This window comes from Bacillus sp. PDNC022, assembly GCF_016919285.1.
GTDB lineage: Bacteria > Bacillota > Bacilli > Bacillales > Bacillaceae > Bacillus > Bacillus safensis.
Genome location: NZ_CP070345.1, coordinates 1,841,282 through 1,898,952, shown reverse-complemented (window position 1 = coordinate 1,898,952; position 57,671 = coordinate 1,841,282). Strand labels below are relative to the sequence as shown.

The 57,671-nt window shown below is 40.8% G+C and carries 55 protein-coding genes (2 of these 55 running past the window's edge); 33 read left to right on the top strand and 22 right to left on the bottom strand.

Going from position 1 to position 57,671, the window contains the following annotated elements; genetic code table 11:
- A protein-coding gene (locus JVX94_RS09880; protein WP_205185477.1) for an RluA family pseudouridine synthase crosses the window boundary here: on the bottom strand, window positions 1-350 show its 5' end (the start). It extends 559 nt beyond the left edge of the window; 350 of the gene's 909 nt are visible here — the first part of the coding sequence; it begins with the start codon at window positions 348-350; its stop codon lies beyond the left edge, outside the window.
- 109 nt (window positions 351-459) lie between these two features.
- Here JVX94_RS09880 and JVX94_RS09875 point away from each other — a divergent pair, with 109 nt between their 5' ends.
- The 15 genes from JVX94_RS09875 to JVX94_RS09805 all read left to right on the top strand — a co-directional run bounded on the left by JVX94_RS09875 (window position 460) and on the right by JVX94_RS09805 (window position 18,355).
- Window positions 460-807 carry a DUF5365 family protein gene (locus JVX94_RS09875; protein WP_205185475.1) on the top strand — a complete coding sequence of 116 codons (348 nt, stop codon included), beginning with the start codon at window positions 460-462 and terminating at the stop codon, window positions 805-807.
- Window positions 808-1,117: 310 nt separating this feature from the next.
- Window positions 1,118-1,783, top strand: coding sequence for an HAD family hydrolase (locus JVX94_RS09870; protein ID WP_041089572.1), 666 nt, complete (start codon window positions 1,118-1,120; stop codon window positions 1,781-1,783).
- Window positions 1,784-1,798: 15 nt separating this feature from the next.
- Window positions 1,799-3,337, top strand: a complete 1,539-nt coding sequence (locus JVX94_RS09865; RefSeq protein ID WP_012009394.1) for a bifunctional GNAT family N-acetyltransferase/carbon-nitrogen hydrolase family protein — start codon at window positions 1,799-1,801, stop codon at window positions 3,335-3,337.
- 352 nt (window positions 3,338-3,689) lie between these two features.
- Window positions 3,690-4,106, top strand: coding sequence for a VOC family protein (locus tag JVX94_RS09860; protein WP_205185473.1), 417 nt, complete (start codon window positions 3,690-3,692; stop codon window positions 4,104-4,106).
- An 85-nt stretch (window positions 4,107-4,191) separates the two neighbouring features.
- The gene (locus JVX94_RS09855) at window positions 4,192-5,109 is read left to right on the top strand and encodes an AEC family transporter (protein WP_205185472.1); all 918 of its coding nucleotides are present in this window, start codon (window positions 4,192-4,194) and stop codon (window positions 5,107-5,109) included.
- 32 nt (window positions 5,110-5,141) lie between these two features.
- Entirely contained in the window at window positions 5,142-6,734 is a 1,593-nt protein-coding gene (locus JVX94_RS09850; RefSeq protein WP_205185470.1) for a PucR family transcriptional regulator, read from the top strand.
- A gap of 255 nt (window positions 6,735-6,989) precedes the next feature.
- On the top strand, window positions 6,990-8,330 hold the full coding sequence (locus tag JVX94_RS09845; RefSeq protein ID WP_205185468.1) for an aspartate aminotransferase family protein: 1,341 nt from the start codon (window positions 6,990-6,992) through the stop codon (window positions 8,328-8,330).
- A 159-nt stretch (window positions 8,331-8,489) separates the two neighbouring features.
- The gene (locus JVX94_RS09840) at window positions 8,490-9,047 is read left to right on the top strand and encodes a glycerol-3-phosphate responsive antiterminator (RefSeq protein WP_024425304.1); all 558 of its coding nucleotides are present in this window, start codon (window positions 8,490-8,492) and stop codon (window positions 9,045-9,047) included.
- Window positions 9,048-9,261: 214 nt separating this feature from the next.
- Window positions 9,262-10,077, top strand: a complete 816-nt coding sequence (locus JVX94_RS09835) for an MIP/aquaporin family protein (protein ID WP_095408075.1) — start codon at window positions 9,262-9,264, stop codon at window positions 10,075-10,077.
- A 15-nt stretch (window positions 10,078-10,092) separates the two neighbouring features.
- Window positions 10,093-11,589, top strand: a complete 1,497-nt coding sequence (gene glpK, locus JVX94_RS09830; RefSeq protein ID WP_041089582.1) for a glycerol kinase GlpK — start codon at window positions 10,093-10,095, stop codon at window positions 11,587-11,589.
- Between the two features lie 139 nt (window positions 11,590-11,728).
- The gene (gene glpD, locus JVX94_RS09825) at window positions 11,729-13,390 is read left to right on the top strand and encodes a glycerol-3-phosphate dehydrogenase (RefSeq protein ID WP_047202870.1); all 1,662 of its coding nucleotides are present in this window, start codon (window positions 11,729-11,731) and stop codon (window positions 13,388-13,390) included.
- A 135-nt stretch (window positions 13,391-13,525) separates the two neighbouring features.
- Window positions 13,526-15,271, top strand: a complete 1,746-nt coding sequence (locus tag JVX94_RS09820; protein ID WP_205185466.1) for a phospho-sugar mutase — start codon at window positions 13,526-13,528, stop codon at window positions 15,269-15,271.
- 156 nt (window positions 15,272-15,427) lie between these two features.
- Window positions 15,428-16,573 carry a GAF domain-containing sensor histidine kinase gene (locus JVX94_RS09815; RefSeq protein WP_205185463.1) on the top strand — a complete coding sequence of 382 codons (1,146 nt, stop codon included), beginning with the start codon at window positions 15,428-15,430 and terminating at the stop codon, window positions 16,571-16,573.
- Window positions 16,570-17,220: a response regulator gene (locus JVX94_RS09810; protein WP_111291890.1), complete on the top strand. Its 651-nt coding sequence runs from the start codon at window positions 16,570-16,572 to the stop codon at window positions 17,218-17,220. Before JVX94_RS09815 ends, JVX94_RS09810 begins: the two co-directional genes overlap by 4 nt.
- A gap of 250 nt (window positions 17,221-17,470) precedes the next feature.
- Complete coding sequence (locus tag JVX94_RS09805) at window positions 17,471-18,355, top strand: GNAT family N-acetyltransferase (RefSeq protein WP_205185460.1); 885 nt, start codon at window positions 17,471-17,473, stop codon at window positions 18,353-18,355.
- A gap of 50 nt (window positions 18,356-18,405) precedes the next feature.
- Here JVX94_RS09805 and JVX94_RS09800 read toward each other — a convergent pair whose 3' ends face one another.
- Complete coding sequence (locus JVX94_RS09800; RefSeq protein ID WP_024426598.1) at window positions 18,406-18,654, bottom strand: YhdB family protein; 249 nt, start codon at window positions 18,652-18,654, stop codon at window positions 18,406-18,408.
- Between the two features lie 192 nt (window positions 18,655-18,846).
- On the opposite strand from JVX94_RS09800, the gene JVX94_RS09795 reads away from it, so the two are divergent.
- Entirely contained in the window at window positions 18,847-19,167 is a 321-nt protein-coding gene (locus JVX94_RS09795; RefSeq protein WP_481748192.1) for a YqzG/YhdC family protein, read from the top strand.
- Window positions 19,168-19,278: 111 nt separating this feature from the next.
- Here JVX94_RS09795 and JVX94_RS09790 read toward each other — a convergent pair whose 3' ends face one another.
- Both JVX94_RS09790 and JVX94_RS09785 read right to left on the bottom strand, forming a co-directional pair.
- The gene (locus JVX94_RS09790; RefSeq protein ID WP_205185456.1) at window positions 19,279-20,754 is read right to left on the bottom strand and encodes a catalase; all 1,476 of its coding nucleotides are present in this window, start codon (window positions 20,752-20,754) and stop codon (window positions 19,279-19,281) included.
- A gap of 160 nt (window positions 20,755-20,914) precedes the next feature.
- Entirely contained in the window at window positions 20,915-21,346 is a 432-nt protein-coding gene (locus JVX94_RS09785) for an Rrf2 family transcriptional regulator (protein ID WP_048238354.1), read from the bottom strand.
- A gap of 183 nt (window positions 21,347-21,529) precedes the next feature.
- Here JVX94_RS09785 and JVX94_RS09780 point away from each other — a divergent pair, with 183 nt between their 5' ends.
- Together JVX94_RS09780 and JVX94_RS09775 are read left to right on the top strand one after the other, a co-directional pair.
- Window positions 21,530-22,729: a globin domain-containing protein gene (locus tag JVX94_RS09780; RefSeq protein ID WP_205185454.1), complete on the top strand. Its 1,200-nt coding sequence runs from the start codon at window positions 21,530-21,532 to the stop codon at window positions 22,727-22,729.
- A gap of 67 nt (window positions 22,730-22,796) precedes the next feature.
- Window positions 22,797-24,221, top strand: a complete 1,425-nt coding sequence (locus tag JVX94_RS09775) for a SpoVR family protein (RefSeq protein WP_377971223.1) — start codon at window positions 22,797-22,799, stop codon at window positions 24,219-24,221.
- Between the two features lie 47 nt (window positions 24,222-24,268).
- Here the strand turns inward: JVX94_RS09775 and JVX94_RS09770 are convergent, their stop codons facing one another.
- Window positions 24,269-25,633 (bottom strand): alkaline phosphatase, encoded by a 1,365-nt coding sequence (locus tag JVX94_RS09770; protein WP_203129493.1) that lies wholly within the window; start codon window positions 25,631-25,633, stop codon window positions 24,269-24,271.
- A 353-nt stretch (window positions 25,634-25,986) separates the two neighbouring features.
- Here JVX94_RS09770 and JVX94_RS09765 point away from each other — a divergent pair, with 353 nt between their 5' ends.
- Both JVX94_RS09765 and bcaP read left to right on the top strand, forming a co-directional pair.
- Window positions 25,987-26,817, top strand: a complete 831-nt coding sequence (locus tag JVX94_RS09765) for a C40 family peptidase (RefSeq protein ID WP_205185452.1) — start codon at window positions 25,987-25,989, stop codon at window positions 26,815-26,817.
- A gap of 450 nt (window positions 26,818-27,267) precedes the next feature.
- Window positions 27,268-28,668 carry a branched-chain amino acid transporter BcaP gene (gene bcaP / locus JVX94_RS09760; protein WP_095408086.1) on the top strand — a complete coding sequence of 467 codons (1,401 nt, stop codon included), beginning with the start codon at window positions 27,268-27,270 and terminating at the stop codon, window positions 28,666-28,668.
- A 63-nt stretch (window positions 28,669-28,731) separates the two neighbouring features.
- Here bcaP and JVX94_RS09755 read toward each other — a convergent pair whose 3' ends face one another.
- From JVX94_RS09755 to JVX94_RS09745, 3 genes are read right to left on the bottom strand one after another with little or no spacing between them, the layout of a single operon-like run.
- Window positions 28,732-29,022, bottom strand: coding sequence for a hypothetical protein (locus JVX94_RS09755; protein ID WP_024425288.1), 291 nt, complete (start codon window positions 29,020-29,022; stop codon window positions 28,732-28,734).
- Entirely contained in the window at window positions 29,010-30,068 is a 1,059-nt protein-coding gene (locus JVX94_RS09750; RefSeq protein WP_095408087.1) for an anti-sigma factor, read from the bottom strand. The genes JVX94_RS09755 and JVX94_RS09750 overlap by 13 nt, the downstream gene beginning before the upstream one ends.
- Entirely contained in the window at window positions 30,061-30,552 is a 492-nt protein-coding gene (locus JVX94_RS09745) for a sigma-70 family RNA polymerase sigma factor (protein ID WP_024425287.1), read from the bottom strand. The genes JVX94_RS09750 and JVX94_RS09745 overlap by 8 nt, the downstream gene beginning before the upstream one ends.
- 370 nt (window positions 30,553-30,922) lie before the next feature.
- On the opposite strand from JVX94_RS09745, the gene JVX94_RS09740 reads away from it, so the two are divergent.
- Window positions 30,923-31,525, top strand: coding sequence for a lysophospholipid acyltransferase family protein (locus JVX94_RS09740; protein ID WP_144470023.1), 603 nt, complete (start codon window positions 30,923-30,925; stop codon window positions 31,523-31,525).
- Window positions 31,526-31,771: 246 nt separating this feature from the next.
- On the opposite strand, the gene JVX94_RS09735 is transcribed toward JVX94_RS09740, so the two are convergent.
- Both JVX94_RS09735 and JVX94_RS09730 read right to left on the bottom strand, forming a co-directional pair.
- On the bottom strand, window positions 31,772-33,103 hold the full coding sequence (locus tag JVX94_RS09735; protein WP_048238362.1) for a hemolysin family protein: 1,332 nt from the start codon (window positions 33,101-33,103) through the stop codon (window positions 31,772-31,774).
- 58 nt (window positions 33,104-33,161) lie between these two features.
- Window positions 33,162-33,602, bottom strand: coding sequence for a MerR family transcriptional regulator (locus JVX94_RS09730; RefSeq protein WP_034667702.1), 441 nt, complete (start codon window positions 33,600-33,602; stop codon window positions 33,162-33,164).
- A gap of 337 nt (window positions 33,603-33,939) precedes the next feature.
- Here JVX94_RS09730 and JVX94_RS09725 point away from each other — a divergent pair, with 337 nt between their 5' ends.
- A complete protein-coding gene (locus tag JVX94_RS09725) occupies window positions 33,940-35,322 on the top strand; it encodes a hemolysin family protein (protein WP_111291883.1) in 1,383 nt (460 codons plus the stop codon).
- A 91-nt stretch (window positions 35,323-35,413) separates the two neighbouring features.
- Window positions 35,414-35,806, top strand: coding sequence for a hypothetical protein (locus JVX94_RS09720; protein ID WP_034282242.1), 393 nt, complete (start codon window positions 35,414-35,416; stop codon window positions 35,804-35,806).
- On the opposite strand, the gene crcB (JVX94_RS09715) is transcribed toward JVX94_RS09720, so the two are convergent.
- Genes crcB (JVX94_RS09715) through JVX94_RS09705 form a run of 3 tightly spaced genes read right to left on the bottom strand, consistent with a single transcriptional unit; the run spans window position 35,803 to window position 37,286 of the window.
- Window positions 35,803-36,168, bottom strand: coding sequence for a fluoride efflux transporter CrcB (gene crcB, locus JVX94_RS09715; RefSeq protein WP_205185450.1), 366 nt, complete (start codon window positions 36,166-36,168; stop codon window positions 35,803-35,805). The two genes, JVX94_RS09720 and crcB (JVX94_RS09715), sit on opposite strands and share 4 nt — an antisense overlap.
- Window positions 36,169-36,564, bottom strand: coding sequence for a fluoride efflux transporter CrcB (crcB, locus tag JVX94_RS09710; protein ID WP_205185448.1), 396 nt, complete (start codon window positions 36,562-36,564; stop codon window positions 36,169-36,171).
- A 5-nt stretch (window positions 36,565-36,569) separates the two neighbouring features.
- Window positions 36,570-37,286: a glycerophosphodiester phosphodiesterase gene (locus JVX94_RS09705; RefSeq protein WP_205185446.1), complete on the bottom strand. Its 717-nt coding sequence runs from the start codon at window positions 37,284-37,286 to the stop codon at window positions 36,570-36,572.
- A gap of 305 nt (window positions 37,287-37,591) precedes the next feature.
- Between JVX94_RS09705 and JVX94_RS09700 the strand changes: the two genes are divergently transcribed.
- From JVX94_RS09700 to JVX94_RS09690, 3 genes are all read left to right on the top strand, one after another.
- Window positions 37,592-37,693 carry a YhdX family protein gene (locus tag JVX94_RS09700; protein WP_017360338.1) on the top strand — a complete coding sequence of 34 codons (102 nt, stop codon included), beginning with the start codon at window positions 37,592-37,594 and terminating at the stop codon, window positions 37,691-37,693.
- A gap of 164 nt (window positions 37,694-37,857) precedes the next feature.
- Window positions 37,858-38,946 carry a mechanosensitive ion channel family protein gene (locus JVX94_RS09695; protein WP_205185444.1) on the top strand — a complete coding sequence of 363 codons (1,089 nt, stop codon included), beginning with the start codon at window positions 37,858-37,860 and terminating at the stop codon, window positions 38,944-38,946.
- 29 nt (window positions 38,947-38,975) lie between these two features.
- Window positions 38,976-39,707, top strand: a complete 732-nt coding sequence (locus JVX94_RS09690; protein WP_481748191.1) for an NAD-dependent protein deacylase — start codon at window positions 38,976-38,978, stop codon at window positions 39,705-39,707.
- A 42-nt stretch (window positions 39,708-39,749) separates the two neighbouring features.
- Here the strand turns inward: JVX94_RS09690 and JVX94_RS09685 are convergent, their stop codons facing one another.
- The gene (locus JVX94_RS09685; protein ID WP_144485613.1) at window positions 39,750-40,604 is read right to left on the bottom strand and encodes a polysaccharide deacetylase family protein; all 855 of its coding nucleotides are present in this window, start codon (window positions 40,602-40,604) and stop codon (window positions 39,750-39,752) included.
- A gap of 296 nt (window positions 40,605-40,900) precedes the next feature.
- On the opposite strand from JVX94_RS09685, the gene dat reads away from it, so the two are divergent.
- Window positions 40,901-41,758 carry a D-amino-acid transaminase gene (dat, locus tag JVX94_RS09680; RefSeq protein WP_095408096.1) on the top strand — a complete coding sequence of 286 codons (858 nt, stop codon included), beginning with the start codon at window positions 40,901-40,903 and terminating at the stop codon, window positions 41,756-41,758.
- Window positions 41,759-41,803: 45 nt separating this feature from the next.
- On the opposite strand, the gene JVX94_RS09675 is transcribed toward dat, so the two are convergent.
- Window positions 41,804-42,310 carry a universal stress protein gene (locus JVX94_RS09675; protein ID WP_095408097.1) on the bottom strand — a complete coding sequence of 169 codons (507 nt, stop codon included), beginning with the start codon at window positions 42,308-42,310 and terminating at the stop codon, window positions 41,804-41,806.
- A gap of 556 nt (window positions 42,311-42,866) precedes the next feature.
- Here JVX94_RS09675 and bmrC point away from each other — a divergent pair.
- Both bmrC and JVX94_RS09665 read left to right on the top strand, forming a co-directional pair.
- The gene (gene bmrC / locus JVX94_RS09670; protein WP_205185438.1) at window positions 42,867-44,624 is read left to right on the top strand and encodes a multidrug ABC transporter ATP-binding protein BmrC; all 1,758 of its coding nucleotides are present in this window, start codon (window positions 42,867-42,869) and stop codon (window positions 44,622-44,624) included.
- Window positions 44,621-46,636 (top strand): ABC transporter ATP-binding protein, encoded by a 2,016-nt coding sequence (locus JVX94_RS09665; RefSeq protein ID WP_095408099.1) that lies wholly within the window; start codon window positions 44,621-44,623, stop codon window positions 46,634-46,636. The genes bmrC and JVX94_RS09665 overlap by 4 nt, the downstream gene beginning before the upstream one ends.
- Before the next feature lie 121 nt (window positions 46,637-46,757).
- Here the strand turns inward: JVX94_RS09665 and JVX94_RS09660 are convergent, their stop codons facing one another.
- The 7 genes from JVX94_RS09660 to JVX94_RS09630 all read right to left on the bottom strand — a co-directional run bounded on the left by JVX94_RS09660 (window position 46,758) and on the right by JVX94_RS09630 (window position 53,036).
- Complete coding sequence (locus JVX94_RS09660; protein WP_047202890.1) at window positions 46,758-47,375, bottom strand: NAD(P)-dependent oxidoreductase; 618 nt, start codon at window positions 47,373-47,375, stop codon at window positions 46,758-46,760.
- Between the two features lie 286 nt (window positions 47,376-47,661).
- On the bottom strand, window positions 47,662-47,865 hold the full coding sequence (locus JVX94_RS09655; protein ID WP_039177528.1) for an alpha/beta-type small acid-soluble spore protein: 204 nt from the start codon (window positions 47,863-47,865) through the stop codon (window positions 47,662-47,664).
- Window positions 47,866-48,100: 235 nt separating this feature from the next.
- Window positions 48,101-49,207: an ABC transporter ATP-binding protein gene (locus JVX94_RS09650; protein WP_095408101.1), complete on the bottom strand. Its 1,107-nt coding sequence runs from the start codon at window positions 49,205-49,207 to the stop codon at window positions 48,101-48,103.
- Between the two features lie 143 nt (window positions 49,208-49,350).
- Window positions 49,351-50,226: a helix-turn-helix domain-containing protein gene (locus JVX94_RS09645; protein WP_205185435.1), complete on the bottom strand. Its 876-nt coding sequence runs from the start codon at window positions 50,224-50,226 to the stop codon at window positions 49,351-49,353.
- 20 nt (window positions 50,227-50,246) lie between these two features.
- Window positions 50,247-50,456: a YheE family protein gene (locus tag JVX94_RS09640; RefSeq protein WP_008348933.1), complete on the bottom strand. Its 210-nt coding sequence runs from the start codon at window positions 50,454-50,456 to the stop codon at window positions 50,247-50,249.
- 152 nt (window positions 50,457-50,608) lie between these two features.
- The gene (locus JVX94_RS09635; protein WP_205185432.1) at window positions 50,609-51,967 is read right to left on the bottom strand and encodes a YheC/YheD family endospore coat-associated protein; all 1,359 of its coding nucleotides are present in this window, start codon (window positions 51,965-51,967) and stop codon (window positions 50,609-50,611) included.
- The gene (locus JVX94_RS09630) at window positions 51,924-53,036 is read right to left on the bottom strand and encodes a YheC/YheD family protein (protein WP_205185429.1); all 1,113 of its coding nucleotides are present in this window, start codon (window positions 53,034-53,036) and stop codon (window positions 51,924-51,926) included. The genes JVX94_RS09635 and JVX94_RS09630 overlap by 44 nt, the downstream gene beginning before the upstream one ends.
- Before the next feature lie 214 nt (window positions 53,037-53,250).
- Between JVX94_RS09630 and JVX94_RS09625 the strand changes: the two genes are divergently transcribed.
- From JVX94_RS09625 to JVX94_RS09610, 4 genes are all read left to right on the top strand, one after another.
- Window positions 53,251-54,384: a DUF445 domain-containing protein gene (locus JVX94_RS09625; protein WP_205185426.1), complete on the top strand. Its 1,134-nt coding sequence runs from the start codon at window positions 53,251-53,253 to the stop codon at window positions 54,382-54,384.
- Window positions 54,385-54,505: 121 nt separating this feature from the next.
- Window positions 54,506-54,862, top strand: a complete 357-nt coding sequence (locus tag JVX94_RS09620) for a YlbF/YmcA family competence regulator (RefSeq protein ID WP_024425750.1) — start codon at window positions 54,506-54,508, stop codon at window positions 54,860-54,862.
- A gap of 450 nt (window positions 54,863-55,312) precedes the next feature.
- Window positions 55,313-56,179 (top strand): Cof-type HAD-IIB family hydrolase, encoded by an 867-nt coding sequence (locus JVX94_RS09615; protein WP_024426575.1) that lies wholly within the window; start codon window positions 55,313-55,315, stop codon window positions 56,177-56,179.
- 114 nt (window positions 56,180-56,293) lie between these two features.
- Window positions 56,294-57,671 carry the 5' portion of a coproporphyrinogen III oxidase gene (locus tag JVX94_RS09610; protein ID WP_203129957.1) on the top strand. Its footprint extends 122 nt past the window's final position, so 1,378 of the gene's 1,500 nt are visible here — the first part of the coding sequence; it begins with the start codon at window positions 56,294-56,296; its stop codon lies beyond the right edge, outside the window.

Here is a 57,671-nt window from a genome sequence, read left to right as displayed (position 1 = left end):
AGGTTAGCCAGTGTGCCCGTTTGTCCCTTTTCATTCGGGTGCGTTGGTCGTCCAGCGGGCTTTTGCACAATCAATAAGTGCTCGTCCTCAAAGAGCACCTCTAATTCACCATATTCTGGCGTCACATCACTCTCTTCCGTTTCAAATAAATCGATCAAGATGTGATCGCCTGTACTGACTTTTGCCGCGTGATGGGCAGGCTTTTGATTTAATCGTATTTTTTGGTGCTCCATCCAAAAATGGATAATTGGTTTTGAGGCCGACACGGCTGTTTTTAAAAACTGACTCAGTGAAATGTCATGATGCTGCTCACCTGCTTTTAGCGAGAGCGTGTGTCCTTTAATGTTCATGAAATCCGTTCCTCTCTTTGGGTATATATAGGAAACACTTACCTTGGCGAACGCCTTTTTTTCTGTGCTATTCTGAATGGAGAAATAACGACAGAGAGGTAGATGTCACGTGAGATTAATGAAAGCTGCTACAGAACTGCAGGAGCAGGCGATTGGAGAAATATCAAAGGATGTAGAAGAGCTTCTATCCCATACTGGCGGAGAACAGTCCGCCGCGCGTCAAAAAGAACAACCGCTTACCTTTGTTGAAGGAGTTTATAACGGAACGATGGACGATGCTTTTCGTATTTTATCGGGACTTCAGCTATTACATACCATTATTGTCAAACCTAAACGCCATATTACAAAGCGTGATCGTGAACTATTCGAGCGAAACCGTGAGCAGGTCAATGCATGCGGCTTTTCTTTTCCGTTTGATTTAGACGATTTTTCCAGCCGCCGCCTTCAAAATGCGTAAAAGTTGGTGTGAACTTCCTTGTTAACTTACAAGGCTGCCGCACATACTATTTTTAAGGGAACGGAGAAACCTTTAAGATCTGTAATACCAAACCCGCTCTTTTTCAACATTGCCTATTTCTCCACGAATCGGAGCGCTTGGATCTCTTGCAGAATGAACCGAACACGGGTAGGAGCCTGACAAAATGGTACAGGCTCCTTTTATACATAATTATTTTAGCAGACATTCATCTTTGAAAGTCAATTTTATTCACGATATGATAGCATTGAGTATCATAATAAAGACTTTCGTAAAAAAAGGAGTGGCCTCGTTGGTAAAGGCGATTATATTTGATTTTGATGGATTAATTTTAGATACAGAAACACATGAATATGAAGTCTTGCAAGAAATGTTTGCGGAGCATGAGTCGGAGCTGCCTCTTTCCGTATGGGGCAACGTCATCGGGACGCAGGCAGGCTTTAAGCCATTTGAATACTTGGAAAAGCAGCTGGGAAAGACGCTTGATCATGAGGCACTCACAGCGGACCGGCGTTCTCGTTTTCAAAAGAGAATGAAGGACGAATCAGCAAGACCTGGCGTAGAAGCTTATTTACAGGCAGCGAAGGAGCTTGGGATCAAGATTGGACTTGCTTCCAGCTCAGACTATAAATGGGTGTCTGATCACCTGAAGCAGATTGGTCTTTTCGATTACTTTGAATGTATCCGCACGTCAGATGATGTGGAAGAAGTCAAACCTCATCCAGAGCTTTATTTGCAAACCGCAAGCTGCTTAGGTGTAGAGCCAAAGGATTGTGTGGCATTTGAGGATTCAGTGAATGGGTCAGTTGCTGCCAAACGGGCAGGCATGAAATGCGTTATCGTCCCAAACAAAGTGACGAGCACGCTGCAATTTGAAGAATATGATGTCAGATTAGAATCCATGGCTGAAATTGAATTGCTCCAGCTATTCCATCAGCTTGAAAAAGAGGATCAGTAAGGGGGCAAAAACATCATGGCAGAAAAACTCGATTTAACGCGGTTTGAAAAAAGAATGGTCATCCGTAATATCCGGGAAGAAGATATTGACCGAATTATTGCCTTGCAGGAGGTATGCTTTCCGGGCATGGACCCTTGGAAACGAGAGCACCTTGAAAGCCATCTTGAGCATTTCCCAGAAGGACAGTTTTGTGCTGAATTTGAGGGGGAAATCATTGGCTCTTGTTCAAGTTTATTAATTAACTTTGATGAATACGATGACCGTCATACTTGGCAGGACATTACAGATGATGGGTACATCACAAACCATAATCCAGATGGGATGAATATGTACGGAATTGAGGTTATGGTTAGTCCTGAGTACCGCCGCATGAAAATTGGCCATCGGTTATATGAAGCACGAAAAGACTTAGCGAGAAGATTAAATTTAAAAAGCATCATCATTGGCGGACGCATCCCGAATTATCATAAATACCAAGAGGAAATGACGCCTCGTCAATATGTGGAGCAGGTCATGCTTCACCAAATTTATGATCCTGTTTTATCTTTTCAGCTGTTAAATGAATTCAGCCTCATGCGGATCAATCCGAATTACTTGCCGGATGATAAGGCATCCAGCACATATGCGACGTTAATGGAATGGAACAATGTTGATTATCGTCCGCAATCGAAAAGATATTATAAATCGGCGTTCCCAGTTCGCATTTGCGTCATTCAATATGCGATGAAACAAATTCATTCCTTCGAGGAATTTATGAATCAGGTAGAGTATTATGTTGATGTCGCATCAGATGCATCAGCTGACTTTGCCGTATTCCCAGAAATTTTTACAACGCAGCTCATGTCTTATTTAGAGGAGCGTTCCCCAAGTCTTGCAGTTCAGCGGATCACGGAATATACCGAGGACTACATTAATTTGTTCACAGACCTTTCTGTGAAGTACAACATTAACATCATTGGCGGGTCCCATTTCGTTGAAGAAGAAGGGAAAATCTACAATATCGCTTATTTATTTAGACGTGATGGAACGATTGAAAAGCAATATAAACTTCATATCACACCGAATGAAAGAAAATGGTGGGGGATCTCAGCAGGTGATCAAGTTCGAGTATTCGATACGGACTGCGGAAAAATTGCAATCCAAATTTGCTACGATATTGAATTTCCTGAGCTTGCTCGGATTGCAGCTGATAAAGGAGCAAAAATTATTTTTACTCCGTTCTGTACAGAAGACCGTCAAGGCTATTTAAGAGTGCGTTACTGTGCACAGGCTAGAGCGGTTGAAAACCAGATTTATACCGTGATCTCAGGAACTGTCGGAAACCTTCCGCAAACCGAAAATATGGATGTCCAATATGCACAATCAGCCATTTTTGCCCCATCTGACTTTGAATTTGCAAGAGATGGGATTGTAGGAGAGTGTAATCCGAATATAGAGATGGTTGTCGTTGGCGATGTCGATTTAGAAATTTTAAGAAGACAGCGGCAAGATGGAACGGTACGTCAGCTCAAAGACCGTAGAAGAGACGTGTACCATATTGAATATAAGAAATAATAAAAGGAAGCGCCTGTCACAAGGCGCTTCAGCGCGCAGACAAACCCTCGCATTCGGTGTCAGGTCTGCGCTCCAGTGCTCACGAATGTTTCATTCGCTCCGCTCCGGTGCTCGACCTTCCTAGACTGCAAAGGTTTTCTATCACGCTGAAAAGAAGCGCCTATCACAAGGCGCTTCTTTTTGATTGCATTTTTTAAGAGACATAGTAGCAGCATGAGCGCTGCTACCGGTTCAAGATTCATTATCATTTATTGCCTAAATAAGACGGAGCACTTATTTATGTGATAAAGGGATGCCGGAGCAAAATCCGAATATACTGAAAGGAGATCATGTGTTCAAAAAGGAGAGGAATATGGGGCGACAAGCTAAACATCTGTATATCAATTTGCCGGTAAAGCATGTCAAGGAATCAAGGGCTTTTTTTGAGCAGCTGGGTTTTGAGTTTCAAGAGCAGCTTACGAATGATCAGGCAGCTTGTTTGGTCATTGGTGACACCATTACGGTCATGCTGTTATCCCATAAGCATTTTCAAACCATCTCAGAGAAACAATTGGTGGATGCAAGGCAGGGATCAGAGGTCATTGTCTCTATGCGGGTTGATTCACGAAAAGAGGTCGATGAGCTGGTGGAGCAGGCGATGGCAGCAGGCGGTTCACCGTTTAAGGAAAAGCAGGATCATGGGTTTATGTATGGCTGGAGCTTTCAGGATCTTGACGGTCATTTGTGGGAAGTGTTCTATATGGATGAGGAGAGAAGCGTCCTTTCATAAGGGTGCTTCTTTTTTATTGTTTAACAGTGGTATGATAATGAGGAAGCAAAAAATAGGAATTCATCTAGAGAAAAGTAGGTGCAGCATGGAGTTTTTACTTGTCTTACTGCCAGTGTTCGGCATCTTTCTTATCGGATATATTGGGCAGAAGGCCATTGGTTTTGACATACATACGCTCTCATCAATGTCTTTATATTTAATGTCACCATTTCTGGCGTTTGAAACCTTTTATCAAAACAAAGTGTCGATGGACTATGTGTACCTATCTATTTTTGTCGTCGGACTTTGTCTTTCACTTGTTTTATGTGTCTTTATTTTATCTCGTATTTATGGTTTTTCGAATGAAATGTATTGTGCCATGATTCTGTCGTCAGCCTTTATGAACAATGGGAATTACGGCACACCCGTTGTCCTTCTTGTCTTCGGAGCTGCTGGGCTTGATATTGCGATTGTGTTAATGGTGCTGCAGCAGCTTGTTATGAGTACAATCGGTATGTATTATGCAGCAAAGGGCGGAGAGGATGCAGGAGATGGAAAGGTTGTGCTGAAAAAAGTGCTGCGTATGCCGGTTGCATATGGGGCACTCCTCGGTCTATTATTTCAGCTGATTGATCTTTCATTACCTAAAGAGGTGATGACGGGTGTTCAGCTAGTTGGGGATGCTGCCATACCAACGATTATGCTTATTTTAGGCATGCAGCTTGCCGTCATTTCTTTTAAGCAAGTGGATTATCGCAATATTTCTTATGCTGTATTGCTGAAGCTGTTTATCTCACCACTCATCGCATTTGGTTTTACACTCATTTTACCGGTAGATGATCTAGTGAAACAAATTATGATTTTAGTTGCAGCCATGCCAACAGCAGCAAATACCACGCTGATGGCTGTACAATTTCGAACGAAGCCTGAGTTTGTCTCAAGCACGACATTTCTCAGTACCGTTTTAAGCATCGTGACTTTACCTGTTTTATTATGGATCTTATCTATGCACCCTCTGGGATAGGGGATGGGCGGCAAACAAAGGGGGACATATCAATGAATGTAGATGTTCATTTTCAAGTGAGTGATGTGTTGAAAACAAAGTATTTTGCCCATGCAAAAGTGTTAGCAGGAGAAAAGGGATTGTTTCGGCAGGTCAAATGGGTTCATGTGCTAGAAGTGCCTGCTGTAGAAGATTTGTTAAATGGGGGAGAGCTCATATTAACAACAGCCGCAGGCTTTCATGATCAATTAGATGTGTTCCAAGCATTTTTAAAACAGCTGATTGATTCTGGTGCGGCAGGCTTGTGTATTGAATTTGTTCCGCTCAGATTCGATGTGCCGGAAGAACTGATTGCTTATGCAGAAGAAAGAGATTTTCCGCTGATTCTGTTTACAAAAGAAGTGAAATTCGTCAACATCACACAGCATCTCCATACGATGATGATTGAACGCCAATATCAAATGATGGCTGATTTAGAAGCGCTATCATCAAAGCTGAATGAGCTATTACTGACTCCGCATCCGCAGATGGATATTTTGGATCAAGTGTATCAGCACGTAAGGGGCATTCTTTTACTCATTCCTGTTCAGGGGGAGCCGATTATTTTATGTGATTCTTCCAAACAAACCGAAGAGCTGGTCATGAATTATTTACAGTTTGCTTCCTTACCAAAAGGATACGAAGTGACCCAAAAACAAGTGCTCGCACTCAAGCAGACATTTGCAGACCTTGTGCTTATTCATCAAACGAACGCGCTCTCAGAATTCGAACTTCTCGTAATGGATAAAGGAGCAAATGCTCTTGCCCAGCAAACGTTAAGAGAGCTTTATACAGAAGAGCTGAAGAAGACAAAAGAGAACGAATGGCTGCAAAAATGGTTCCAAGAAGAGCATACAGAAAGAGATATTTTAGAGCATCTTGAAGAAACAGAAGGATTGAAAAAACCAACCGGCTGTGTGGTCATGCTCTTTCAAAAGCATCATCAAATCGAAGAAATTGCAGGAAATCTTTATTTTCTCGTATCGTGCCGCTCCATCTTTCAGCGAGCAGGTTTCCATTTGATTCCGTATGAGCATCAAGGACAAACCTTATTTATTTTATTGAACACAAGAAAGAAGGAAGACTGGAAAGAGCGTGCAGAGAAGGCGGCAGCTGACATCAAACAATTGTATGATCGGGAGCAGCCTCGCGGAACTGTGATCAATTTTGGCATCGGTCCATATTGTGAACAGTTTCAGCATATGAGAAAAAGCTTTCAAGCAGCCAAGGAAGTGCTGCATATAAAGAAAGTGATGCCCCAGCGGGTGGAAAGCCCATTTTATCAAGATTTGCATATGCTCCGACTCATGCCTGTCATGCAGGAAAGCGGACTGCTTGAATGTATGGTGAAAGAGTATTTGGAGCCTGTGATTTTATATGATAAGCAAAATAGCGGAAGACTCTATCAAACGCTGAATATCTTTTTACAGACAAACGGTTCTAAAAAGGAAACTGCAAGCCGGCTCTATATTGTGAGGCAGACCCTTTATCATAGACTCGATAAACTGCATGCATTGCTTGGTGAGGATATGATGCAGGCACCGAAACGACAGGCGCTTGAATTTGCGATTCTTGCATATGAATTCCTGCAAGGAAATCGTCGTTAACAAGGTCTGTTAGATTTGCTAAGGCAACCGAGTAGAGTGTCTTATCGTTCTTTTCAATCAGTTGACGATCTGTCTAATGTAATCAGCCCGTCCCCTTTTTTATAATGAAAATAACGATTGGTTCTCTCTTACGGGCGGCCTAGATTCGGTTTCATATGCCTCCCTTTTCATCCATATAATGAATGGAGAGGCAGTGTGCTGCTGAACTGGTCTAAGTTTCTTTAATGATGAAAACGGATACATGGGGGCGGGAAGATGAAAATTCATGATCAGGCTCAAAATCTTCAGGCGAAAGATGATCAGTTGATCTGGCATCATATGAAAGGGACAAACAAGGAAAATGAAAGCATGGTCATTCACGAGGCAGAAGGCGCATGGGTGACAGATATCTATGGGAATCGATATCTAGACGGGATGTCAGGTCTTTGGTGTGTAAATGCCGGTTATGGCAGAAAAGAGCTTGCAGAAGCGGCATATAAGCAGCTAAATACAATGCCTTACTATCCGCTGACGCAAAGCCATGTGCCTGCGATTCAGCTGGCTGAAAAGCTAAATGAATGGCTCGGCGGGGACTATGTGATCTTCTTTTCTAACAGCGGTTCTGAAGCCAATGAAGCTGCATTTAAGATCGCCAAACAATATCATGCGCAAAAAGGAGAGAGCACAAGAACAAAGTTCATCTCCAGGTATCGGTCGTATCACGGCAATACAGCAGCAGCCCTTGCCGCAACGGGGCAGGCGCAGCGTAAATATAAATATGAACCATTAGGTCAAGGCTTTATCCATGTCGCACCACCTGATATGTATCGTCATCCTGAGGATCAAGATACATTGGCAAGTGCAGCGGCAATCGATCAAGCCATGACGTGGGAACTAAGTGAGACCATTGCTGGGGTCATTATGGAGCCGATTATTACGGGCGGCGGTATCTTAATGCCTCCGAAAGGGTATTTGAAGAGGGTCAAAGACATCTGTGAGGCTCATGGAGCACTTCTCATTGTGGATGAAGTCATCTGCGGATTTGGCCGGACAGGGAAGCGGTTTGGTTTTATGCATGAGGAAGTAAAGCCGGACATCATCACAATGGCAAAAGGGATCACAAGCGGCTACTTACCTCTTTCTGCAACGTGCGTGAAACGAGACATTTATGAAGCGTACGCAGGGGAAGATACGTATGACAGACTGCGCCATGTAAATACATTTGGCGGTCACCCTGCTTCTTGTGCGGTTGCCCTTGCCAACCTAGAGATCATGGAAAACGAGAAATTAGTAGAACGGTCTGACACGCTTGGGCAAGACATGCTCGAACGTTTGCAAGAGTTAAAAGAGCATCCATTTGTCGGTGATGTCAGAGGGAAAGGCCTGCTGTTTGGTATTGAACTTGTTCAAGATCAACAGTCTAAAAAACCGGCTGATCCACAGGTTGTCGGTCAATTGATTGCAGAATGTAAAAAACGCGGACTGATCATCGGCAAAAATGGTGATACGGTTGCCGGCTATAATAACGTTGCCCAGCTTGCACCGCCGCTAAATATAACAAATGAAGACGCCGCATTTATTATCAACACGTTAAAAGAAAGTATGGCGCAGTTATAGCAGAGAGATTTCTCTGCTTTTTTCTATGGGAAGAGCACATACATTAAGATGCTTCTAGGTAAAATCGGCATTGGATACACTAGGTGTATTGAAAAATAGAAGAGATTCTATTACTGTTAGGAGAAGACTGAACTAATACACTTTAGAAGGAGACGGCATATGAGTTTTCATGATCAACCCATTCTACCTGCTGTTCGCAATATGAAGCAATTTGAGGAATTTTTAAAAAGTCCATTTACATATGGGGTCTTACTTGATGTCCATTTAGGCCGATTAAAGGGCATTATGAATGAGGCAAATGCCCATCATAAGAAAATGTTCGTCCATGTCGATCTTATTCATGGGATCAAACATGATGAGTATGGAACGGAATTTATTTGTCAGGAAATGAAGCCGGCAGGGATTATTTCTACTAGGTCTTCTGTCATAGTAAAAGCCAAACAAAAGAAGGTATATGCCATTCAGCGAATGTTTTTACTTGATACAAGTGCGATGGAAAAAAGCATGGAGTTCGTAGGAAAACATCGTCCAGATTTTATTGAAGTATTGCCTGGGGTTGTGCCGGATTTAATTACTGAAGTGCGCGAGCGAGCTGGGATTCCAATATTTGCAGGCGGATTTATCCGTACAAAAGAAGATGTGGAAAGAGCGCTTGAAGCAGGAGCTACAGCTGTGACAACATCGAATACAGCCCTTTGGAAAGCGTTCCAAAAGTGAAAAGATAAAATGTGAAAATTGATTGACAACGTTTTCATCCTCTGATACTATAGCACTAAGTTAATATCATGTGATGGAGAAACGGAGATCCACAACAGCGCTTTACTAGGTGACAAATGACCCTGATGTAAAGTATGTTTGTTGTGGATCTTTTTTCTTTATCTTTTTCTACACATTCATAGGGGATGGCAACTGAACCAGAGGAGGAATTTTCATGACACCATTTTGGGGTGAAGTCGTAGGTACAATGCTGCTCATAATTTTTGGAGGCGGTGTGTGTGCGGCAGTCAATTTAAAGAAATCGCTCGCATATCAATCCGGCTGGATTGTAATCGCTTTCGGATGGGGATTTGCAGTAGCCATAGCAGCTTATGCAACAGGTGGAATCAGCGGAGCGCATTTGAACCCTGCACTAACAATTGGGCTTGCGCTAGAAGGAAGTTTTCCTTGGGCTGATGTACCAATGTATATTGTTGGTCAAATGCTTGGCGCATTAATAGGAGCTATTATTGTCTTTTTACATTACTTACCGCACTGGAAAGCAACAGACGATCCAGGTGCAAAGCTAGGTGTATTCTCAACTGGTCCTGCGATTCCGCATACTTTTGCAAACGTACTTAGTGAAGTGATCGGTACATTTGTATTGGTTCTAGGAATTTTAGCGATTGGTGCAAATAAATTCGCAGACGGAGTCAATCCGCTGATTGTTGGTTTCTTAATTGTCGCAATTGGTCTTTCATTAGGCGGTACAACTGGTTATGCAATCAACCCTGCACGTGATTTAGGTCCGAGAATTGCACATGCGATTCTGCCGATTCCAGGTAAAGGTCCATCGAATTGGAAGTATGCGTGGGTGCCAGTCGTTGGTCCAATTTTAGGCGGCGCATTTGGCGGTGTTTTCTACAATGCAGCCTTTAAAGCGAACATCACTCCAGCCTTTTGGATTGTAAGCGTTATTTTAGTTGTGGTATTGTTAGGACTCTATGTAACTACGAAAAACCAAACAAATGCTGTAAATGAAAGTATGTAAGGGGAGGAAAACACCATGGCAAAAGAAAAATATATTCTCGCTTTAGATCAAGGGACAACAAGCTCAAGAGCGATCTTATTTGATCAAGAAGGCAAAATTGCACATACAGCTCAGAAGGAATTTAATCAATATTTTCCGAACCCAGGCTGGGTAGAACACAATGCAAATGAAATCTGGAGCTCTGTTCTATCCGTCATTTCAACTGCTTTAATTGAATCAGGCATTGAAGCAGATCAAATCGCCGGTATCGGCATTACGAACCAGCGTGAGACAGCTGTTGTTTGGGATAAACATACAGGCGCACCTGTTTATAATGCAATTGTTTGGCAGTCTAGACAAACGTCAGGCATTTGTGAAGAGTTAAAAGCGCAAGGACACAATGAAACGTTTAGAAATAAAACAGGTCTTCTCATTGATGCTTATTTCTCAGGGACAAAAGTAAAATGGATTTTAGACAATGTAGAAGGTGCTCGTGAGAAAGCAGAAAATGGCGACTTGCTGTTTGGCACAATCGATACATGGCTCATTTGGAAGATGACAGGCGGTCAATCACACGTCACAGATTACTCCAACGCGTCAAGAACGTTAATGTTCAACATTTACGATCTGAAATGGGATGAAGAATTACTGGATATCCTTGGCGTACCTGCTTCTATGCTTCCGGAGGTGAAACCATCTTCACACATCTATGGTGAAACAACAGACTATCACTTCTTCGGCAGAAATATTCCGATTGCAGGAGCTGCGGGAGACCAGCAGTCTGCACTATTCGGTCAGGCTTGCTTTGAAGAAGGAATGGCGAAGAACACGTATGGTACAGGATGTTTCATGTTGATGAATACAGGGGAAAAAGCAATTAAGTCGGATCATGGTTTATTAACGACAATTGCATGGGGCATTGACGGTAAAGTTGAATATGCTTTAGAAGGAAGTATTTTCGTAGCTGGTTCAGCGATTCAGTGGCTGCGCGACGGACTGAGAATGTTTAAAGACTCAAAAGACAGCGAAGCCTATGCGGAGCGCGTTGAGTCAACAGATGGCGTATATGTCGTTCCAGCATTCGTTGGTCTAGGCACACCATACTGGGACAGTGATGTCAGAGGCGCTGTATTCGGATTAACACGCGGTACTTCTAAAGAGCACTTTGTCCGTGCAACGTTAGAATCACTTGCTTATCAAACGAAGGATGTTTTAGATGCGATGGAAAAGGATTCAAACATCTCATTAAAAACTTTGCGTGTAGATGGCGGAGCTGTAAAGAATGATTTCTTAATGGGCTTCCAAAGTGATTTGCTGGATGTACCAGTAGAGCGTCCAGAAATTAATGAAACGACGGCACTCGGTGCGGCCTATCTTGCGGGAATAGCAGTTGGCTTCTGGAACGACCGTTCAGACATTGCAAAACAATGGAATCTTGACAAGCGCTTTGACCCTAAAATGGAAGAGGACAGCCGTGACTCGTTATACAGCGGGTGGAAAAAGGCTGTAAAAGCAGCTCAAGCTTTCAAATAAACCAAAAGTATGGTATACTTCAAGTAAGTTAATAGAACGGTTGGAGAACTGGAGAGACCGCAGGCACCGAAGTGTAGAAATACGCTTTGGGTGTTTGCGGTCTCTTTTTCTTTACCGTACAACATGGGAGGAACAAGAGATGACTTTTTCTAGCTTAGAAAGAGAACAAATGCTGCAGGAAATGACAAAAAAACCATATGATGTGTTTATCATTGGTGGGGGTATAACAGGCGCTGGTACAGCACTTGACGCGGCTTCACGCGGAATGCGTGTCGGTCTTGCAGAAATGCAGGATTTCGCAGCAGGTACGTCTAGCCGCTCAACGAAACTAGTGCACGGCGGACTTCGTTATTTAAAACAATTTGAAGTGAAAATGGTCGCAGAGGTCGGTAAAGAGCGTGCCATCGTATACGAAAATGGTCCTCATGTCACGACGCCAGAATGGATGCTTCTTCCGATGCATAAAGGCGGGACATTTGGGAAGTTTTCAACCTCTATTGGACTGAGAGTGTATGACTTTTTAGCTGGCGTAAAGCATAGCGAACGCAGAAGCATGCTAAGTGCGAAAGAAACGCTTGCAAAAGAACCGCTTGTCAAAAAGGACGGCTTAAAAGGCGGCGGCTACTATGTTGAATACCGTACAGATGATGCACGCCTCACAATCGAAGTGATGAAAGAGGCTGTGAAATTCGGAGCGGAAGCGGTCAACTATGCGAAAGTAAAAGAATTTATTTATGATAAAGGCAAAGTGGTTGGTGTTGTCATTGAAGATGTCATGACGAAGAAAACATACGATGTGTATGCGAAGAAGATCGTCAATGCGACAGGTCCATGGGTAGATCAGCTTAGAGACAAAGATCACTCAAAAGAAGGAAAACACTTACAGCATACAAAAGGAATTCACTTAGTATTCGACCAATCGGTCTTCCCATTAAAACAAGCGATCTACTTTGACACACCTGATAAACGTATGGTCTTTGCCATTCCAAGAGAAGGCAAAACGTACGTTGGAACAACAGATACAGTGTACAAAAAACAGCTGGAGCATCCGCGTATGACAAAAGCCGATCGCGACTATGTCATTCAAGCGATCCAATACATGTTCCCTGATCTCAATATTACAGAAAAAGATGTGGAGTCCAACTGGGCCGGTCTTCGTCCGCTCATTCATGAAGAGGGCAAAGATCCTTCAGAAATTTCTCGTAAGGATGAAGTGTGGACATCATCTTCAGGCTTAATCACCATTGCTGGTGGTAAATTAACAGGCTATCGCAAAATGGCTGAGCATATTGTCGATCTCGTACGTGATGGATTGAAACAAGAGACTGGCAAAGATTACGGACCATGTAAAACAAAGCATATGCCAATCTCAGGCGGTCATGTAGGCGGATCTAAAAACATGGCAGCTTTTGTTCAAGCGAAAACGGCAGAAGGAGCATCTGTTGGTTTAACAGAACCGATTGCACAAAAACTAGCTGAAAAATATGGTTCAAACGTCAGCAGTGTCTACAAACGAGTAGAGCAGCTTCAAGGGGAAGCAGACAAACGAAACATTCCAGCATATGTGCTGGCAGAGCTTGTCTATGCGATCGAAGAAGAACTAGCTGTAACACCAGTCGATTTCTTCTTAAGAAGAACAGGAAGCCTATTATTTAATATCAATTGGGCAAAAAAATACGCACAGCCTGTTGTTGATTACATGGCAGAGCGTTTTGGCTGGGATGAAGCAGCAAAACAGAAACATCAAACAGAATTAGATCAACTATTCCATGAAGCAGTCGTACCGCTTGATGCTGAATAAAAGGAAAAGCCGATCATGTATCGGCTTTTTTAATTGTCTATCGCAATTTTTGATATAGCATGACATTAATGATGATTCGATATAAAATATAAGTAGATATTATTTATAATGATGGCAAGAAATAGGAGGACGACCATGAGTTGGAAGACGAATTATGAGCGATGGATCAATGAGAAGCACCTGGAAACTGAACTAAGGGAATGGCTGGAGACGCATCAAGATGATCATCAAGCACTTGAAGACTGTTTCTACAAAAACCTTGAGTTCGGCACTGGAGGAATGCGCGGTGAGATTGGTGCAGGCACGAACCGAATGAATGTGTATACTGTTCGTAAAGCTTCAGCAGGTCTTGCTGCGTATATTGCGAAACATGGAGAGGATGCAAAAAAAAGAGGCGTCGCCATTGCATATGATTCACGTCATAAATCGCCTGAATTTGCGATGGAAGCAGCCAAAACACTTGCTTCACAAGGCATTCAAACGTACGTATTCGATGAATTGCGTCCGACACCAGAGCTCTCCTTTGCGGTTCGTGAGTTGCATGCATTTGCTGGAATTGTTGTGACAGCAAGTCATAATCCACCAGAATATAATGGCTATAAAGTGTATGGTGAAGATGGCGGGCAGCTGCCTCCATTTGAAGCAGACCAAGTCATTCAAGAAGTAGATGCAATTGAAAATGAACTGTCAATTTCAGTTGATTCTGAAGAAACGTTGAAACAGCAAGGACTGATCAAAATGATCGGAGAAGAAATCGACCATGCTTATATTGAAAAATTAAAAACCATAAGTGTGCACCCTGAGCTGGCACATGAGGTTGATGTCAAAGTCGTGTTTACTCCGCTTCATGGGACGGCCAATCACCCTGTCAGAAACGGGCTTCAGGCTCTAGGTTATCAGCATGTCACGGTTGTGCCTGAGCAGGAAAAACCAGATCCACAGTTCTCAACAGTGACCTCGCCTAACCCAGAGGAGCATGCAGCATTTGAGTACGCCATCAAGCTTGGCGAAAAACAAAATGCCGATATCCTCATTGCAACAGACCCAGATGCTGACAGATTAGGCATTGCGGTCAGAGATCACGAAGGAGAATTTACTGTTTTAACAGGCAACCAAACAGGCGCCCTGCTGCTCCATTATTTATTGTCTGAAAAACAAAAGCTGGGTCAGCTGCCGCCTCGTCCTGTTGTGATGAAAACCATTGTCACAAGTGAGCTTGGGCGTGCTGTAGCATCAGCTTTTGGGGCCGACACGATAGACACACTTACAGGCTTTAAATTTATTGGAGAAAAAATTAAGCAGTTTGAAAAGAGCGGAGAATACACGTTTCAATTCGGTTATGAAGAGAGCTATGGCTATTTGATCGGTGACTTTGCTCGAGATAAAGATGCGGTGCAAGCGGCACTATTAGCCGTTGAAGTCGCTGCCTTTTATAAAAAGCAGGGCAAGTCCTTGTACGACGCGCTTGTCGATATTTTCAAGGAGTTTGGATTTTACCGGGAAGGATTAAAGTCGTTAACCTTAAAAGGAAAAGAAGGAGCAGAACAGATTTCAGCGATCCTTCATACCTTTAGAACAAATCCGCCAGCTGCCATCGCAGGGCAGCGCATCACAGTGATCGAGGATTATCAATCAAGTCAAAGGCACCTTGTGGCTGAAAAGAAAGAGGAAACCATTCACCTGCCAGCATCAAACGTGCTGAAATATTTCCTTGAGGATGGATCGTGGTTCTGCTTAAGACCTTCCGGCACTGAACCTAAAGTGAAATTTTATATTGCAGTCAAAGGCACGTCTTTAACAGATAGTGAAGAAAAGCTGAAGCAACTGTCAGAAGAAGTGATGAAAGTTGTTTATGATATTGTGGAAGAAACAGCGAAATAACGAAAGACAAGGCCATCGTGTGTGAATGCATGATGGCTTTTTTCTCAGCCAAAAGGATGAGAAGAAATCACTCTTTTGGAGAAAGAGCCGCGCGGTGGCTCATGGTATAATGAGCATAATGATAAGTGAAGGCTGTAAACGCCGGGGGTAAACAGTATGGGAGAATACCAAGAGAAGGTTGAAACATTAAAAACGTTAAAAGAAATTGCTGAAAAGCTAAATGAAGGCATGGAAATGAAAGAAACGCTCCATGAAGTACTCCACATGCTGATGGATGTCACAGGCTTTCATTCAGCATGGATTTATTTTATAGAAAAAGACGGGTCATATGAACTGATGGCAGAGGTTTCCTTACCTGAAGCACTCGCAAAGCATCAAAAACAGCTCATGTGTCAAAATGATTGTTATTGCATCAACCGTTACACAAAAGGCACACTGCAATCAGCCACCAATATTATTAACTGCAAACGGATTGAAACGGCGATTGAAGAAAAGCTTGGGGATACAGAAGGAATAACTCATCATGCGACCGTTCCACTACAAGCGTGTAAGCGTACGTTCGGCTTATTAAATGTGGCGGCAAAAGGAAAAGTCACGTTTACGCAAGAAGAGCTGAATTTGCTTGAAAGCATTGCGCTTCAAATTGGAACAGCGATTCAGCGGATGAAGCTTGTGCAAAATGAACAGCAGCACGCACTTCTGGAAGAAAGAAACCGGCTGGCACAGGACTTGCATGATTCTGTCAACCAAATGCTGTTCTCTGTGAGTCTGACGGCTAAGGCTGCACGGCAAATGACTAGCGATCAGAATTTAGGGGAAATGATTGATTTTATTCAGCATTTGTCACAAGATGCTCTGATTGAAATGAGGTCACTCATTTGGCAGCTGAGACCAAGAGGCCTTGAAAAAGGGTTTACGACAGCAATTGAAGAGTATGCACAGCTTTTAGGATTACACTGCAACTTATCTTTATTAGGCTGTATAGAAATGGATCATTCACACAATGAAACGTTGTTTCGGGTATGTCAAGAAGCACTGAATAACTGTCAAAAACATGCGGAAGTAGAAGAAGTCGAGGTCAAACTTGAGCAATCAAGAGACACCTTTGAGATGAAAATCATTGACCGCGGAAAAGGTTTTCAATATGACGAGCAGATGATCCTTCCTTCACTTGGGCTGAAAGGGATGTCTGACCGCATCCAAAGAGCAGGTGGTACATTTTGTATCTATTCAGAATTAGGGAAAGGAACCACGATTCATGTAAAAGTGCCATTTTCACAAGAAAGGAAGGGATCGTCATGAGAGTTGTCATTGCAGATGATCATCATATTGTGAGAAAAGGGCTGGTGTTTTTCTTGCAGACACAGCCTGATGTGGACATCGTTGGTGAGGCGTCCAATGGGCAAGAGGCATTAGAGGTTGTCAGAGAAACTCAGCCTGACATAGTCTTAATGGATTTGTCTATGCCTGTAATGAATGGCATTGAGGCAACGAAACAAATGATGCTGGAAATGCCGGACACCCGCATTGTGATCCTGACAAGCTATGCGGATAAAGATTATGTCATTCCCGCCATTCAAGCAGGGGCGAAAGCCTATCAATTAAAGGATGTGGCACCAGAAAAGCTGCTTTCAACCATGATTGAAGTACAAAATGGCACCTATCAATTAGATGGTCATATCACGACCTTTCTCGTGCAGCATCTGACAGAGCCAAAAGAGCAGAAATGGGCATTGATGAAAGAGCTCACCAATAGAGAGCGAGATGTCTTATTTGAGATTGCGAAGGGCAAAAGCAACAAAGAAATTGCCTCATCGCTGTTTATTTCTGAAAAGACTGTCAAAACGCATGTATCACATGTATTATCAAAGTTAGAGCTGGCAGATCGAACCCAAGCGGCTCTGTATGCAGTCGATTATCAAAAAAATCAGCCAAAAGAGCTGTTATGACAGAAGGGAATTTAGACGTTATGCTAAAACTTTTAAGCGCACATTCAATTCAATGAATTGAATAAAAAAGAGCACAGATGTTGGTTATTTGATGTGCCCTTTTGCTTAAAAAGAGAAGCATGGACAGTCTAATTTCTAATAGAAAAACGTAAAAGACTTGACGAGTGGATGCTCATCAAGTCTTTTTTTATTTTATAGGAGGTGATGAACTGGTCAATCACAGGTGAATCTAATATGGGAGGGAATCAAAGTGGGAAAATATGAATTAGTAAGTGATTATCGCCATGATGTCAAATTAAAAGAGAGCTTTAATAAGCTTGCGATCGATACATTTGATTTGGATTTTAGTGACTGGTACGAAAGAGGCTATTGGGATGAAAAATATATACCTTATTCCTTTGTACATAACGGGAAGGTAATCTCTAACGCTTCTGTCTATCTTATGTCAGTGATCATTGATGGGCAAACGTATCGAGCAGTTCAAATCGGCACTGTTATGACAGATCAAGCCTATCAGCGTAAAGGATTAGCGGCAAAGTTAATGCAGCATATCATGGATGAATACAAAAATGAGTGTGATGTCATCTTTCTTTTTGCTAATGAAACTGTGTTAGATTTTTATCCGAGATTTGGTTTTACCCGTCATCACGAAAGTGAATTTAGCTTAAATATCAATAAAAGCGCTATTCAAATAAAAAAAGGTGTAGATGTTAAAAAGCTGACATTGGAGCAAGACCTCTCATTACTTGAACGTTTCGCAGAAAAGCGGCAAACTCACTCAATGAAGCTGGATGCTCAGCATCACAGCAGCTTATTGATGTTTTATTTTACATTAGTATGGCCGGATGACATTTTTTATATTGAAGCATTAGATACCATTGTGCTGATGAATGAAGAAAATGAAACGATGCATGTGTTTGATATCATCTCGCTTCAAACGCCAAATGTACAAGAAGTTGTAGAAAGCATTGTGAAGGAAACAACGGAAAAAGTGATCTTCTATTTCACGCCTGATACGACAATTGAAGGTTTACACGCGGTTACAAAGCCAAATGACGAGGATGCACTATTTATTTACACAAAGGAACATTGGGCAAAAGGCCACTTTATGTTTCCCATCACAGCGCACTGCTAATTGTATGTAAAAGGGAGGGCTAAAATAAACTTCATTTTAGCCCTTTTTCTTTATGTGTACATCGGTTGTGAATAAACTTCAGAAGCAGCAGCCTCTGAAGCATGGTCAATGTACTGCAGGAGCCCATATAAACATTTTTCAACATCGGCATCGTTCCGGTTAAATTGATACGCATGTAAGAAATGCTCAATACGTTTCGAGAGCAAATCATCTTGCGTACGTACCATAAGAATAAGTAAATTATCCCATTGCGAGCGATGCGTATAATAAAGTGCTTTATCATAATCCGCCACATTCATTAAACCTTCTCCTTTCCCTTGAGAAGTTCCTCATTAGTTTGCTCGGATCATATCGACTTTTTCAGGGGAAAAGTTGGTGACCGCATCAATCGTGTACCGGGAATTATAGGCTGAATAAATGCTTCATGTATGAAAAACGACAGGCCTGCTAAACCTAAACAAAACATAGATGAAAGTGAGATCAATGATATCATGCAGCCGAAATGGTGGATGCTTATTGCAGCAGGAATCGTTTTGCTTGGCAGTTTGATGATTCATCCTGCATCAAAAGCAGCGGTGCAGCCGTTTGAAAATTGGGAAAGACTTGCGTACACAGCGCTGAAAGATGAATATAAAGGTGCAGCTTTAAACGATTATCATTACATTGGCCGTACACAAGTGAATGACGAGCAGACAAAAGATGTGTTTCGCGTCACTGTAAAGGAAGGCTCAACTCTCTTTGCCGCACATGCAGAAATTTATTTTCATCCGGTGACCGGTCATTTGATTAGTATTAACGTGTTTCGACTATAAAAAAGCACCTTTTTTTGTAAAGGGTGCTCGAGGCGTTCAGTCAAAAAAAGACAAAGGGCTAAAATAAAGATCATTTTAGCCCTTTGTCCAACAATTTATTTTGACATGGAATTACTTCATGCTTCCTTGAAGATAAGCGCGAATATCCACACCTAGTGAATCCGCTAATCGTTGTCCGTAATCTTCATCGGCACGATAGAAGTTGCAAATTGCAAGTAATTTTGTTTTGTCATTTACATCTTTCAAATCAGCTGTTAGGTTTTTAATCAATGCTTGTTTCTCTACCTCAGAGTAGCTTCTATATTTTTCCCCAGCTTGTTTGAAATCGTTCGGTTTTTCAATTTTTTGTCTCACCATACGGTCACCGTGAAGAACTGGCTCACTTTCTTTGTAGTGAGGGTTTTCTTTTGGCTGATCGTCATAACGGTTTGGTTCATAGTTAATATGACCGCTTGGGCGAGTCGTTGTCATAAAGCCATCCTGCTGGTTATTGTGTACAGGTGCATAAGGGCAGTTAACCGGAATGCGCATGTAGTTCGCACCAAGACGGTGGCGCTGCGTATCAGGATATGAGAACAAACGGCCTTGAAGCAGTTTATCTTCAGATGCCTCAATTCCTGGAACAAATGCACTTGGCGTGAAAGCAGACTGTTCTGTTTCAGCAAAGAAGTTTTCAGGATTGCGGTTGAGTGTCATGCGTCCTACTTTTTGAAGTGGGTAATCTTCCTCGCTCCACGTTTTTGTTGGGTCACATGGATCATAATCAAGTTCATCATAATCGCTAAGCGGCATAAGCTGAACATATAAGTCCCATGCTGGGAAATTGCCCTTTTCAATGCGGTCATACAAATCTCTTGTCGCATGCTGGAAATCGTTTGCTTGAATTTCTGCTGCTTCTTCCATAGATAAGTTGTGAATACCTTCAGAAGGTCTCCAGTGATATTTCACATATTTTGCTTCGCCATATTTGTTCACCCATCTAAATGTATGCACACCAGAACCGCGCATTTCAGCGTAGCTTGCAGGAATTCCTTCGTCAGAGAAGAGCCATGTGAGCATATGTGTAGATTCAGGTGTTAAGGTCATAAAATCCCAATAACGGTCAGGATCTTGAATATTGGTTACAGGATCTGGCTTGAGAGAGTGAACCATATCAGGGAATTTCAAAGCATCACGAATAAAGAAGATCGGCAAGTTGTTACCAACGAGATCATAGTTGCCTTCTTCTGTATAAAATTTGACAGCAAAGCCGCGGGGGTCACGCAATGTTTCAGGTGAACCTTTCGGATGAATAACGGTGGAGAAGCGAACAAAAACGTCTGTTTGTTTTCCTTCTTCACTTAAGAAGGCTGCTTTTGTATGTTTCTCCATGCTGTTTTCTACTTCAAACACACCGTAAGCGCCGGCGCCCCTTGCATGAACGACACGCTCTGGAATACGTTCACGATCAAAGTGTGCAAGTTTTTCAATCAAATGGTAATCATCAAGAAAGGTAGGTCCGCGGGAACCAGCTGTTCTTGAGTTTTGGTTATCTCCAACAGGCACGCCTTGGTTCGTTGTCAAATTTTTATGATTTGAATTTGTCATTCTTTTCTCCTCCTGTAAACAAAAAAGTCTTTTCTAGCAATCTATATACCCTAATTATATTGAATCAAACATGATAGTCAATATTTATTTATAATAATTTTAAATAAATTATTATTACAAGAAGGTAAAGAAAAAGACGAAAGAATAAAATTCTTTCGCCTTAAAGGAGGAGCTCTCTGAGAGCATCTTTGTTTTGTGTTAAATCCTTTAGTGTGTATCGGTCAAGTACGCCTAAATAAGCAGTGAGTGCTTCATGAAGTACATGCTTTAATGAACAAATCGGGGAGATAATGCAGCCGTTTTTCTTTGGATCAAAGCATTCAACCATGACTAAATCATCCTCTGTATAACGGACAACCTCTCCAATATTAATGCTTTCTGGGCTTTTTCCAAGCCTGATCCCGCCATTTCTTCCGCGAATCGTGTCCACATACCCGCGTTTTCCAAGATGATAAATCACCTTCGTCAGATGATTTTTAGAAATGCCATAAACATCGGCGATCTGCTGAATATTTGACAATTCATTGTTTTCTCTCGAAGCTAAATAAATGAGTACCCTTAATGAGAAATCTGTGTAATTCGTAAGTTTCATTTTGACGACCTCTAAACCTAATAGAGTTTTGTATCATCGTAACACATTTTAGACAAAAACTGTTCGAGAAAGTGTGAAATGTGACAACATTTAAAACATGTATTATAAATATTGCTTTTAGAGGCTGTCATCCATTACGATAAAGATGTATTTAAAATACTTCTTTTGAAAGAAGGAATGACGATGTTATCTAAAGATCAAATGTATGCAATAAAACAATCAGCTCCTCTACTAAAAGCCGAGGGAACCAAACTTGTCACTGTTTTTTATCAAAATATGATTCGCCAGCACCCGGAGCTGCTCAATCAATTTAATAAAACAAATCTCATGAACGGAAGTCAGCCAGAGGCACTTGCTGCGACACTATATCAAGCTGCACTGCACATCGATCGATTAGAGGAATTACTTCCAGCGGTCAAACAAATTGCCCATAAGCATGTCAGTGTCATGGTCAAAAAAGAGCAGTACCCAATTGTCGGATATCACCTAATTGAAGCGATGAAAGAAGTGTTTGGTTTAACAGAAGAAGATGACACTTTATTAGCTTGGAAATCTGCATATGACATCATTGCGAATATTTTCATTACCATTGAAGCAGAAATGATGGATGAAAATGTGAAGCAGACAGGCGGATGGGCAGATGTGAAGCCGTTTGTGATTAAGAAAAAGAAGCAAGAATCTCCATCGCTTATCTCTTTTTATTTAGTACCAGAAGATGAATCAGAGCTGCCAATGTATGAAGCAGGCCAATACATTACGGTTCAGGCAGATATGCCAGGAGAAGCCTATATGTCCAGCAGACAATACAGCTTATCAGATGAGCATCATCCATCTTATTACCGCATTACAGTGAAGCGTGATGGTCATGTGTCTACATTTTTACATGATGAAATGGAAGAAGGGGACGTTCTTCAAGTGAGTATGCCGCAGGGAATGTTCTGCTTGCAAGAAGACATAAAAGAGCCTGTTTATTTCATCAGTGCTGGGTCTGGTGTCACTCCAATGATTGGTTTAGTGAAAACTGCAGCACAAAACAGCCAGTTATTCACGATGATTCATGCAGATCGATTAGAGGATGTCATCGCTTTTGAAAATGAGTTTGAAGGCGTTTTAGCATCAGCTTCCAATGGGCGCATCATCCTATGTAACGAACAATTTGCGCAGTCTGGAAAAGGTGAGCTTGTTGAGAAAGCGGCTTCCCGCATTGACCGTCCATTTCTTCAATCGGTGATCGGAGAAGGGAATGGCCAATTTTATCTATGCGGTTCCCCGGTGTTTACACAGGAGATCATTCATATACTAAAAGAGCTGGGAATTCCAGCACACAATATTCATTTCGAAGCATTTGGCGGGCAATCCACGAAAGAAATGGAAGTTGTCTAAACGATTGATGGAACATCATGTTTTTTTACATACGCTCATATAGTAGGGATAAGTCCGATGAGGAGGGATGGTTTCCTTGAGCGTATCTGAAAAACGTCTTTTACAAAGAGCGATTGATGAAATTACAGAAATTGCAGAAGGATTTGGTCTAGATTTTTATCCGATGAGGTATGAAATCTGTCCCGCGGAAATTATTTATACGTTCGGTGCATACGGAATGCCAACACGATTCAGCCACTGGAGCTTTGGGAAGCAATTTCATAAAATGAAGCTTCATTATGATTTAGGGTTAAGTAAAATTTATGAGCTGGTGATCAATTCAAATCCTTGCTACGCCTTTCTACTTGATAACAATACGCTCGTTCAAAATAAATTAATTGTGGCTCATGTATTGGCACACTGTGATTTCTTCAAAAATAATTGCCGTTTCCAAAACACAAAACGAGATATGGTCGAAAGCATGTCAGCAGCGGCAGAGCGGATCAAAGAATATGAGCATATCCACGGAACAAAAGAAGTCGAATCCTTTTTAGATGCTGTATTGGCTATTCAAGAGCATATTGATCCGTCTCTTGTTCGTTCAAAGTTAAGCTGGAATATGGACGATGAAGAAGAATGTGAAGAAGATAAACCAAAACGTCAAACGCCTTATGATGATTTGTGGGGAATGGATGAGCCGAAAACGCGTGAGAAAAAGAAAACCGTCAAGCAATTCCCGCCAAAGCCGGAAAAGGATCTTTTACTCTTTATTGAGGCGCATTCCCGGGAGCTGGAGCCGTGGCAGCGGGATGTCCTTACTATGCTGAGAGAGGAAATGCTCTATTTTTGGCCCCAGCTTGAAACAAAGATTATGAATGAAGGCTGGGCATCGTATTGGCACCAGCGGATTATGCGGGAGCTTGATTTGGATTCAAGTGAATCGATAGAGTTTGCGAAATTAAATGCAGGAGTGGTGCAGCCTTCTAAAACAGGCATCAATCCTTACTATTTAGGGCTGAAGATTTTTGAAGATATCGAAGAGCGTTATGACAACCCATGTGAAGAATTAAAAAAAGCAGGGGTCACAGAAGGATCTGGCCGCAGTAAAATGTTTGAAGTCAGGGAAATTGAATCGGATATTTCCTTTATTCGAAACTACTTAACGAAAGACCTTGTAATGAGAGAAGACTTGTACTTGTTTCAAAAGCAGGGGAGAGACTATAAAGTCATTGATAAAGAATGGAAAGCAGTTCGTGACCAATTAGTCAGCATGAGAGTGAATGGCGGCTTTCCGTATTTGACCGTGATCGATGGCGACTATTTAAAAAATAATGAACTTTATATTAAGCATTGGTACGAAGGCATTGAACTTGATCTGAAATACTTAGAAAAAGTCCTTCCATATTTATATCAGCTGTGGGGAAGAAGTGTGCATATCGAGTCAGTTCTTGAAGGAAAAGAAGTGATGTTTTCTTATGATGGAAAAGGGGTTCATAGGAAATATCTTGCATAAAAAAGACCAAAAAAGATGTCTCTTAGCAGACATCTTTTTTGGTTTTTTTATTGATTTTTCAGCAGTTTAAAAATGTGCCTTGCTTGATCGGTGTTTTCCATCAGACCTTTTAGCTGCTCACTTGTTGGTCCGTAAGCATAAAATGGTACTTCATCACCGGTATGACCAGATGTTGTCCAGCCTGTATGTGATCTCGTGTTGATCACTTCTTCAATCGCATCATCAATTTTAACAGCATCCTTTGTTTCAGCGGTCTTTTGAATGGAGTCGATTTCTTCTTTTGTGAAATCAAGATTGATATATTGTTTCAGCGCTGACTCAACAGGCATGCCGCTGACAATTTTGTTTGCGATAAAGTCAGGCGTCTTTTTCGCTGCTTTTACCGGTTTGTAATCCCAGCTCCCTGAACCATCTGCCCCGAAGGAAAGTCCGCCAGTTGAATGATCTGCTGTCGTGATGACTAACGTGTTTTTATCCTTTTTCGCAAAACGAATCGCTTCTTCAAATGCTTTTTCAAAATCCTTCATTTCGCTCATCGCACTGACAATATCATGATCATGTCCAGCCCAGTCAATTTGACTGCCTTCGACCATAAGGAAAAATCCTTTTTTGTTTTTAGACAGCTGTTTGATGGCTGAGGATGTCATGTCTTGCAAGGAAGGGGTCGTTTTATCACGATCAATGGCTTTATCGAGACCTCCATCAGCAAAAATGCCTAACACTTTTTCATTTTTGTTTTTTTGTAAGGCGGCTTTATTGGTGACATAATCATAACCGGCTTGTTTGAATTCCTTCGTCAAATCACGATCCTTCCGGACAAAATCGATAAGTCCTCCGCCAAGCATGACATCGACTGTATGCTGTTTTCCGATTTTCTCATCGAAGAAATCATCAGCGATGGCTGCTGTGTTTTTCCTAGACACATCGTGAGCGGCATACGCAGCAGGCGTAGCATTTGTTAATTCAGATGTTACGACAAGCCCCGTCGATTTTCCTTTGCGTTTGGCTTCTTCTAAAACGGTTTTTAATTTTTTGCCGTTTTTGTTTACACCAATGGCATTGTTGTATGTCTTTTTACCAGTAGCCATGGCTGTACCAGCTGCTGCTGAATCGGTAATGTTACTTTTAGAGTCGTCAGGGTATGTTTTATGCATGCCAGTGAGGTAAGGGTCAAACGCTGTTTGCTTTGAAAGGTCACCGTTGTGTTTAAATGAGCGGTAAGTTGAAAGATAAGGTGTTCCCATGCCATCTCCAATCAGCACGATCACATTTTGCACGTCATTTTTCGGCTTCTTTTTAGCCTCAGCTTTGTCAGCTTGTCCAAATTCAATCCCTGAAAAAATGCCAATCGATAGCACAGATGCAGCTGCCACTGCAGCGATTTTCGTTTTCGAGCTTTTCAACACACTCATTCATTTTGCCTCCTCATTGTTTATGTATTGCTCTTACGTTTACAATGGTAGAGCAGAAGTGTGGATTCCTTTTTACAGCATCGTAAAGTTCACTTTAAAATTGTAAAGGTCCACTTTACATAGAATGAACCAAAAAGAGAAATGAATGTATCATTTATCCATGACAAGATGCGATTATTTTGTCATGATTGTGTAATAAAAATGAAATAAAAAGAACCCTAAAAAAAAATAAATTTTGCCGAATTAATAAGCATAATGTCGTAGGAAGTCAAGACTATTTCTTCTGGTATTTGATCCTTATAATAGGGAGTAGATAAAAATTCGGATCAGATAGATACATACAGGAGGAACAAATGAAAAAACAATTGATCACAGCTGCAAGTGCAGTTCTACTTGGGACGACATTATTTGCCGGAGCTGCCTCAGCACAATCAGTAAAAGTTCAAAAAGGTGACTCTCTTTCTGTTCTAGCGAAAAGATACAAAACAAGTGTGAGCAAAATTAAATCAGACAATAAGCTGAAATCTAACGTAATTTATGTTGGACAAACCTTAAAAGTGAATGGCACTTCTTCGAAAAAAGCAGTGAAAACATCAAAAGCAACAACAAAAGTAAAAACGGCTTCAGCGACTGCCACTCATAAAGTTGTCAAAGGTGATACATTATCTAAAATTGGCAAAAAATATGGGATGACTGTGAAAGAGTTGAAATCGTTAAATAAACTTAAAACAGATCTCATTAAAATCGGGCAAAAGCTAAAGGTGAAAAAGACGTCTAAAGTAAAGACGAAACCTGTAAAAGAAAAAACAGTCTCTACTTCTTCATTAAACACGTCTAAGCTCATAGCAGATGCTAAAGCGCAGAACGGTACTCCATATAGATGGGGTGGAACGACACCGAAGGGCTTTGATTGCAGCGGATTTATGTGGTATATCATTAACAAACAAAAAAAGATATCAAGACAAACAACTGAAGGTTTTTGGGGATCGATGAAAAGTGTATCCACACCAAAAGTTGGAGATTTTGTGTTCTTTACTACGTATAAATCGGGTCCATCTCACATGGGTGTCTACCTTGGAAACAACAAGTTTATCCATGCTGCTTCTGATGGTGTAACGATCAGTGATATGACATCAAGCTATTGGAAGCCGATTTATCTTGGAGCGAAAACATTTGTAAACTAATTTATTTGAAGAGACTGCGATGAAGCAGTCTCTTTTTTCATATATCATTTATGCCTCTGAACTGGTCTTTTCTCATAGATCATTATCAGTCTAAAGACTTTTAAGTAACAAAGTTGTGGGCCCGTTTTTAAAAAAGGGTCTTATTTTTGTTGAATAATAAGTATATGAAAAAAATATAAACTTCAATGTTGAATAATAAATAGAGGAAGACAAGTTATCAATTGAATAAGAATTGAAGAAAATCTAACCAATTTATTGACAAAATTTTCGTTGGTATATAAGAATTTTCACTCTTTTTTTAAAAAAAGTATTTTCATTTTTTAATTTTCATATATAATAATTTTACGCCACTAATTTATTGCGCTAAACTTAATCTAAATATTCAGAAAATATTGTTAATTATATGGATGTGGCGTCTTTAGACTGATACTATGTTTTGGGAGTGATGGTATGAGCAATTCGTTGTTTAGAAAAAAGAGCATTTCAGAGCTCATTGCGGCAACACAAGGGGAAAAAGCATTAAAAAAGGAATTGGGTTCATTTGATTTAACCATGCTTGGCATTGGAGCCATTATCGGGACAGGGATATTTGTTCTGACAGGTACAGGAGCCGTTACTGCGGGGCCAGGACTTGTGTTATCATTTGTCATCGCAGGTCTTGCTTGTTTATTTGCAGCACTATCATATGCGGAATTTGCTTCTACAGTGCCGGTATCAGGATCCGTGTACACATTTACGTACGCATCAATGGGGGAATTTCTAGCGTTTATCATTGGCTGGGATTTAATATTAGAATATATGCTGGCCGCTAGTGCCGTTTCAGCGGGCTGGTCAGGTTATTTTGTGTCTTTTTTAAATGGGATAGGGATTCATATACCAGTTGAATTAACAGCAGCACCAGGTGGTTTAAAAGGGCAAGTAACATATTTTAATCTTCCAGCATTTATTATTTTAATGGTCATCACCTTCCTGCTGTACTTTGGTATTAAAGAATCTAAACGAGTCAATAACATCATGGTTATTATGAAAATTGCTGTGATTCTGCTCTTTATTTTAGTCGCTGTGAAATATGTAAAACCTGAAAACTGGACACCATTTGTTCCATTTGGGACATCAGGAGTCTTAAGTGCAGCAGCCCTCGTATTCTTTGCATTTATCGGGTTTGATGCAGTTGCTTCCGCGGCAGAGGAGACAAAAAATCCATCGCGCAACCTGCCTAGAGGAATTATTACTTCTTTATTGATTTGTACGCTGCTTTATGTCGTTGTCAGTGCGATTATGACGGGCATCGTTCCTTTCATGAATTTTGAGGGAGTATCACATCCAGTGTCTCTCGTGTTACAAGTAGCCGGACAAAACTGGGTGGCTGGTATTGTGGATGTCGGAGCGATATTAGGAATGACAACCGTTATGCTTGTCATGCTGTACGGCCAGACACGCGTGATGTTTGCCATGTCTCGTGATGGTTTGGTGCCAAAGGTTCTATCAAAGGTTCACCCAAAGCATAAAACACCTTACATCAACACACTTTTCTTCGGTACATTGTCAGCATTAATGGGTGGATTTATTCCACTTGATGAGCTGGCAAGCCTAGTGAACATCGGGACACTTTCAGCATTCATTTTGATTTCAGTGGCGGTCATTGTGATGAGAAAAACGCAGCCGGACTTACCGAGAGCATTTAGATGCCCAGCAGTTCCGCTTATTCCAATCTTGGCCATTCTATCTTGCGGATTGCTCATTTATAAGCTCGGTGCAATCACTTTTGTTCGCTTCTTAATCTGGCTTGTCATTGGGCTTGTTGTGTATTTCTTATATTCAAGAAAACACTCAGAATTGAATAAAAAATAAATGAAAAAAGCCCGTGCTACTTGGTGCAGTCAAGTAACACGGGCTTTTGATTTTGAGTGCTGATTAAAAACCTAACTGAAGATCGACATCGATTGATACGATGGCATAGACACAAACAATGACAAAGATATTCAGTACGACACCGAGGAAACCTGGACCCGTACGGCCTTTTTTAATGAACAGTTCAATAATGCCAAATGGAACTGCGGCCATTGCAAAAGGAAGCATTTGAAAAGAATAAAATGTCACGTTGCTGATAATGGCGAGGTTCAGCATGAGCAGGGATAATATCGCTGTGCCGACAGAAATCCAGCCAAATACATTATGCTCTTTAAAAATTCTTACCAATTCCATAATTCCACCTCGCTCACTTTTGCCGTTTTAATGCGTTTTGTCTTCACAAATTTCTCAATTTCTTTAGAAGGACCTGTGATCACAGAACCATAAACCGTGACGCCATTTTGATCGATATAGCGTATACGATTAGACAGATCAAGGTCAGGTCGGCCAGAGATCGTTGTTGCCCAAGTCGGGTGCTGATTGACATAAGCAAGGGCATCTTTGAATTGATCTACTTCAGTTTTTGATGTGTGCTGAAGCTCTTTTAAAAATTCAGAGTCCTTCCCAGGAAAGCCGATTGGCCGCTGTTTTCCACTTAATGAATCCTCTGTTTTAATCGCATTCCACAGCACTTTCATATCGTATTTTTTAGCAAAGGAATAAACATCCTTTGGTGTGTAAGCTTTGTCATAGGATACATACACTTCACTTACTGTTCCTTCAGGAAGCTTGTCTAACGTAGTGAGTGTTTGTTTTTTTGAGGCATCTGCCTGCGCCGAAGGATGGGTAAAGAAACCTTCCGTTTCGCGTGCGTTGTCACCATAATAAGAGATGGTAGGCTGCTTTAATTTATCGAAAAACATCTCAATTTGTTCACTGCCAATGGCTTCTGTTTTATTGCCAATTTGTTTTTGCAGCTTCAATTCGGTGTTCATCCCAAAAAGCTTAACCTGTCCTTTTAAATCCTTCATATCAATGGCCACGTTTGGTTTGGTCAAAGCGACGGTGACAGCGGCTGTTTCCATGAAGTGGTTGCCTTTGCTCTCGGCTCCGCCAACGCCGTAGTATAGATAACTTCCTAATGTACAAAGCGGTAAAATAATGAGTGTCGATATGACAGCAAGTACAGAAATACGTAAATATGATTTTCTTTTTCCGTATTGTAAAATGGCTTTTTGCTTCTCAGGACTGATAGAAAAATCTGTCCAATCCGAGTCGTTCAGTTCCTGACTTAAGCGCTTTTCATTTTCTTCAAGCTCTTCCTCAAACGCCATCATTTCTTCCTCATTCATCTCACCATTATTATATTGTTCCCATCGCTTGTTAAACTCTTCATTCATCATTAACACCTCTGTTGTAAAGTGCTTTTAGGCGCTGCCTTGCACGAAATAAAACACTTTTAAAATTTGCTTCAGTAATATTCATGACCTTGGATGCTTCCTTGTAATTTAGTTCTTTTAAATAATACAATGTCAACGCTTCCTTGTAGTTATCTGGAAGCTGCTCCAAATACATGGTGAGGACTTCCTTTATTTCAACCTGTTCAGCAGGGCTTTGTACAGACGTTTGTAAAAGACCGCCAATGAGGTCATCCGATATGGTCACTTCTTTTTTATGTTTCCTGACATAATCAATAAAAGCATTTCGTGCCACCTGAAATAACCAAGGTTTCACTTTGCTATGGTCGTAGGAATGAATATGTATATACGCACGCATAAAGGTTTCCTGCAATAAGTCTTCTGCCAAATGTTTGTCTTTTGTCATGGAGAGCAGAAACCTGTAAACATCGTTCATATACATTTGATAAATTTCATCGATCGTCACTGATTTTTCTCCCCTCTATGTTATACACGCATAAGAAAGGCATAAAGTTGCACGAAACTTCTCATTACCGTACATTACTCATTTCTTTCGCCGAATCAAAATCATTTCTCCTTATCATAGCGAAATTTGCATCATTTATAAAGCATTTTCACTAGAACAAATCAGGAAAAAACTTCGAAAAACGACAAAATTGGACACAATTCCTATTCTATTCTCCCCTAAAACCTTGTGCTTGAATACAGACAGAGCGTTCATTTTAAACGAAAAAGACATGGAGGATTAGGGTGCTTATAAATTTTTAGTACCAGGTAATAAAAAATTTGTTATAATAGAGACAAATCCTTCATTCTTCAAACAAAGGAAGTGCACTATGTATAAATTTTCAGGCTATACCATCAAAGTATTATTTGGTCTCCGAGGTGGAATCAAAGTATATCAAAAAGAGAATCTGCCAACTGATCGGGGTTTTGTCATTGCTTGTACACATGAGGGTTTTGTGGATGTTCTTGCATTGGGCGCAGGAATTCTTCCGTTTGAGATCCACTACATGGCGAAAAAAGAATTGTTTGCAAATAAATGGATCGGTGGATTTTTAAAAAGGATTCATGCCTTTCCAGTTGATCGAGAGAATCCTGGGCCAAGCAGTATTAAAACGCCCATTAAATTATTAAAAGAGGGAAAGATCGTCGGAATTTTTCCAAGCGGAACACGTACAACAGAGGATGTTCCTTTAAAAAGAGGGGCGGTTACTATTGCGCAGCTCGGTAAAGCGCCAATTGTTCCAGCAGCATACAAAGGACCTTCAAATGCGAAAAGTCTTTTCAAAAAAGGGAAAATGCGCTTAATCATCGGTGAACCGATTGAGCTGTCTGAATTTGACCATCTGCCGCCAAAAGAAAGATTAGGTGCCATGACGGAAGTATTAAACACGAGAATCAAAGAGCTAGAAGCTCAATTAATGGAAAAGGTATAAGAAAAACGACCGCTTGCTTAGGCAAGGGTCGTTTCAGCGTGTAGACAAACCCTCGCATTCGGTGTCAGTCCTGCGTGCCGGTGCTCACGAATGCTCAATTCGCTCCGCTCCGGTACTCGTCCTTCCTAGACTTCAAAGGTTTTCTATCACGCTGAAAAAGAAGACAAAGGGCTAAAATCAAAATCATTTTAGCCCTTTGTCCACAATGTGAAACGCCCACTTGCTTAAGCAAGTGGGCGTTTTTTGTTACGAAGCGCCTTCTTCAGCTGCTTCTAATAATTGTTCATTTAACTTTTTTACTTCGATGTATGCCACATGGTGTCCATCGACTTCATTAATAATAAATTCATAGCCTTGTTCACGAATGGCGTCATTTTTCTCTACTTCATATTTCTGAGTAAGGAACCAGCCGCCGATTGTGTCGACCTCTTCATTATCAAGCTGTATACCTAATAGCAGGTTGACTTGATCAACAAGAACCTTGCCATCAAAGATGTAATGGTCTTCTCCAAGTTTACGCACTTCGTTGATTTCATCAATGTCGAACTCATCACGAATTTCACCAACGATTTCTTCAAGGATGTCTTCAACGGTCACAAGACCTGCTGTACCGCCATATTCATCTGATAAAATGGCCATGTGTACACGTTCACGCTGCATTTTGAGCAGTAAATCATGAACAGGAACCGTTTCAATCACATGAATAATCGGATTTACAAACTTTTCGATCGTATCGCTTGTAGAACACTCACCGCTAATGCAGGCAGTGAGGACCTCTTTAATGTTTAGAACACCGATCATGTTGTCTTTATCGCCATCTTCAATTGGATAACGTGTATATTTCTCTACCTTAGTCACCTTCAGCATTTCCTCGATGGTAATATCATGAGGGAAGCTGACAACTTCGGTACGAGGAATCATAATTTCTTTCGCCAAACGGTCATCAAATTCAAAAATTTTGTTCACATATTTGAATTCAGACTGGTTAATCTCGCCGCTCTTATAGCTTTCTGATAAAATAATCCGCAATTCTTCTTCAGAGTGCGCCATGTCATGCTCAGATACTTGCTGAAGACCGAACGCTTTCGTTAATAAACGAGCAGATCCATTTAATACCCAAATGAACGGGAACATCACTTTGTAAAAAATCATCAGTGGTCTAGCAAAAAGAAGGGATACTTGCTCAGCCTTTTGAATGGCGAGTGTTTTCGGTGCAAGCTCTCCAACCACAACGTGTAAAAACGTCATAATACTAAACGCAATGATAAAAGTGACAATAGAACTAGCTGATTGAGGAATAGACAGCTCCACAAAGAGCGGCGCAAGCATATGCGCAATTGTTTCTTCCCCTAACCAACCAATACCAAGGGCGGTAATGGTAATACCAAGCTGACAGGCTGATAGGTACTCATCAAGGTGAGTCGTTACATGCTTGACAGCAACTGCTGTTTTATTACCTTCTGCGATTAACTGATCAATTCTTGAGCTTCTTAAGCGAATGATCGCAAACTCTGATGCAACGAAAAACGCGGTTAAAGCTATAAGTAAAGCAACTATGAGTAAATTAACTATGTCCAATTAAGGCCTTCGTTCTGACTTTGAGAACGAAGGTAACACCTCCTGTTTAGTAAAAATTTTAACTTAACAGCAGTAAAAATGATTGGACAGCCGTCATTTTTTCAGGAGTAAGCTGCTCTTTTAGTTTTTCACGTTGTTCTGGCTGAAGCTGCTTACAACGTGCCAAAATGCGGTCCATATGCTCATTCATCCGATCGATATCAGAGGTTAAATGGACAAGTTCATCATGATCTTCCTTTTGAGAAGGGAATTGTTCATCTAATCTGGATTTGATGTCAGAAAGAGCCAATCTCTGCTGTTTGCAAAGAACGATTAATTGTAATCGTTTTAAAGCATATTCATCGTAATAACGATAATTTGAGCAAGATCTAACAGGCGCAAGCAAACCTAGGTTTGTATAATAATCTACAGTTCGTTTCGTCACCTGTGCAATCTGTGCTAGTTCACCAATACGATACTTTTTCTCAGCCCCATCTGAACATCTCCTCCTAACCGTCACGTTATAGTTTATGAAAATAGTTTAATATAATTCTAGTCTGAAACACAAGTTAATTGTTCATATTTCCTGACAATAAGAAGAAACAGAGGAGGATTTCCCTCGATTTAGTCAGTCATGTCAAAAATAACATGACGATACAGGAATTTTCAGATTATTTATGATAAGATAAAATGAATACCGTTTCATATATATGTAGAGAGGCGGAATTTTACGTGAACCGGAGGTGGTTAAGTGGGGCCCTCAATGTAGTCTTATTTAATCAGTTAACCGTTTTGCAAAACATAACATCATCAATCAGGAGGTGACTCCTTGTTCTTCTAAGAAAGAGCAAGGTTAAATGGACGATATTGTTAATCTGAGTATAGTCGGTGTTTTGATTGCTTTAACAGCTTTCTTTGTTGCATCTGAATTTGCCATTGTAAAGGTGAGAAGCTCAAGAATTGATCAGCTTGTTGCCGAAGGATCCAAAAAGGCCATCATGGCGAAAAAGGTGACATCAAGGCTAGATGAATATTTGTCAGCCTGTCAGCTCGGTATTACAGTGACATCCCTTGGTTTAGGGTGGATTGGTAAGCCGGCTGTGAAAGAACTTTTGGTTCGAGGTTTCGGTTTGACAAACATTCCTGATTCAGCAATCAGCCTGATCTCAGCAACACTTGCGTTCTCTATTATTACCTTTTTGCATGTAGTTGTAGGTGAGCTTGCACCAAAAACGCTTGCCATTCAAAAGGCGGAAAAAATGACGTTATGGCTGTCAGGCCCGCTGCATGCATTTTATATCCTTATGTTCCCTTTCATTTATGTGTTAAACGGGTCAGCACGTCTGCTAACTAAAATGATGGGTATCGATATGGGGGCTGAAAAAGAACATTCCCATTCTGAAGAGGAATTGAAGATTTTATTATCTGAGAGCTTAAAAAATGGGGAAATCAACCCATCAGAATATAATTATATGAACAAAATTTTCGATTTCGATAATCGAATTGCCAGAGAGATCATGATACCGCGGAGAGAAATTTGTGCGATTCCAGAAGATATGCCGTTAGATGATATCCTTGCCATTATGACGCAGGAAAAGTATACACGTTTCCCTGTGTTTTCAGGAGATAAAGACCATGTCATCGGCATGCTGAACAAAAAGCAGCTCTTCGCAGATCTTGTGTATCAAGGTGAAAAAGATCAACTGAAAATTCAAGATTATATATATCCAGTGATTGAGGTCATTGACACGATCCCTATTCAAGAGCTTCTCGTCAAGATGCAGCGTGATAGAATGCATATGGCGATCTTAACTGACGAATATGGCGGAACGTCTGGACTTGTCACAACAGAAGATATTTTAGAAGAGATTGTCGGAGATATTCGAGATGAATTCGATGAAGATGAGCAGCCAGTTATTCAAAAAAGAGCCGATCATCATTATGTTTTAGACGGGAAAGTGAGATTAGATGAAGTTCAAGATTTGATCGAGATTTCTTATCATGATGAGGAAATTGATACGATCGGCGGGCTCATCTTAAAAGAGAATATTGATATCCGAGAAGGACAATCCATCTATCTGGATGATATTCGGATGAAAGTGCTGGAAATGGATGGACGCTACGTTAAAAAGATCGATTTGAAAAAAGGCGTCACATCGTCAGAAAAAGGCAATGCACGCACTGGGCTTGATATAAAGGAGCCGCTGCTTGTAAACGAAATGACCTTGAGCGAAAAATAAGCTCAAGGTTTTTTTTAGGTATTTAGTCTCTTTTTAACGAATGTAAGTTCGGTTTATAATGAGAACAAACGTTCGATAAAGGGGGAAGGACATGCTTTGGTATGAAACAGCAAGTATCACGGAGAAAAAAACCTCAATGAAACGAATTGAGTTTCATTTAAAGAATTTCAAAAATTATCAAGCTGCGATCTTAAATATCGAAAGGCAGCTTGAAAAAAGAAGCCCGCATCATCTCGACCACATGACACGGAAAAAGTTAGAAGAACAAAAAAGCCAGTATGAACTCATCGTTGCTTGTATTGAAACGGCATTAAAAGAGTTGGATGAAATAGAGCAGCAGCTCATCGATTACAAATATTTTCGAGATTGGCGGATGGCAAAGTGTGCAATGGAAATCGGCTATAGTGAAAAAACACTCTTTTTGATGAAGCGCCAGCTTATGGATCAGCTGCTCATCAGCTTAGCCGCCATCACCAATATTTAAAAAAGATGCTGTCCTATTTGATAAAACGCAGCAAAGAGACATAAAGATCCGATGATTGTGACCAATAAGTAGACAGCAAGTTGTCCAATTTGCCGCTCTTGCAGCATGGCCGCAGCTTCTACACTAAATGTAGAGAATGTTGTAAACCCACCGAAAAAACCAGTCCCAATGATCATAAGCAGCGGATCATTGTCAGTTACTGCACCTGTCAGTAAACCTAAACCGGCAGCGCCGAGTAAGTTGATAAGAATAATACTATACGGAAAACGAGTATGAAACTTGGTTTTCTGCATCGATTGACTGAGGAAAAATCGAAGGGCACTGCCCATCCCGCCAGCAACAGCTGTATAAAATACAATCATTTATCTGCTTCCTTTCGGCTGCTCATTTTGATGAAAGAGACGCTGAGCGGTGATCAGTCCGCATAAGGCAGCACCCACTCCAGCAATCACTGAGAGTACAATGTACATGACGCTTGATGTGAACCGTCCATCCTGTAATAAGAGAACCGTTTCTTTAGAAAAAGTGGACATGGTCGTAAAACCGCCGCAAAATCCTGTTCCGATCAAAGCAGCAAGATATTTTTTTTCCTTCCGAAACATAAAATACCCTGTTGAAAAGCCAAGAAGCAGACTGCCTGTCATGTTTTCAATCAGTGTTGCATAGGGGAATGTCTGGCTGACAACGGACTGGCTAAGTTCATATCTGCAAAGTGTACCAACCAATCCACCGATAAATACGGCGAGATATGCTTTCATTTACATCATTTCTCCTTTAGAAAAAATGGCGGGTGATCCGTCACCACTCCATCAATGGGGTATGTTTTCATCCTGTCGGCTGTTTTTTGGTCTTTCACTGTCCAAATAAAAACATCCATTCCAAATGAGTGGATGCGATCAATCCACCATCTGTTGATCATCGTTTTCTTCATATTAAGGCAATCCGCAAAGGAGCTGTACGCCGCTAATTTTCTTTTCGTCAGTTTTAAGGCAGAGGGTTTTATAATAAAAGCTGTTCGAAGAGAAGGGGCGCAACTTTTGACTCTTTGAAGTGCATTGGCATCAAAAGATTGAACCATGATGTGACGGGAATAGGCAAACCGGTTGATGATGTCGACAACTGCTTTTTCAATTCCGATCTGCTGTTTTGGATGCTTGATCTCAATCAGTATCCCGACATGCTGACTGTATCTTTCTAGAATTTCTTGTAATGTAGGAATTCGTTCGTTGGCGTACTGAGAATCAAACCAGCTTCCTGCATCCAGTTTCTTCAGCTGATCAAGTGTATAACTTTTCACTAAGCCGCTTCCGTTAGTCGTTCGATCAACGGTATCATCATGGATGACGGCTGCGTGCTGATCCATTGTCAGCTGGACGTCTAACTCAATATAATCCGCACCTTGCTGAACCGCTAAATCAAATGCGGCAATTGTATTTTCTGGGGCAGCGCTTGAAGACCCTCTATGCGCGATAATATACACATGCTCCAGCTCCTGACATAAGTTCTGATCTTATCATATCAAATTTTTGCTGCTTTTCCTTCTTTACTATATGGATGGATGGAGAGCTGTATGTAATGGTGAATGGCATGTGGTGAGAAAGCATCGTGTATGAAAGGATAAAAGTTGCAGGAATATCCCAAGCTCTTATTGAGTAAATCTGAACTACATCATTTTTTCTTCGATCAATTTTGTCCAAATCGTCAGCGTTCGTCAAAATATTAGTGCTTTCGTCATGTTGACTGAAAATTCTGATGTTTTATAATGATGAAAAGGAGGCGAGATGATTGGGTAAAGGGAGAATTAGAGTGGAAGAACGTATTAAGGCCGAAACGGATGCTGAAATGTTTAAAGCGACTCTCCTTGATCAGGCTCAGAAGAAAAAGTAGTTTGCTGCCCGTCGATATGTCTCTAGCCAAAATTTCATATTTGAACATCATGCCTCGGGATCAGTCCCGAGGCTTTTTATGTAGAGGTCAGACATTTAAGAGAGGACATGAACGAAGGTTATATTATAAACTAGAGAGGATTGTTTTAAAGGAGAGAGACAGACATGTTTACACAAAAATGGATGGATACATATTTTACAGTAGATATCGCGATCCAAATCGGTATTAGCTTTTGTATTTTATTGCTTTTTTTATTGCTTCGGAAAGTATTTACGAAGTATTTATTTCAACTTCTCTTTAGGCTGACGAATCGGTCTAAAACGGAGGTCATTAACCAAATTGTTGTGGCATTCGAAAAACCAGCGAGGCTGTTTTTCGTGGCTCTTGGTTTATATTTTGCGTTAAGACAGGCTCCATATTTTGAGCATCATATGGATGTCATCATCAAATTGTATAGATCCTCCATTATATTGATGCTGACGTGGGGGCTTTGTAACTTAACCGCTGCATCTTCCTTCTTGTTTCAAAAGGTCAATTCGAAATTTGAATTAGATATGGATGATATTTTAGCACCGTTTTTATCAAAGGTACTTCGCTTCATTATTATTGCACTGAGTATTAGTATCATTGCACAAGAATTTAATTATGATGTCAATGGACTTGTGGCAGGTCTTGGTCTAGGTGGTCTAGCCTTTGCGCTTGCTGCGCAGGATACAGTGGCTAACTTTTTTGGAGGGATTGTCATCATTACAGAGAAGCCTTTTACGATGGGCGACTTTGTGGAGACACCAAGTGTTCTTGGGACTGTGGAGGACATTACATTTCGAAGCACAAGGTTTCGAACACCTGCTGAAGCCGTCGTGACCGTTCCGAATTCTACGCTTTCTAAGGAGCCGATCACAAACTGGACAAGGATGAATAAACGTCAGATTACGTTTTCTGTTCGCGTTTCCTACAATACACCAAAGGAAAACATTGATCAGTGTATTAAGCGTCTCAAACAGATGCTTCACGAGCATGATGGGGTGCATAAAGAGACGATTATGGTGAATCTCGATGTACTGGCTGACAGCTATTTGAACTTGTTTTTCAACTTTTACACAAACACGACAGCTTGGTCTGAAAACCTTGATATAAAGCAGGATATTAACTATCGCATCATAGATATTTTCCACGATGAAGGTGTGGAATTTGCTTTCCCTGGACAGGCCATTTATATGAAACAAAAAGGTGAGAAGCAGCTGGGTGAATAAAGGAGGAATGGTACGTGGATCAAACAAAGGTGGAAGCACTAAGAGAGAAATTATCACAGGCTTCACATATTACAGTACTCTCAGGTGCGGGTATGAGTACAGAATCGGGTATTCCTGATTTTAGATCAACTGGTGGTCTGTGGACAGAAGATACTTCCCGCATGGAGGCGATGAGCCGATCCTACTTTTTATCAAATCCTCATCAGTTCTGGCCGAAATTTAAGGAATTGTTTCAGATGAAAATGAGTGGAGAATACGATCCAAACAGCGGGCACACCTTTTTAGCCAGCCTTGAGCAACAAGGGAAGCATGTGGATATTTTCACCCAAAATATTGACGGTCTTCATAAAAAGGCGGGAAGCCAGCATGTATATGAACTCCATGGCTCCATTCAAACGGCTACTTGTCCATCGTGTCAGGCGGTATACGATCTGCCTTATTTATTAAAAGAAGAGGTGCCGGTCTGTCAAAGAATTTCCCCAGACGGCAGTACGTGTGGACGTGTGCTAAAAACAGATGTTGTTCTTTTTGGAGATATGGTCAAACATCTTGATCAAGTGGAGACATCACTTCAGAAAACGGACATGCTGCTCGTCATGGGGACTTCCCTAGAAGTAGCGCCAGCAAGATATATTCCAGAAGACGCAGCCCATGATCCTTCCATCTTCATGGTGATGATGAACTTGAGTGAAACAGAATTCGATCCGCTTTTTGATCTTGTCTTTCATGAGCGAATTGGCGATCTTGTGAAAGCTTTATAAATTCATTAAAAAAACCCGCATCTTAAAGGTGCGGGTTTAACTTTATTGCTGCAGCGGCTTCATTGTTTCATCAAGAACTTCAAATGTATAGCCCTTTGCTTTTAGCTGCGTGATTAAGCTGTTTAAGTATTTTGCCGTCGCAGGCTGATCGTGCATTAAAATGATTTTTGGTTCTTTTGGATATTTTGTTTCCAGCACTTGCAGCTGATTTAATACCTCTGGTACATATTTTGAGCTTTTATATTTCCAGTCAAGACTGTCAATGGTCCAATCCCAGTAGACAAAGCCTTTTTGTTTTAAACGTGCTTTTTGCTGATCGGTTAAATTTGGGGCGCTGCCATAAGGTGTTCTTACAAGATGGGTATACTCACCTGTGACAGAAGCCAAAATGCGCTGATCTTCTTTCATCTCGTTGACGGGAGAATCACTTTTTTGATAAAAGCGTTTCACATCATGGGTGATACCATGCAGCCCTAATTGATGACCTTCTTGATGAAGTCTTTTCACAGCTGCCGGGTGTTCTTTAATCTGCGGCCCGAGCATAAAGAATGTGGCCTTCACTTGATGCGCTTTTAGCACATCTAACAGCTGATTTGTAGTCGCTGATGGACCGTCATCAAATGTTAAAAAGATCGTTTGATCCGTTACATGTTTATTTGAATTGATCTTAAAATGTGCATCTAATGTTTTTCTAGAATCATCTTTTGCTTTCATACTAGTGCTTGTGTCCCTAAATTGACTGCTCGCAGACAATTTCGCCGGCTGATCTGCTGCTTGCATATTGGTTTTGGACATATCCCAAATAAAAAAGAGGATCAGTGTCAGAATGACAAAACCAATCGCCTTTGAGAGCAGCATTGTGTTTGAAGGTGCCTGTTTTTTTTTAACCCGTTGCATTACAATCGCTCCAATAAATCAAAAATTTGTGTCGAATCATGTAGTAGATTCTGTCTTTTTCCGCTGTTTTTTGTCATGTTTATATGGTGTCAGTATACAGGAAAAAAGAGCCTATGAATATAGAAGTTGCTAAAAAATTGGAATCTTTTTGGTTATGAATCTATATTTGTTACAATAGAAGGTTATCCATTTCTTATGATGTGAAATAATTCTGAATAATCATTGAAACGTACCCATTTATCCGCTAAGATAGCATCAGATTCAACCATTAATGCAAAGCGAAGGGGAGATTCCATATGAAAGTATTGTACAATGGAGATTTCATTGAAAAAAAGGATGCACATGTTGATATTGAGGACAGAGGCTATCAATTTGGTGACGGAGTCTATGAGGTCATCCGTGTATACAATGGTACTTTGTTTACGTTAAAAGAGCATACAGAGCGTCTGTTCAAGAGTGCAAAGGAAATTGGCATTCATCTGCAAGGTACAGTATCTGATATGGAAGAAAAGTTACAACAGCTCGTCGCTCACAATCAATTAACAGATGGCGGTGTGTATATTCAAGTCACGCGGGGTGTCGCCCCTCGTAAACATCAATATAGTGATTCTCTCACTCCTCAAATCACGGCATATACGTTCCAGGTGAAAAAGCCTGTTCAAGAGCAGAAAGCTGGTGCAAAAGCCATATTATCTGAGGATCTTCGCTGGTTAAGATGTGATATCAAAAGCTTAAACCTTTTATATAACGTCATGGAAAAGCAGAAAGCATCTGAAGCTGGTGCGTTTGAAGCAATCCTGATAAGAGACGGTTTTGTGACCGAGGGAACCGCCTCGAATGTATATGCCGTGATTGATGGCGTGATTCGCACTCACCCTGCAAACAATCTCATTTTAAACGGCATTACCCGTAGAAAGCTGCTGGAGGTATGTGAGGCAGAAGGATGTACTGTTGAAGAAACTCGAATAAGCAAAGAAGAACTGCTGCGCGCTCAGGAAATCTTCATCAGCTCGACGACGGCTGAAGTCATTCCGATTGTTGAAATAGATGGCGAGCCAGTAGGGGAAGGCGTTCCAGGAGAGCTGACAAAGCGCGTACAGGAAGGCTTCCAGCAAAAAATTAAACATGAAAGTGAAGCATCGATCTCTTCATAAATAAAAAAGGCTGTAAACATTAGTTTACAGCCTTTTGTGATGCATTTATTTCACAATAAGCACAGGTATATCTGATTTTGCTGATAACTTTTCACTCACACTGCCAAACAGCATTTTTTTCAATCTGCTTTGGTCACGTGCTCCCATGACGATGAGGTCTGCTGATATTTCCTCAGCATATTCGATAATCGCTTCTGCTGGTTCTCCCTCCACAATTTCAATGGCAGCCTCAAACTGCTCCTCATTTAAAAGCATTCGTGCTTCCGCAACGACCTCTTCTGTATGGTCTTCAAAAATCAAGGGACTTTGCTGTTCATCATGAGGTACATACACAGGGGGTGTTTGAAGATCTGCCGTACCGCCGCCGATATAAGCTCCACCAGTCATTGGGCGCGGTGCATCAAACACCTGTCTGCCTGTTTTGCCATCATGGGCATAGGCAACGGTCAGCTTGGCATGCAAGGTTTTGGCTAAAGCGATTGCCTTTTTTAATGCTTTCTTACTGTCTTCATGTCCATCAAATGCAACGACCATCCGATCAGCTTGAAACAATGTCCTCATTCCTTTCAAAAGGAGTCTTTACACTCATGGTATACCCGTTAATAGAAAAAGATACACATAAGGGAGAATGATTTTTGTTAGAAAATTTCATTTATTGAAAAATATTTATTGACAAAATAGTGACAGCCACTATAAGATAAAAAAAGATTCAAGAGCCAAAAGGAGGAAATGTCATGTGCAACATTGGAAGAATGAAATCAAACTGCATGAATGGGTTGATTCACGTGACAATTACACCTTCATTGGTCATTGAAAAGGAACTCGTATGTTCCAATTGATCGGATGAATCAAGGCGTATGTTGCGTATTTGTCAACATGCGCCTTTTTACATGACGAAAAGAGGCGTACCAGCTAGCTGGTGGCCTCTTTTTTTGTTGTATTCATTTCGCATTTCGAAATAATGGGATGGAGATCAACGAATAAATGAAGAGGAGTGAAAGCATGTGAACATGCCAAAATCAAGACAAATGACAAAAACTCAAAAAACAAAGCAAGGTGACTTGCAGGAAAATTTAGAAAGCGGCTAGCTTGAAAAGGAGAGACAAACATGTTTTCAGTATTTGCGAAATTAGGCTGGTTCTTTAAACAAGAGTGGAGGCGTTATACGATCGCTATTACGCTTCTGCTCATTGTGAATGTGCTTGAAATGCTTCCGCCAAGATACCTTGGCCAGGCAGTGGATGACATTCGTTCTGGTCAATTTACAACATCAAGTATTTTGTTTTATGTGACCATTTTTTGCTTACTAGGTGTCGTCGTCTATACACTTACATATTTTTGGATGTATCAGTTATTTGGCGGCGCAAATGTCATGGAGCGTGTGATGCGCGGGAAACTGATGCGCCACTTGCTTAAGATGACGCCTACCTTTTATGAAAAGAAAAAAACCGGTAACTTAATGGCATTAGGTACAAACGATTTGAATGCTGTGGCATTAACGACAGGTTTTGGCGTTCTGACCTTGGTTGATTCCACTGCTTATATGCTGATGATCTTCTTTACGATGGGGCTGACGATTAGCTGGAAATTAACCTTAATGGCGATTATCCCTATGCCGCTGATGGCGCTCTTGATTGCATTCTATGGCAGCAAAATCCATGATCGCTTTACAGTCGCTCAAGATGCATTTGGTGATATGAATGATCGCGTGCTTGAATCAGTGGCAGGCGTGCGGGTCATTCGCTCTTTTGTGCAGGAGAAACAAGATGTCGAACGCTTTCGCGACATGACAGATGATGTATTCCAAAAAAATATGCGAGTGGCGACCATTGATTCATTATTTGAACCGACAGTGAAATTACTTGTAGGAATCAGCTACTTAATCGGAATCGGCTACGGAGCCTATCTCGTGTTCCAAAGTGATTTAACCATTGGGGAGCTTGTTGCATTTAACGTCTATCTTGGCATGATGATCTGGCCAATGTTTGCGATCGGTGAATTGATTAATATTATGCAAAGAGGAAATGCGTCGTTAGACCGGTTGAATCATACACTCAGCTATAAGCCAGACGTAGCAGATGCTGCTCAGCCAAAAACGTTACAAGAGCCTGGAGATATTGAGTTTGATCATGTGACATTCAGGTATCCAACTTCACCTAAAGATAATCTCATTGATGTGTCCTTTACTGTTCGAAAAGGGCAGACGATTGGGATTACAGGCAAAACGGGAAGCGGTAAAACGACCATTGTCAAACAGCTTCTGCGCCAGTATCCAGCAGGTGATGGGCAAATCCTGCTATCAGGTGTTCCGATTCAAAACATTGAATTAGATCAGTTATTTCAATGGATCGGATACGTACCGCAGGATCATATACTTTTCTCAAAAAGCGTGGAACAGAATATGCGCTTTGGTCATCGGGACGCGAAACAAGATGAGTTAGCCCAAGCAATCAAAGATGCTTACTTTGAAAAGGATTTACGCCTGCTGCCAGAGGGGCTGGAAACCATGGTGGGAGAAAAAGGTGTGGCGCTGTCAGGCGGACAAAAACAGCGAATATCCATCGCACGTGCTTTATTAATTGATCCAGACATTTTAATTCTGGATGACTCATTATCTGCGGTAGATGCAAAAACAGAAACCGCTATTTTAGAGAATCTAAGACAAAACCGTCATGGCAAAACGACGTTTATTACGACTCATCGCCTATCAGCTGTTGAACATGCGGATCTCATTCTTGTCATGGAAGAAGGACGCATTGTCCAAAAGGGCACCCACAACGAACTCATCCAGCAGGATGGGTGGTACAAAGAACAATTTTTGCGTCAGCAACTGACAAATCAGCTGGAAGGAGGGGATGAGGCATGACAACAGGAAGAAGACTCCTTGCCTACGCACTCCTATATAAGAAAGTACTGTCTGTTGCCTTAATCTTTCTAATGATTGCAGTTGGTGCTGAGCTGACAGGGCCGTTTATTGGGAAGAAAATGATTGATGATCATATTTTGGGTGTAGAAAAACCGTATGTCGAGGTCAATGAAAAGACAGACAAAACCGTTTATTACCAGGGAAATAACTATATACGAAGCGATCGATTAAACAATGGAATGGATTCTGGAAAGCAAATCAATGTGGTCCAAGTCGGATTCGGCTACTATTTTGTGAATGAGCCGATTCGTTTTGATGGAAACAGAAAGATATCCGGAGATCAGCTCACCATTGAAAATGGGAACGAGCGTGAGACCTATGAGGTACAGCGTTTATCAAAAGAGGAGATTTTTGCTTTTTATCAGCCAGAAATCAGTGGCTTGGTGCAGCTTGTGCTATTTTATCTAGGACTGCTCATCATTGCGATTTTCTTTCAGTATGGGCAGCATTATTTGCTCCAGAGGATTGCAAATCGAATTATTCAAAAAATGAGGGTAGACGTATTTGAGCACATCCAAACGCTGCCGATCCGATATTTTGATAATTTACCGGCTGGAAAGGTTGTTGCGAGGATCACCAATGACACGGAAACCATTCGTGACCTATATGTAACAGTCCTTGCTAATTTCGTGACGAGTGCCATTTACATGATTGGGATTTACATTGCCATGTTTTTATTAAATGTGAAGCTGGCACTCATTTGTTTGGTCGCTGTACCGATTATTTTCCTATGGTCGATGACTTATAGAAAGTTTGCAGCAGTGTACAATCACCGCATTCGTTCGATCATCAGTGAAATCAATGCCAAGCTAAATGAAGCCATTCAAGGGATGACAATCATTCAAGCGTTTCGTCATGAAAAAGCGACGCAAGAGGAATTTGATGAGCTGAACAACAATCATTTTCGATATCAGCGAAAGATGCTGCATTTAAATTCACTTCTTTCACATAACTTAGTTAACTTGCTGCGAAATTTAGCATATGTGGCACTTATTTGGTATTTTGGCGGTGCGTCGTTAAGTGCGACAGGCATTGTGTCCATTGGTGTGCTCTATGCATTTGTCGATTATTTAAATCGATTGTTCCAGCCGATTACAGGCATTGTGAATCAGTTCTCTAGGTTGGAATTAGCAAGGGTTTCATCGGAAAGGGTTTTCCGATTATTAGATGAACCAGGAACAGAAGTGGAAGAACCTGTTCAGAAGAAGCTGGAGGGACACGTCCAGTTCAAAGATGTCACCTTTGCTTATAATGAAGGGAAAAATGTCTTAAAGAACATTACGTTTGAAGCAAAGAAAGGTCAAACGGTTGCACTTGTGGGGCATACTGGTTCTGGGAAAAGCTCGATCATGAACTTGCTGCTGCGTTTTTATGACATTCAGCAAGGAGACATTCTCATAGATGGTGAAAGCATTTATGATCAGTCGCGTCAAACGCTGCGTAAACAAATGGGCATTGTGCTGCAAGATCCGTATTTATTTTCTGGAACGATTGCTTCCAATGTCAGCTTAGGAAATGAAGACATCAAAAGAGAAACCATTGAATCCTCATTAAAGCAAGTAGGAGCCGCAGAGTTATTGAAGCATCTGCCAGAAGGCTTTGATGAACCAGTCGTTGAAAAGGGAAGCACGCTTTCCTCAGGGGAACGTCAGTTGATTTCATTTGCGCGCGCATTGGCGTACGATCCAGCGATTTTAATTTTAGATGAAGCCACCGCGAACATTGATACAGAAACAGAAGCGATCATTCAGCGGGCGCTTGATGTAGTCAAAGAAGGACGAACGACTTTTGTGATTGCTCATCGATTATCTACTATTAAAAAAGCCGATATGATCTTGGTGTTAGAAAAAGGTGAAATCGTCGAGCGTGGCAGTCATGAACAACTCATGCAGCAAGAAGGGCTTTATGCGCAAATGTACGAACTGCAAAAAGGTGCTGTTGCAAACAGCTGATGAATAGCAGAAAAAAGAGCCTCTTCAAAAATGAATGAGGCTCTTTTCATTTGCATGAGAAAAAGTCGAGGATTCAGTCCTCGACCTTTTACTGGTTATATTGTTTGGACAGGCTGCATCATCAATAAGCGATGCCGACGCGTTGATGCACAAATTCCTTCGAATTTAACTGCTGATATAAAAAGTGTGCGGTATCTTCAACTGAAATTTTCTTTCCATCTATAGGGAGAAAATCTTTCTCATAGCGATATGACCGTGTCACTTCTCCATCTGGTAAATAGGTTGGACAAATAATGGTCCAATCTAGATCAGTCGATTGAAGGATTTCAAACGCTTTCGCATGCTCTTTAGCTGCTCGGGAAGTGGTCCGCTTTGATTCATTTGTTTCAAAACGGTAAAGCTCCGGCTGCTGCCTTGCTTTTAAAATACCTGCTGTACCAATTGTAATAATTCTTGATGTATTTGTTTGCTTCATGGCTTGTACGATATGCTCCATTGAAACAGATAATGTATCATCACCATCTGTTGATAGACAGCTTACAACAATATCTGCTCCTTTGATTGTCTCAAGCACATCTTCACGATTTCTTGAATTGCCGGTGACTTGAAACATACCCGCAAGCATTTCTTCTCGGTTTGTCCGAATCAATGAACGAACCATGTAACGATCATCTACTTGAACGAAACGAAGAAATGCTTGTCCTACACGTCCATGAGCACCGAAAAGAGCTATTTTCATCTGTTCGATCCCTCCACTACATACTATAAGTGAAAAGAACCCAAAATGGTACAACTTTTATGTGATGCTTTTTTTATAAAGGTGAAAGGACCGAATACTATGAGCATATTCACATAATAAAGAGATACCGACAAATTGTAGAAGTTCAAAGTTCATACCTGAAATAATGTCCATGAAGATCCGCTCCTTTCTACTACATGATATGAGATGGAAAGGAGTTTGGTGAGGAATCAAAACAAAAAAAGAAGACACCATAAGAGGTGCCTTCGATGATCCAGATATGAAATTAAGCTTTTGTTCCGCCAAGGTTTTGTTGAGCGTAAGACACAAGACGTTTTGTGATTTCTCCACCAACTGAACCGTTAGCACGAGCTGTAGTTTCTGCTCCAAGGTTTACACCAAATTCAGAAGCGATTTCGTATTTCATTTGATCGATTGCCTGCTCTGCTCCAGGAACTAGTAATTGGTTTGAACTATTAGAATTTGCCATGATGTGATTCTCCTTTTTGTATATGATTTATTTTTTGGTTGGGTTTGCTGGAATCGCACCAGCGAAATGATCAAGTCATTTGCCACTTGGCGAAACCCAATGCAGTAACTGCTTTGTACTAAGTATTATGGTTATTTCCGAAAAAAACATACGAGAAAAGAACATGGTAAATGTTGTGTTAACATACAAAAAACCATCACCCAATAATGAGTGATGGCGCTGCTTATATATCTTTTTATTCAGCTGAGCGGATGCGCAGCTCCGTATCTGAATCAAAGAAATGGGCTTTGTTCATATTAATCGCAAGAGGGATAGACTGTCCGGCCTGTACATCGGTACGAGAATCAACACGTGCAATAAACGATTGATCATCGATAGAAGAATAAAGCATCGTTTCTGCTCCCATTAATTCAGCTACTTCTACGTTAGCATTAATTTTTGTGCCTTCAGACGCCTCTATAAATACTGGTTCATCGTGAAAATCTTCTGGTCTGATGCCTAGTATGACATCTTTTCCAATATAGCCTTGGCTACGTAATACTTTCATTTTTCCTTCTGGTACACGAATATGCGTTTTTCCAACCGCAATGGTACCGTCAGAGAGCTTTCCTGTAAAAAAGTTCATCGCAGGTGAGCCGATAAATCCACCTACAAACACATTCTCTGGGTTTTCATATACATCTTTCGGCGCTCCAACTTGCTGAATAAATCCATCTTTCATAACAACAAGGCGGGTTGCCATTGTCATGGCTTCAGTCTGATCATGTGTCACATAGATAAATGTCGTTTGAAGACGCTGATGAAGTTTAGAAATTTCAGCACGCATCTGAACACGGAGTTTTGCATCTAAATTAGAAAGCGGCTCATCCAAAAGAAACACCTTTGCATCACGTACAATCGCTCTGCCAAGTGCAACACGCTGCCTTTGACCGCCAGACAGTGCTTTTGGTTTCCTGTCTAAATATTGCTCAAGCCCTAATATTTTAGCGGCATTTCGAACCCGCTCATCAATTTCTGCTTTCGGAAACTTCCGAAGCTTTAATCCAAAAGCCATATTATCGTACACATTCATATGAGGGTATAATGCATAGTTTTGGAAAACCATTGCGATATCCCGATCTTTCGGTGCTACATCATTCATCCGTTTTCCATCTAACAGAAAGTCTCCTTGTGAAATTTCTTCTAGACCTGCAATCATGCGAAGGGTTGTTGATTTTCCGCAGCCTGATGGACCAACAAACACAATAAATTCTTTATCTTCTATATGTAGATTAAAGTTGTCTACTGCTGTTACCTTGTTATCGTACACTTTATAAATTTGATTCAGCATCATCTCAGCCATTTGATGTCAGCCTCCCAGTCCCTCTTTTTTTGAAAGCGCTTTACTAGTAAATAAAGTGTATAAAATGGGGAAGAGTCTGTAAATGGACAACGTGCACAACATCCTATTTTTATTTTTGGGCATGATGCTCATGCTTTCGTTCTTTATGAAAGATCGAGTAGAGTCATCATTAAATAAGCAGCTGATGCTTCTGAAAAATGTCGTATATCTAGCCCAGTGCGCTCAATAAATTTATCAATTCGATATTGAAGACTGTTTCTGTGAACATATAACGCTTTTGCTGCCTGGGATGCGTTTAAGTTACATTGCATATAGGTCATGAGAGTGCGGTAAACATCCCGGTCAAAGACCGCTTCTTTAAAAGCATCTGAAATAGCATGAGAGAGGGCGGATGCATCATAACAAATGAATGATGGCAGACATTGATAAAATGTGGCAACCCCTGACCTAAACTTGTCTCGCTTCATATGGTGCAAAAAGAGCTGTTGTTCATTTAATAATCTCATCTGTAAATGGTCATTTGGCAAATGCATCTGCCCTTGTATAAAGACTGAGTCTGTTAAAAAATCACTTGTAATGGCTAGAGACAAATCATTTAACTGATCTAATTGAATATTTTCTGATGTAGCGTCTGGTTGAATCAGCATAGCTGTTTCAGAGCCTGTCCATATGAAATGAGTATGTTCGAGGCTGTTATTCACAGCCTCTTTTATTTGCTGTCTTTGTTCTTCTTGATGGATCATCTGAAAATAATAAACACGGACGGGATGTTGGACAGTTAGTGGTTTGTTTTCAAAAAGATAGCTGAACCATTTTTGTTCATCCTCGGTCTGCGCTTTTTGAATTAGATCAATTGGTGTAAGAAAAGAATTGAGAAGAAGTGTTTCTCTTGCTGTAAGCTCCGATTTGTCTACTCCAAATATTTCGCCTTCGTCTGTTTGATACCAAAGAATTTGTTTGTCATGAGTAGGTGAGCTGATGATATGGTCTCCGTAAACAAGCTTTAATTTTTCTAACATGGCGGGGCTCCTTAAACAGTTTAATCATAGACATGGAATAGCATTAATTCGTGGATTTCTTCTTTTAAGGTTGGTTCAACTTCATGGGGCGGAAGCTGAGATCCCCATTCAATGTCACCTGTTTTGTGGTAGATGCCTTCATAGTGCGAACCATTGTGAAAAAAGGATATTTTCCAGCCTGGCAATTGTGCTTTCTTAAAAAGGGGTTTCCATTGAAAATGAGAAATCATATCATCATTGCCTCCTTGCTTTTATTGATGAAACAATAAACAAACACGACAACACGGAAACAACCTTGAACTTGATATTATTGTATCTCATCTCATGAAAAGAGCATAGAAAAAGCATAAATTTAAGAGCACTGACATGTGACAAAAAAGCGTCAGTAGACGTTGGCGTGATTTGAAGTGGTGAGTACTGTTTCTGAAAGGTAAGATGCGTAATCCATGATTCTTTTCCCGATCAACCATTCTGATTTTTTCAAAGAGACATGCTGGAAAATCTCTCGACCAGGGCGAGAATTGGCTTCGAACATCCAAATTGCACCTGCTTGATCAATGCCTAAGTCAAAACCGATTTCACCAATATGCCCGGTCATTTTTTCATCTATCACCTGGCTAAGCGTGATGGCAGTATGAGAAAGCTGCTGTAAAATCTGCAAACGTTTCTTTTCTTCTGGAAAGACAGCATAAAGTGTTTTCACCGTTCCCCCATGTAAATGGTGAGTCGTGATGGTGTGATCTCCAGCAACTTTTGCTGCGGCTGCTGTAACTGTCCAATCACCATCTTTATTTTTATTCGTATGAACTCTGAAATCCATCGGTTGATTGTCTATTTGAAGAAGCTCAATGCCTTGTTGTGCAATAAAATCATGAATTGCATGATCCTTTCGCAGCCTTTGAACAAACTGATCTATTGAATCATATGGAATAGCCCTTCCAAAATTTGAGTGCACAGTGATTCCGTGGTTTTCCTTCTTTAACTGATAAATTCCGTCTCCATGACTTCCGTTTGTCGGTTTTAAGTATATAACTTGATGCAGATGGAGGAGTGTTTCAATTTTACTAAGAGCGTCCACGGGATCTAATTGTACAGAATGTGGGAGAAAGGACCATGTTTTTTCATCTGTTAATAGCTGTTCATGAATCTCCCATTTGTTAAAAAAGTAAGGGTTGAACCAAGGGATATCATAGTCTTGGGTGAGTTTTCTCTTCGTTTCTTGAATGAGTGCTGACTGAGCAGCCTTTCTATTTGGAAGCCGGTCATAAATGACTGAAGGCAGGGGAAGCTGTTTTTTAACCCATGAATCTTGCTGATACACCAATCCTTCTACAATTCCTTTTTCCCAATCAATAGAATGTGACCCAAAAAGATAGGCAAAACCAGCATGCTGCCTGAAAGAATGCAGCAGTTTGATGAAAAATTCTGATCTCGTTCCTAATGGCTGAGTGCTTTGCTCAAAACCTGCAGTGAAAATGCCTATCAACGGCCCTATAAAAAGTGTATGGTCAATGATGATCACTTCAGCTTTTGATTGATAAGGAATCAGTACATCTCTGTATAGATCTTCAGATAATAAAATTTTATTTGAATGCTGATGATAGGAAATGTTGAAGCCATCTACTAAACGGGATCCTAGAGCAAGAGAATGGATGGCATCTTTCTGTTTATAATGGATGGGTAGATGGATTGTTTTTTTACTTGTGAGGTGTGGGGCGATGATGCAGCGATTTTTGTTCATAAGAACCCTCCTTCGGTTGAGACTTCATCGATTGCGCATGTTCAAGAATGGTACGAATCAATTGATGTTCCTTTTCAGGATAAGCTTTTAAAAAAGCGGACCGCCCTGGCTTTGATCTGATATTTGATATGAATAGTCTGCCTTCACTTGTATGAAGTAAGTCTACTGCGAATTCAAAGCAAGGAGAGTAGGTTTTATCTATATAAGCTGGGATTGATGCTTGAATGGATGCAATATCATCTAAAAGGAGCTCCTTGATGGGTGGCTGCAATGTATTTAGATAGTGTTCAAAGCCTATCACAGGACTTGATATTTGTGTATTACGTAAAAGACTATTTTCTGCAGGTGATTTTGTGTGAATCCCCATGCGTTTCCATTGATTTTGTGAATCTTTCATAAGAAAAATCCTGATTTCATTGAATAAAAGTTCTTTTTGATTATTCGTGTTGAAAAATTGAAGGAAGTACCGGCCTGTATATTTTTTGCACCAGCGCTCCATCTCTGACGCACGAGAAAATGTAATGGTTTGGTTGGAACTTAGCTGAACGGTGAATGTTGATATGCCATCAAAGGAAATGAAGTAAGTAGATGCTGCATGCTGCTGGGAAAGAGGCTGCATTTTACAAAAACCGCCAGCCCCGCTCTCCCTTACCATATTGATCAGGTCTGAGGGCTCTTTTAATAACGAGCAGCCAGGTAAATATGGCTGTAAAGAAGAGAGAAGACGGAGCTCCTCAAATAGCACCATTTTATTTGAAATGCCGGTATTCAAAAAATCCGTTTTTGGATACTTTTTTAGCCATTCCATGATGGGTTTTGCTTTTTTAGATTGTGCGTCATGCCGGTAAAGACATCGGTCGTAAATCAAGTCGGGGATCGGAAATTGTGCGTCGGCAAACCCTTGGCCATTCGTATATGTTTGGCCTTTTATCAAATTTGAAGCCGGCTTTAAATCAAATGGTGTAAAACGAACAACCTTTAAACGATAAGAAGGGGCAGCTTTAGCGAGCTCACGTGTAAATGCCTCTTCATACTGCGGAGAAAGGGTCACAATACCTAATGTTGTCATTAAAAAACACCTTCTTTTCAACTTCTTTTTTTACCATCACAAAAACATTTTTTTATGATTTTACATAAAGCTTGCGCTCCTTTATCATTACGACAGATCGCTTGATCATATGTCTCGCTGCATGCTTCATTTGCTTGGGAACTTGACAACCACTATAATACGTATAGATCAAAACAATAAACTTCGGGTGTTGTTTGAAAGGTAGATGACGACTTTGAATATATTCACAACGTTTATCTTTATGATTGTTATTGGCGCAGTCATAGGAGCAGCGACAAACCATCTTGCAATTAAAATGCTTTTTCGGCCTTATAAGCCATATTACTTATTCGGAAAACAGCTTCCATTTACACCAGGGCTTATCCCTAAAAGAAGAGACGAAGTAGCCAAGCAGGTTGGTGTCATGGTTATGGAGCATTTGCTCACGCCAGAAGGTATTCAAAAGCGATTTGAATCATCGGAGGCAAAGCAGGAGTTCCTGCGTACAGTCCATCGATATATTGACAAAGGCGCACATATGGAGATTACCGTATTCACCCTGCTAGAAAAATTCGGCGTTCCACAGGCTGACGTCAAAGCAGATAGATGGCTCCATCAGTGGTCTGATCAGAAACTCAGTTCACTGCTTGAAACATATAATCAGCAAACTTTATCTGAATTGCTCCCGGTAGAAGTGGAAACCAAAATATCATCAAAAATTCCAGATGCAGCAGATTATATTTTAAAGAGAGGCATTCATTATTTTGAAAGTGATGAAGGCAAAGCAAGGCTCGGCAATATGATTGATGATTTCTTGAAAGAACGGGGAATGCTTGGCAGTATGGTTCAAATGTTTTTAGGGAATTCAAGCTTAATTGATCGTGTACATCCCGAAATCATCAAGTTCTTAAGAAACGCAGAAACAAAAAGATTTTTATCAGATTTACTTGTTCAAGAATGGGACAAGGTGAAGCTATTTTCTCTTCATGAGCTTGATGAAAAATGGAATGTGAAGGAACTTATTTTTAGTGTGAAAAATCAATTACTTTCTCATTTTTCTACAAAGCTGATATTAGACAAACCAGTTGGAGCATATGTCAGTGCTGTAGCGGATGACCTTAAAACACATTTTGCGCCAGTGTTGATTGATAAGGGGGTCGAAGCGGCTTCAAATGCTTTAGAGGGTCTGCTTGCAAAGCTGCAATTTGAAGATATCATTCGTGAACAAATTGAACTTTTTCCGCTTGAAAAAATGGAAGAGCTTGTAGTCAGCATCTCGAATAAGGAGCTGAAGATGATTACATTTCTAGGCGGTCTTTTAGGCGGGATGATTGGTGCTGTCCAGGCTGTTTTTGTGACGCTATTCTAAGTCAAGCTGGAGAAATTTTGATGAATTCATTGTATATATGTGAAACGAAAGCCATAGTTTGTTATAGTGGAGTGGTGTCCGCCGATCATATCGGTGATAACGGATAGAAAGGAGACATAACATGTCTGTAAATCTTTATGATGTTGCATATGACCTTGAAAAAGCATTGCGTCATAGCGAAGAATATTCAACTTTAAGAAATCTTTATGATGAGGTAAACGCGGATGAGTCCTCTAAAAGAATGTTTGAGAACTTCCGTGACATTCAAGTAAACCTTCAACAAAAACAAATGACTGGTCAAGAGATCACACAAGAAGAAGTGGAGCAAGCTCAAAAAACAGTTGCTCTTGTTCAGCAGCACGACAAAATCTCTCAGTTGATGGAAGCAGAACAACGTGTGAGTGTACTTATCGGTGAATTAAATAAAATTATCATGAAGCCACTTGAAGAGCTTTATGGGAATCCAGAAGAAAACTAATTGAAAGGGCGATGTTATTCGCCCTTTTTTGTATTATCTTTCTCCTGAATATCTTTTAAAAAAAGGTTGTCGAAGCTCATAAATTCTGCGATAATACTTATATTGAAAGTGCTTTCAAAAAGGCGCTCTCAAGGGACAATTGGGTGCGTTTCACTTGGGATTTATGGCGGTGAGCCAAACGAGAGAGAAGCGCTTCTGGGAGAAACGCAAAGCATCATAAGGGGATCTGATATAAGCAATGCTTTGGTGTGTAAAAGATAAGGGGATCATGGGGAGCTTCATCACTCCATTGTAACGCATCCAAACCATACATAAAAAAAAGCCTAGGGGTAGGCTTTTTTTATTTATCAATTATTCATAACTTGGGGCTCTTTCAACTGCATGTTCTAAAGCACCAAGCCAGGGCATATCCTCATCGTAAGTACAGTCATCAAGAAGGGGGATGCCTCAGTGTCAAAAAAACTACTTGCACTCAATATAGATGGGACGTTACTTCGTTCCAATGGTAAAATCCATTCCGCTACAAAAGAAGCTGTGGAATATGTTAAGAAAAAAGGGGTTTATGTGACAATTGTCACCAACCGGCATTTTCGTTCCGCTCAAAAAATTGCCAAGGCGTTGAAGATTCCAACATCAACCCTTGTGACGCATAGTGGTGCATTTATCGCCGATAAACTCGATGAGCCGCTTCATGTGAAGAAATTAACGGAAGAAAAGACATTTAATCTTGTGCAAATCCTTGAAAGCTTCGATTGTAATGTCCGCTTGCTGCATGAAAAATTCTCGATCGGCAACCGGAAGAAAACGCAGTCTCAGCTGATGGGCAAGACGTTAATTCATCCGTCTGATCCAATTTTCTATCCCGTTCAATTTGTTGAATCGTTAAGTGATATGCTGATGGATGAACCGGTCAGTACACCAGTGATTGAAGTATATTCGACCGCGGAGCTTCAGCCTGAGATTCACAGGACCATTCAACAAGCATTTCCATCTGTTGACCTTATTAGGATCAGTGATGAGAAAATGAATATTGTATGCAAAGGGGTTTCGAAAGAAGCGGGACTTTCTCTTTTAACCTCTGCACTCGGTTTTACTTTAGAAGATACGGTCGTCATTGGTCATGGAACAGATGACATTCCAATGCTTGAATTGGCTGGTTTAGGTGTTGCTATGGGCAATGCCTCCAATGATGTCAAGCGTAAAGCCGATTGGGTGACGCGCTCGCATGATGAACAGGGTGTGGCTTATATGATCAAGGAATACTTTAGAATGCAGCAAAGAGAAGGATTTTTACATCAATTCGATATTAAGAGATAATACAGTGAAGGCCTTGTCAATCAAGAAATGACAGGGCCTTCGTCTTGTTCCCTTCATTGCTTTTCCTACATGAATTTTGTAAAATGAAACAAGTTTGAAGATAAAGGTGATATGATGCGAATTTTAATTAAAGGGCTGTCAGATGAACGATTTCATCGCCCGCTTGTCAATATAGCCAATTTATTTGAAGAAGATAGTGAAGTGATGTTTGATCCAGGTGAATTGGATGATGGTTTGGTCATGGAAGTTAGTTGGAAAGAAGAAAATGGAATGGTGGAAGCATCTGGTCATATCGATGGATCAGACATCACCAGTCGTTTTTCGCGGGATGTCCCAGAGAGCTTGAACGATAAGGAGCGCTGGAAGCAAATCAAAAACACAGTGCTGTCTGTTTATTTACACTTGCTTCAGGAGCACACAGGAATGACACAAAAGTGGGGGATTCTCACAGGAATACGTCCTACGAAATTGCTTCATAAGATGCTGAGAGAAGGCATGTCAAAGGAAGATGCACATGCTGCGTTAAAGCGTGATTACTTGATTCATGATGAAAAAATCAATTTGATGCAGGAGATTGTCGATCGTCAGCTTAAAGCCATTCCAGATCTGTATGACCTTCAGCAGGAAGTGAGTATTTATATTGGCATTCCTTTCTGCCCCACAAAATGTGCTTATTGCACGTTCCCTGCTTACGCCATTAAAGGACAAGCTGGTAGAGTGGGAACGTTTTTGTTTGGTCTGCATTATGAAATGCAAAAAATGGGCGCATGGTTAAAAGAACACGGGATCAAAGTGACGACCGTTTACTTTGGCGGAGGCACGCCAACGAGCATCACAGCGGAAGAAATGGATTTGCTGTATGAAGAAATGTATCGCTCGTTCCCTGATGTGAAGCATATACGGGAAGTGACTGTCGAAGCAGGTCGTCCTGATACGATTTCACCTGATAAGCTAGAGGTGCTAAACCGCTACAATATTGACCGGATTAGCATTAACCCGCAATCGTATGAGAATGAAACACTAAAGGCTATTGGCCGGCATCATAGTGTGGAAGAAACGATTGAAAAGTATCACTTATCAAGACAGTACGGCATGAATAATATCAATATGGATTTAATCATTGGATTGCCGGGAGAAGGGCTCAAAGAATTTCAACACTCCTTGCAGCAGACTGAAGAGCTCAAGCCTGAATCTTTGACTGTGCATACACTCTCCTTTAAAAGAGCATCTGAGATGACGCGCAATAAGGAGAAATACCAAGTAGCAGACCGAGAAGAAATCACACGTATGATGGATGAAGCGGTCACTTGGACGAAAGCACATCAATATCACCCGTATTATTTATATAGACAAAAAAATATTTTGGGAAATCTCGAAAATGTCGGGTATTCATTAGATGGACAGGAAAGCTTGTATAATATCATTATCATGGAAGAAGTACAGACAATCATTGGCATTGGGTGCGGTGCAGCAAGTAAATTCATTGATCCAC

Excerpts from the sequence above, each read along its gene's own strand:
- JVX94_RS09865 (WP_012009394.1), top strand. The coding sequence starts at position 1,799 with ATGGCAGAAAAACTCGATTTAACGCGGTTTGAAAAAAGAATGGTCATC.
- JVX94_RS09860 (WP_205185473.1), top strand. The coding sequence starts at position 3,690 with ATGGGGCGACAAGCTAAACATCTGTATATCAATTTGCCGGTAAAGCAT.
- JVX94_RS09855 (WP_205185472.1), top strand. The coding sequence starts at position 4,192 with ATGGAGTTTTTACTTGTCTTACTGCCAGTGTTCGGCATCTTTCTTATC.
- JVX94_RS09850 (WP_205185470.1), top strand. The coding sequence starts at position 5,142 with ATGAATGTAGATGTTCATTTTCAAGTGAGTGATGTGTTGAAAACAAAG.
- JVX94_RS09845 (WP_205185468.1), top strand. The coding sequence starts at position 6,990 with ATGAAAATTCATGATCAGGCTCAAAATCTTCAGGCGAAAGATGATCAG.
- JVX94_RS09840 (WP_024425304.1), top strand. The coding sequence starts at position 8,490 with ATGAGTTTTCATGATCAACCCATTCTACCTGCTGTTCGCAATATGAAG.
- JVX94_RS09835 (WP_095408075.1), top strand. The coding sequence starts at position 9,262 with ATGACACCATTTTGGGGTGAAGTCGTAGGTACAATGCTGCTCATAATT.
- glpK (WP_041089582.1), top strand. The coding sequence starts at position 10,093 with ATGGCAAAAGAAAAATATATTCTCGCTTTAGATCAAGGGACAACAAGC.
- glpD (WP_047202870.1), top strand. The coding sequence starts at position 11,729 with ATGACTTTTTCTAGCTTAGAAAGAGAACAAATGCTGCAGGAAATGACA.
- JVX94_RS09820 (WP_205185466.1), top strand. The coding sequence starts at position 13,526 with ATGAGTTGGAAGACGAATTATGAGCGATGGATCAATGAGAAGCACCTG.
- JVX94_RS09815 (WP_205185463.1), top strand. The coding sequence starts at position 15,428 with ATGGGAGAATACCAAGAGAAGGTTGAAACATTAAAAACGTTAAAAGAA.
- JVX94_RS09810 (WP_111291890.1), top strand. The coding sequence starts at position 16,570 with ATGAGAGTTGTCATTGCAGATGATCATCATATTGTGAGAAAAGGGCTG.
- JVX94_RS09800 (WP_024426598.1), bottom strand. The coding sequence starts at position 18,654 with ATGAATGTGGCGGATTATGATAAAGCACTTTATTATACGCATCGCTCG.
- JVX94_RS09795 (WP_481748192.1), top strand. The coding sequence starts at position 18,847 with ATGCAGCCGAAATGGTGGATGCTTATTGCAGCAGGAATCGTTTTGCTT.
- JVX94_RS09790 (WP_205185456.1), bottom strand. The coding sequence starts at position 20,754 with ATGACAAATTCAAATCATAAAAATTTGACAACGAACCAAGGCGTGCCT.
- JVX94_RS09785 (WP_048238354.1), bottom strand. The coding sequence starts at position 21,346 with ATGAAACTTACGAATTACACAGATTTCTCATTAAGGGTACTCATTTAT.
- JVX94_RS09780 (WP_205185454.1), top strand. The coding sequence starts at position 21,530 with ATGTTATCTAAAGATCAAATGTATGCAATAAAACAATCAGCTCCTCTA.
- JVX94_RS09775 (WP_377971223.1), top strand. The coding sequence starts at position 22,797 with ATGGTTTCCTTGAGCGTATCTGAAAAACGTCTTTTACAAAGAGCGATT.
- JVX94_RS09770 (WP_203129493.1), bottom strand. The coding sequence starts at position 25,633 with ATGAGTGTGTTGAAAAGCTCGAAAACGAAAATCGCTGCAGTGGCAGCT.
- JVX94_RS09765 (WP_205185452.1), top strand. The coding sequence starts at position 25,987 with ATGAAAAAACAATTGATCACAGCTGCAAGTGCAGTTCTACTTGGGACG.
- bcaP (WP_095408086.1), top strand. The coding sequence starts at position 27,268 with ATGAGCAATTCGTTGTTTAGAAAAAAGAGCATTTCAGAGCTCATTGCG.
- JVX94_RS09755 (WP_024425288.1), bottom strand. The coding sequence starts at position 29,022 with ATGGAATTGGTAAGAATTTTTAAAGAGCATAATGTATTTGGCTGGATT.
- JVX94_RS09750 (WP_095408087.1), bottom strand. The coding sequence starts at position 30,068 with ATGAATGAAGAGTTTAACAAGCGATGGGAACAATATAATAATGGTGAG.
- JVX94_RS09740 (WP_144470023.1), top strand. The coding sequence starts at position 30,923 with ATGTATAAATTTTCAGGCTATACCATCAAAGTATTATTTGGTCTCCGA.
- JVX94_RS09725 (WP_111291883.1), top strand. The coding sequence starts at position 33,940 with ATGGACGATATTGTTAATCTGAGTATAGTCGGTGTTTTGATTGCTTTA.
- JVX94_RS09720 (WP_034282242.1), top strand. The coding sequence starts at position 35,414 with ATGCTTTGGTATGAAACAGCAAGTATCACGGAGAAAAAAACCTCAATG.
- crcB (WP_205185450.1), bottom strand. The coding sequence starts at position 36,168 with ATGATTGTATTTTATACAGCTGTTGCTGGCGGGATGGGCAGTGCCCTT.
- crcB (WP_205185448.1), bottom strand. The coding sequence starts at position 36,564 with ATGAAAGCATATCTCGCCGTATTTATCGGTGGATTGGTTGGTACACTT.
- JVX94_RS09695 (WP_205185444.1), top strand. The coding sequence starts at position 37,858 with ATGTTTACACAAAAATGGATGGATACATATTTTACAGTAGATATCGCG.
- JVX94_RS09685 (WP_144485613.1), bottom strand. The coding sequence starts at position 40,604 with ATGCAACGGGTTAAAAAAAAACAGGCACCTTCAAACACAATGCTGCTC.
- dat (WP_095408096.1), top strand. The coding sequence starts at position 40,901 with ATGAAAGTATTGTACAATGGAGATTTCATTGAAAAAAAGGATGCACAT.
- bmrC (WP_205185438.1), top strand. The coding sequence starts at position 42,867 with ATGTTTTCAGTATTTGCGAAATTAGGCTGGTTCTTTAAACAAGAGTGG.
- JVX94_RS09665 (WP_095408099.1), top strand. The coding sequence starts at position 44,621 with ATGACAACAGGAAGAAGACTCCTTGCCTACGCACTCCTATATAAGAAA.
- JVX94_RS09660 (WP_047202890.1), bottom strand. The coding sequence starts at position 47,375 with ATGAAAATAGCTCTTTTCGGTGCTCATGGACGTGTAGGACAAGCATTT.
- JVX94_RS09655 (WP_039177528.1), bottom strand. The coding sequence starts at position 47,865 with ATGGCAAATTCTAATAGTTCAAACCAATTACTAGTTCCTGGAGCAGAG.
- JVX94_RS09650 (WP_095408101.1), bottom strand. The coding sequence starts at position 49,207 with ATGGCTGAGATGATGCTGAATCAAATTTATAAAGTGTACGATAACAAG.
- JVX94_RS09645 (WP_205185435.1), bottom strand. The coding sequence starts at position 50,226 with ATGTTAGAAAAATTAAAGCTTGTTTACGGAGACCATATCATCAGCTCA.
- JVX94_RS09640 (WP_008348933.1), bottom strand. The coding sequence starts at position 50,456 with ATGATTTCTCATTTTCAATGGAAACCCCTTTTTAAGAAAGCACAATTG.
- JVX94_RS09635 (WP_205185432.1), bottom strand. The coding sequence starts at position 51,967 with ATGAACAAAAATCGCTGCATCATCGCCCCACACCTCACAAGTAAAAAA.
- JVX94_RS09630 (WP_205185429.1), bottom strand. The coding sequence starts at position 53,036 with ATGACAACATTAGGTATTGTGACCCTTTCTCCGCAGTATGAAGAGGCA.
- JVX94_RS09620 (WP_024425750.1), top strand. The coding sequence starts at position 54,506 with ATGTCTGTAAATCTTTATGATGTTGCATATGACCTTGAAAAAGCATTG.